Genomic DNA, 57,671 nt, shown 5'->3' with positions numbered 1-57,671 from the left:
TCTTCGACTTCTCCATCCATTGCTCTCAGCGTTCCACGGATGATAGAACACTCAAATACGATGACTGTATATTCCACCTGGTCTCCATTGTTATATTCGTATCTATATTTCCCTCCACCAAAAACCCCAAGAATGGAAGTAGGATGCACCATTAATCCAGTCTCTTCATATACTTCTCTGCGCAAAGTTCTTCCCGGCCGTTCCCCTGGCTCGATGGCGCCTGCTGGCAATCCCCACAAGGACTCTTCAGGTTTTCGAATAAATAGAATTTCATCTTCTTTATTTCTTATTACTGCAGCTACGGAAGGCATCATTAATAACTCTGAACCCACTTTTCCTCGGATCTCCTGATAATACTCAGACATCGGCACGCTATTCATCCATCCTCTCACACCGTTTTGTAGAACATCATCCTATTTTCCTCCGGCTTCCCAAAAACCCACATTATGTATATATTAGACATCTCTCTGATGGAATCCTTTAGAATCAGCAATATGCTTAGCGTGGAACAAAAAAAGCTTCCGAACGGCTCAATACTTTCTGAGGTCCGGAAGCAGTTACAATGAGGTGAGACTTTGAACTTAATGTTTCCCTTTGTAGCCGGCAAGCTGTACGATCATGATGACAAGAACAAGCAATGAAATGAGCTGATCAATACTCATCTGCGTCCGCCTCCAATCCCAAATGAAGGATGGCTCTTCGGACGGCATTTCCTCTCCCAAGGACACTGCTTCGTTCCCCTTATACACACTATGTAACGTGAGTTCGATTTATTACTTTAAGAATGACTTACCCCTCCATACGAGCAAGTTCTTTCTCCACTTCATCTAGTTGATCTTCGCCGAACACTTTAAAGCCATTTTGCCGTAATAACTCCGTAGTTGTACCTTCTCCTGACATCTTCGTATCCCTAAAAGTACCATCATAAATATAAAGACTACCACAAGAAGGACTATCCTGTTTTAATATCGCTAATGTAACTTGATGTTCTGTAGCCAGCTTCAGCGTTGCTTGAGCACCTTTCATAAAAGGTTCCGTAACATCCAGACCTGCACCTGTTACCACCCGCTCACCTTGCCGTTGGGCATCAGGACGAGGCGTTGATAACCCTCCGACTACCTCAGGACAAATGTGGACAAAACGCCCTTCCTCATACCACTTCAAGAAACGAGCATCGAGACACGGCACATCACCATTATCATAACGCACTTTATGTCCTAACAGACATGCGCTTACTAGAATCTTCCCTGTCATCGTAATCTCCACCAGTCCGTCTAGTATTTAATATATGGCTATATTATTTACGACACAAAACTGATATGCAAGATCGAAATGCTTGTCACTGAAATGTTTGTGCTTCATATACAAAAGAATGCTTATTATGCCCATATAGGCATCATTAATCTTGATATTGGGGGGTCTTCTCACTTCTATACCGACTCCAGCAAGTCCACAATAAATCAGCCATAAGATAGAGTCCCACGAAAGGAAATATAATTCCCCAAACATTATAGACTAGTGAATACAAACGCTCCATAAACGGCTGAATCCCATATACACAAGTTACCGATAGCGCCCACCAATATAGGGAGAATCGAAGGCAAATATGCCCTTGCAGTTGATAAGACATCCCTGAATAATCCCACCATTGCTTTTGAAACACAGTTTTTAGCAGCCAACCACTTACGTATTCAACAGCTGAAGGAACGACTAACGCAAGCAGGAGGAAAATTGGGAAAGGCAGGGTTAAGTCTCTGGCAATCAATAGAAGCAGTGGTGCAAATCCATACATTGGTTTAAAAGGGCCTTTTAGAAAGCCTTCTTTGCGAAAGCTTCCATTACTATATAAGTTATATGCACCTTCCAATACCCAGCCTAAAAAAGAGTAGATCATAAAATAAAAGAAATATTGGCCTGCCACTGCCATCGCAGAATCTCCGCTTGAAGAAAATATAGAAGTCATCATGTTTATACACCGCTCCTAGTTGTCATTATTTTCTTTAATATCCATCCGGCCCTATTATGCCTTAATCCTTCAGGAGATATGCGCAACAAAAAAGACATAACCCAAAGGTTATGTCTTCATTACAAATTATAAAGAGTAAAGCGGATTCTCTATCCATCCACGCTTATGGTTTAAGCCGTTCTTCATGATTCTGAGCCGATATTAGCAACTGGTCGTCGTCTTGTTTCTTTAACGTATCCGTTGTAAGTTCACTACGTACGCCAAAGTTTGAACCATACTTTTTCTCAAAGTTGCCTGCAAGGGCCTCACCACGTTTTTGCCGATATCGGCTGTTCTCATTCCGACTACGCATTTCATTTCCTCCCTGCTACATGAATGGCTGAGATCTGTGAAATTTGCGAAAAACTACTAGGAACTTGGAGAAAACTCTCTGATGAGGTTGTACCTGAATTCATTATACAATAATTGTTAAAATCATCTCAAGCAAAAACAGACTGCCCAATGAAGGACAGCCTGTCTTCCGAATCATTTAGTCCAAATCGTTAGGAAGCGGATCAGGATGCGAGGACTCTGCAGGCTTGGCTACCCAATCGTCTGCTTCTGGCTCGATGTCCACACCATTCTCCATCTTCTTAATTTCAGCTAATGAATCGCCGTCTTTATTTTCCTTGTTGCGGATTTCCGCTTCATCTTGAGAATAATCTGACATGTGAAATCCTCCTCAGGTGCTTTGCTTTATTTGTTCCTTAGTTATAGTTACCCGATGGAGTGTTTTGCAAACATAGTTACGATGAATGAATTTAAGGGTACATGATCCAAGCTACCACCGGACCGATACATGAACCGACAATAGCACAAACGGTCATCGCTACGGAGCTCATTGAAACTGACTGTTCACCGTATTCCAGTGCCTTTGCAGTTCCAAGTGCATGAGAACCCGTTCCTAACCCGATCCCAATCCCAACTTCGCTTCGAATCTTAAACAGTTTAATAATGAGAGGACCGCCAATCGCACCTGTAAATCCGGCAATCATTACAAATACGGAGGTTAGCGAGGAGTCCCCACCTAAACCATTTGAGATTTGTATCGCCACAGGTGTTGTGATCGATTTAGGCAAAATGGACAGAACATACAATTTAGAGAATCCTAGACCAGCTGCCAAAAGCAGACCACTAAACATTCCTAATAACAGACCTGCAATCGCTCCCCCCAGGATGGCTGGAAGATTCTCAACTAACACATTACGTTGTTTATACAATGGGTAGGCTAGCGCCACTACAGCAGGACCGAGTAACTGATTGATCCACTGACCGCCTATCATATATGTATCATACGGAATATGAAAATATAGAAGTATTGCTACAACAAGGACTGTTGCTGTTAACGCGGGAATCAGTACAGGAAACCGAAAACGTCTATAAATTACGGACATCATCAAATAAATAGCAACATTAAGCAGGACAATTCCTGTCGCGATAAAAAACATTATAATTCCTTCCCCTTTTCGCTTAAGCTCTTGCTGCTCCAGCCCGCCTTGCTCTTTCCTTTCAAGGTTGAAAGCCATTGACTCGTATGTGCTGCTGCTGCAATTGTGAGGACGCTGCTAACGATAAGAATCAAGATTAAGAGCAAACCTCTTCCACTAAAAATATCCATATGCTTCACGATCCCAGCCGTCGCTGGAATAAAAAATAACGGAAGATAAGCTAATATTGTTGTTGCACCATCTTCAATCCACTTCACTGGTACAACCTTGAATAGCAATAAAACAAAGAGCAAAAGTAATCCGACGATACTCCCAGAAACGGGAAGATGCAGCTGCTTTTGCAGGAAGTCTCCAGCCAAGTAGAACAAATAAAGCAGGAACACTTGGATAATTATGCGAATGATTTTCATGATGCAGGATCCCTTCATTATTAAATTAACTCGATAAAGCTTAAAATGGGTCACCTCAATAAGAGTATCAGAGTTTTCATGAAAATTTCAATTACTTTTCGAATCTTGTAAGAATTAAACAAAAATAACCTGCATGATCTCCAAGATGCCGGAGACTTTGCAGGTTAATTATTTTCGTTATGCAGCTCAAAAATGAGATTCCAGCTTAGTTAAACCCACTGAACGACTTGCTCTGCACTTTGTCTTGTTTTTCCACGTGGTTCATTCAATCGATACCCAAAGGCTACCATGCAGGAGATTCCAAAATGTTCGGCATCCATAATCCCCTCTTCGGTAAGAACTTGCTCTATCTTCGCCTTATCGAAACCTTCCATTGGGCAAGAATCGATTCCGATTAAAGCGGCTGATGTCATCATATTACCAAGGGCTATATAAGTCTGACGGCAGCTCCATTCGAACATTGCACGCTCATTCTCCATCAATCCGAAATCAACCTTCAAGAACTTATCGAACATATTACCTTTCCCTTCCATCACTTCTGGAGGTAGCTCCTGCACATGCTCCATGATCCCTTTAATATAATCTGAATCAGCAGCCATATCTTTAGGAAGACGTGAGAGAATCAATACAAAATGACTTGCGGTTGGCAATTGCTTTTGTGCTCCCCAGGCATGAGCACGTAATTTCTCACGTATTTCCGGACTTTGTACTACGACAAAACGCCAAGGCTCGAATCCGAATGAACTTGGTGACAGACGTCCTGTTTCCAGAATAAACTGAAAGTCTGACTCACTAATTTTTTTATGACTATCAAATTCTTTAGTTGCATGTCTGAACTGGTAAGCAGACAGGATTTCATTCTTGTTTAATGATAAAGTATCCATATTTAACACTCCTTTTATTTGCTTAGAATCAACGGCCTATTTGACTGTTTGCCGTTCTCATGCTTAATATTAGAATATATATCACTTCTTTAAAAGTACGCACATTAATGTTATGTAGTATACAAAATGATACTATGGGAGTTGAACGGCTATGCGTGATCGAAAAGGTGGATTCGGAGATTTCCCAGGGGGAAATAAGGAAGCTTGCCCTGTGGAATTTACGCTCGATGTTATAGGAGGAAAATGGAAGGGGATTCTCATCTATCACTTGATGGATGGAACGAAACGCTTTAACGAATTTCGCCGGATATGCCCAGGAATCACTCAACGCATGTTAACCTTGCAGCTTAGAGAGCTGGAAGAAGATGGAGTTGTTCACCGTGAGGTCTACCATCAGGTTCCCCCGAAAGTCGAATACTCGTTAACTGAATTTGGCAAGACACTGACCCCTATTATTAAACTCATGAAAGACTGGGGCGAGGTTTACAAAACAAAACAGCTTTCCGCAGAAAGCTGTCCAGAAGGTACAAATATTACGGTGTAGCTCAAAGCTGCACCTTTTATTTTTCCCCATTAAAAAATGCTTCGGCCTTTTCCTTATGTTCGTTGGTTACCTGACCAGATATCGCTTTAATGCCTGCTGCAATGATCGCTGCATCATCTGTAAATCCAAGGCCGAGAATCGCATCGGGTATCGCATCAATCGGGGAGATGAAATAAGCCAACGCTCCGAAGGCAATTCCTTTTGCCCATAAAGGGGTCTTTGCATCGACTGCGCAATAATACATCGCAATAGCATCTTTAGTAAATGGGATCTTGCCTGCGAACTTTTTAGTTTTAGTCCAAAAATTCCGCGTCACCATCTCCTCGTTCTCTTTACTGTATGGAAACTTCTCTGCTGTGAGTTCCGCAGTGATCTTATCATCATCTTTCTTCATTAGATTTTCCCTCCGCAAGGTTCATATGAAGTACATACAGTCAGTATACCCTCAGCTATTATTTATATCTTTAAGATAAACTATAGCTCGTTCTATGAAACTTACACAATATCATTTAATTTCTTTGATTTTATTCAAATCACTGCTGCATAACGCTTCAAGATTCTTAAAGATACGCTCGGCATCCCAATCCCACCACTTAAGCGCTTCTAGATGTTCGATCAATTCATCATCAAAACGTTGTCTAATTACTTTACATGGATTTCCTCCAGCGACACTATAAGCCGGGATATCTTTGACAACTGTTGAATTGGCCGCGATGACGGCTCCATTACCAATATGTACACCCGGCATAACCGTAACATTCTGCCCAATCCACACATCGTTGCCAATCACCGTATCTCCTTTTAAGGGTAAATCTGATAGTTCTGGAACCGCATGCTCCCAGCCATTAGACATGATATTAAAAGGGTAGGTCGTAACAGAATTCATTCGATGGTTCGCACCATTCATGACAAATTCAATACCTTTGGCAATCGCGCAGAATTTCCCAATAATAAGCTTGTCACCAATAAAATCATAATGATGAGTCACATGCTCCTCAAACTTTTCGGCACCGTCTATATCATCATAATACGTATAATCGCCAATCGTAATATTTTTTCTTGTAATCACATTTTTGATATAACAGATGCTTTTGATCTGTTCATTCGGATAGAGCACATTCGGATTCGGTCCATATTTCTCCATAATAACGCCTCTCTCTCTTTTTGATAAAACATAGCAGAGATCACATATCTTTTCAAATAAGTACTAATCATGAACATAAAAAGCGGCTACCGTGTGGTAACCGCCATAACAAGTACTTTATCGCTTTGATAAAACATCTACTTCGTATTGCTTCACATCGCTCAGCCAACTTTCTCGGACAGGCACACCATTCGTCGCACAATAATAATCCCAAATAGCTCCGAACGGATAAGATTTCAATTCCTCTACCAGTGCAAGTCTAGTAGTATAATCCCCATCCAGTTCAATTTGCTTCAATAGCTCTATCGGTTCCAGCATCGCACGTAGCAGAGCTTTGATTGTGTTACGTGTTCCGATCACCCAAGCGGCAATGTGATTAATACTTCCGTCAAAGAAATCGAGTCCAATATGAGTTCTTTCTAGGAATTGACCTCTAACTAGTTCACGAGCAATCTCCAGCAGTTCATCATCCATAGTCACCACATGATCACTATCCCAGCGTACTGGACGGCTAACATGCAGCAACAATTGATCACCAAACAGCAGCCAAGAGGATAGTTTATTCGAGATGGTCTCGGTCGGATGGAAATGCCCAGCATCGAAGCAAACCGCTTTGCCCCGACTTAGTGCATAACCCATATAAAATTCATGCGAACCTACCACATAACTTTCTGAACCAATTCCGAACAACTTGCTTTCTACAGCATCAATGTTATATCGCTCATCGATCTCCTCGCTGAAGATCTCGTCCAGTGATTGCTGAAGTCGCACTCTCGGTGACAGACGGTCGATCGGTGTATCTTTATATCCATCTGGAACCCAGAAGTTGGTTACACAAGGCTGACCTAGTGCCTGACCGAAAGATTCGGAGATTCGGCGTGAAGCCTTGCAATGAGCAATCCAGAAGTTGCGGATTTCAGGATCCGAGTGGCTTAGTGTGAAGCCATCATTAGCTTTTTCATGAGAGAAGCAAGTGGGATTGAAATCCAATCCAAGCCCCTGCTCCTTAGCCCAGTGCACCCATCTTTCAAAATGCTTAGGCTCTAGCGCATCAAGATCTACAGTTTCTTCCGTATCGGCATAAATAGCATGTAAATTAACTTTATGACGTCCGGGGATAAGTGCTAGTGCTTGCTCCAAATCACGGCGCAGCTCCTCCGGATTTCTAGCTCGCCCCGGGTAACTGCCCGTGACCGCGATTCCGCCACTTAGTTCCTTTTCCTTATTCAGGAAGCCCTTTACATCGTCTCCTTGCCAGCAGTGCAATGAAATTTTGATTGCTGCAAGCTGCTCTAATACTTTATCTACGTCAATGCCATGCTGTGCGTAGAGCTTTTTCGCCTCATTATAGCTCGTCTGAATGTTCTTTAAGCTTTCTGTATTCTGCACCATGCTTGAGCCTCCTGATATTTTCTTAGTGATTTCATTTAGGGGTATTTATACCCCTCTTTTGCTCGTTTTTCGCTTTTTGCGCTCAAAGAGGGGGATTTATACCCTTCTTTTGCTCGTTTTCCGCTTTTTACGCTCAATGAGAGGGATTTATACCCTTCTTTTGCTCGTTTTCCGCTATTTACGCTCAATGTGGGGGATTTATACCCCTCTTTTGCTCGTTTTCCGCTTTTTGCGCTCTATGAGGGGGATTTATACCCCTCTTTTGCTCGTATTGCGCTTTTTACACTCAATGTAGGGGATTTATACCCCTCTTTTGCTCGTTTTTCGCTTTTTATGCTCAATGTAGGGGATTTTTGTACCTCTTTTGCTCATCCATAGCTATCTAATAGTCATCCCATGTATTCTCGGTTACTTTATTAGTTACTCTTATACGACCTGCAGTCGAGCAAACTCAGCTAATGCCGCGGTTTTTAGGGAAGAGTCCATCTCTTGTGGAATATAGATTGTTACATCAAAGGAACGATATATAATTTCTCTTGCTTCTTTAATATCTGTGACCGTACCCACACTGATCATTTGCATAACTACATTACCTAATGCGGTGGATTCCGTTGGACCAGCGTAAATCTCCATCTCTAGTAAATCCGCCGCAATTTGGCATAGCAATCCATTATTCGCCCCTCCGCCTACGATGTGCAGCCGCTCCCACTTCTCGCCGGTCAATAGCTGAAGATCCTGAACATAGAAATAGTAAGAAAGAGCAAGACTGTCAAACACACATCTGGAGATCTCCCCTGGTGTCTTTGGTACCCACTGTCCGACTTCCGCACAATAGCTCTGTATCTCGCTGATCATGTTGGATGGATTCATGAATCGTTCATCATTGCAGTAGATGATGGATCTGAAAGGAATCTCTTGCTCAGCCAGCTCTACTAGTTCGCTGAAGCTGTATTGCCCGCCATATTCCTCACGAACCTTTTGGATCAGCCACATCCCCATTATGTTCTTAAGAAAACGGAACGAACCGAAGGCGCCCCATTCGTTCGTATAGTTACGTTCCATCGCCTCGGGACTTGTAATGGCTGAAGCTCGTTCCACCCCGATGAGGGACCAAGTACCACTACTGAGAAATCCCCATTTGTCGCTACTTGCAGGAACGCCTAGTACAGCTGATGCTGTATCATGTGTGGCAACTGCTATGAACTCACAATCTGGAAGATCACCGCGTGCCACCAAGTCATCAGTCAACCAACCAATATGTTCCCCAGGTTCCGTTAAGGGGGGGAATTGCTCTTTTGAAAGACCAAGCAGTGCCAGTAAATCAGTATCATAATCCCGTGTTTGCAGATTCAGCAGACCCGTGGTTGAAGCATTCGTGACTTCACTAATTCTTCGTCCCGTAAGCCGATAGTAGAGATAATCAGGGACCAACAGGATTGAATGTGCTGCTTCAAGATCTGCCTGATCATGCACAAACAGCTGGTACAACGTATTAATCGGGAGAACTTGTATTCCCGTCTTTTGGTAAACGCTTTCAGTTGATATATTGCGGTGTACGCTTTGTACCGCTCCATCTGTTCGGGAATCACGATAAGAAAAAACTTCATGAATTCGTGTACCCTTCTGATCTAGAAGTACGTAATCCACGGCCCAAGTATCAATTCCGACGGTACAATGCTCAATTCCTTTTGACTTCGCCTTCTGCAAGCCTTTTACAATTTCAGCAAATAAATAATCGACGTCCCAATAAAGATTACCATTCTTCTCAGAGAACCCATTACTAAAACGGTGAATTTCTGTTAATGATAAGGTTCCTTCCGGTTCTTGCAAGGTTCCGCAAACGACTCTCCCACTAGAGGCTCCAATATCAATAGCAATGTGATTCTGACCCTGTTTATGTGCCCTAGCATTCATTCTTAAACAACACTCCTTATCTCCTCATCAGCCTACCAGCAAGGCGAATACGATTCCAGGGCCATGCACACCTATTGTCAGATCATTCTCAATATCCGCTGAACGGCTAGGTCCAGAGATAAAGTGAATACCTGCTGGGAGACCCGATTGTCCCGCTTCATCAAAATCAATAAACACCTCACCCAGACGAGTCTTCAGCCGCTCCAGCGGAACGATGGCAATTAATGCGGTTGGCAACAGGCTGACAGAGCGCCCTTTATCCGCAGAAGATAACACTGTAATAGAGCCTGTATAAGCAACTGCATAATCCGCGATCACAATCCCAATATCGGCTTCCGCCGCCCTAGCTTTCCATGCTTCTTGCATATCCGTATTCCAGACAGATACCTGCGTATCTACAAGTTCTTCTTCTAGACGAAGTTCCTCAAGCTCAGCTACATTTTGCCGAAGAATATAACGCGCGAGCATATCACTCGCTTTATTGACGATAAAAGCTTTAGCTTCATCCATCGTTGCCATGCGAAACACATGTCCACCTGCACTTTGAAAATTCGCAGTAAATTGATCGATGCGTTCTTCTGGACTCCACTGGAATTCTTGCCAATAATCTGGAGCACCGCGAAAAGGATGTAACGGAGCCGCAGTCGTTCTTGGCCGCTTCAGGCGACGAGCGATATCGTTCATGAATGCCTGCTGTTTCTCACGAGAATCATGATCCATACGCTCCAGCCATTCTCTGTGCGTTTCCTCAGTCATATCCGGGCTCTCCTTTCAGTTCTTCCGCCTTCCGCTTCGCTAATAAATCTTCCATCCGTTTCTGTATCGACGGGTCCATCTCGCGACTATTTTGGTCTAACTCCTCCTGCAGCTCTTTCCAGCTCTCGCGGAAGGATTCATCCGCCAGCTTCGGAGCGATCCGGTAGTTATTCCAGCCTTTCAGCGGCCCAAGCTTTGACGGAATTCCGCCGTCTCTCACAAGTAGCTTTTGTCCGATTCTGCCTACTTTCATCACACTACTGAATCGTTGTGACTTCGCCATAATCGCACCAAAACCTTTCATGCCAAGACCTTCCGCTTTGTCTCCATAACCTCTCTCTACCTTACGTCGCCGTAAATAGATAAGCATATCATGCAGAGGGATTTTGACTGGACAAGCTTCATAACACGCACCGCATAGACTCGATGCACCTGCGATATCATCCCATTGATCTACATTTTTGTTCAGCGCTGGGGTCAACACTGCTCCGATCGGTCCGCTATAAGTCCCACCATAGGCATGACCGCCAATATGACGATAGACAGGGCAGGCATTCAGACAAGCTCCACAGCGGATGCAGTTCAGTAGCTCCTGAAATTCTGGATCACCGAGCTGCTCAGATCGACCATTATCAAGGATAATAATATGCTGCTCTTCCGGCCCGTCCCCATCATCCTTTCTACGGGGTCCTGAAATACCGGACATATACACTGTTAGCTTCTGGCCAGTTGCTGAACGAGGTAATAACGTAGCCATCACCTCAAGGTCGCTCCAAGAAGGAATAATCCGCTCCATCCCCATCAAAGTGATTTGCGTCTTCGGCAAGGTGGTGACCATGCGAGCATTGCCCTCATTCTCGAATAGCACCATGGAACCTGTCTCTGCAATCGCAAAATTGCATCCCGTCATCCCAATATCAGCTTCTAGGAATTTCTCCCGTAGCTTGCGCCGTACAAATCCTGCAAGGATTGTAGTCTCAGGCAAAAGCTCCTCCCCTGCCTCCTTGGACAACAGCTCAGCAATCTGATAGCGGTTTTTATGGATGGCTGGGATAATGATATGAGACGGAGTTTCTCCGGCAAGCTGGATAATATATTCGCCAAGATCTGTCTCAATCGTCTCCACGTCAATGGATTCAAGAGCCGTATTCAAATGCAGCTCCTCAGTCACCATCGATTTTGATTTGACCACGGAAGCCGCTTGTTTTCGCTGTGCAATCTCTAAAGCAATCTTCACTGCCTCTTCACCCGTTGCCGCAAAATGAATATGCGTGCCGTTCGCTCTTGCATTGTTCGCAAATAGATTTAAGTAATAATCCAGATGAGCGATCGTATGCAGGCGAATTTGCCGCCCACGTTCGCGCCATTCTTCCCAGTGTCCATGATCGTTCGCCGCTTTCTGTTTCCCGTCACGCAGCCTTTCCGTAGTAAAGCGAACCGCCTTGCGCAAAAAGTCATTATTCAGCGCCAAGTCGGCACGCTCTTTTACCGTAGCTGGCTTCACATGATTCGATTCCGATTTAGTCTGAGCGGCATTCTGACTCATTGTCCACTCACCCCCTCATACAGTAGCTCTGCTAAATGCATGACTCGGACCGGTTTGTGGCGATAACGCAAATTCCCAGCAATATTCATGAGACAGCCCATATCCAGACCCGTTAAGACTTCTGCTTCCGACTCCAGCACATGATCTGACTTCTCGGTGACCATCGCCCCGGAGATATCAGACATCTTCACGGCAAAGGTTCCACCAAACCCACAACAGTCCTCAGCAAAAGGTAATGGCACTAGCTCCATCGCCTTCACATTCTGCATAAGTAACATAGGCTCATCACGAATCCCCAGAATCCGAGTGCCATGACAGGAAGGATGATAGGTAACTTTATGCGGAAATACTGCCCCTAGATCCGTTACGCCAAGCACCTGTACCATGAACTGGCTGAACTCATAGGATTTACGCTGCAAATTCTGCGCCTTGACCAAATTAATCGGATCATCCTGAAACAGTTTCGGGTAATGATGAAGCATCCCGGTGCAAGACCCGGAAGGAGCAATGACAAAGTCACTGTCTTCGAAAGCCTGCAAAATCGTAAGTGCAGCTTGACGTGCCTCATTCCAATAGCCACTATTGTACGCAGGCTGTCCGCAGCAGGTCTGCACTTCGGGAAAATCCAGCTGCACGCCATATCTGGCAAGCAGACGTGCCATCGCTTCTCCGACCTTCGGGTACACAGCATCACTGATGCAAGTAATAAACATCGATACCTTCATGCCTTCACCTCCTGCAACACTATTTTCTACACGGTTGTTATTGCGATGTTCAGCTCCTGTAGCTGCTTTAGCTGTTCTGTGGCAGGGCTGTAATCCGTTATCACAACATCCAGTTCACTAGTCGTGGCAACATGTGTGAACGCTTGAATTCCGAATTTGCTGGAGTCACAAAGTAGGATCACCTGCTCCGCAATAGAAATCATCTTTCGCTTCACCATCGCTTGCAGCTCATTCGATTCACTGGCGCCGCGTTCGAGATGAAATCCTTTGCAAGAAAAAAACATCTTATCCACGTGATACAACTCAAGCGAACGCTCGGCTAAATGACCAACAAAGGACATCGATCTGCGGCTCAGTTGACCGCCAGTTGAGATCACATCTATTCGTTCCTTCCCACTTAACTCCGCAGCTACCCTAATAGAATTAGTCAGTACAGTTAGTGGCATATCCGGCAAATGTGAGGCCATATACCATGCAGTTGTGCTAGCATCCAGCAAAATCCGATCTCCCGGCTTTATCATCATCACTGCTTCACGAGCAATCTGCTGCTTCTCCGCTGCGTTCATAATTTCACGTTCAGCATATGGCGTCTCTGGCTGACGATCACGTAGACTGACTGCACCGCCGTGCGAGCGTAGCAGCCTCCCCGCCTTTTCCAAGCGATCAAGATCCCTGCGGATGGTCTCCTCCGTCACTTGGCATAATGTACTTAGTTCAGAGACACGAATGCTGCCACGTTCATTCACTAGTTCTACGATTCTTTCATATCTGTCTGCAATCAGCATGGCTTCCCTCCGTTATATCTATCTATATTCCATCTTCCACTTATCTAGTAAAAGCTGCCGGCACTCCACCGTCAATCGTCAGCATGCAGCCCGTAGTCTTCTCTGACTTGGATGAAGCGAAAAAGGCCACCCCTTCAGCAATATCACGTGGATAAATATTTACAAGCAGTGTTGTGCGTTTACGATAATGTTCCTCCAGTTGATCCGGCTCAATCCCGTAAGCAGCAGCCCGTTCATTCCGCCAGTTCGAATTCCAAATCGCTGAGCCTTGTAGAATGGCATCCGGCAAAATTGTATTGGCGCGAATACCGAACTCTCCACCTTCAGCTGCAATACAGCGAGCTAAATGTGCTTCGAGTGCTTTGGCAGAACTGTAAGCCGATACGCTTTTTCCAGCAAATATAGAGTTCTTAGAGCCAATAAATACCATGCTACCGCCGATCTTTTGCTCCTTCATCACCTTGAAGGCTTCACGTGCAACGAGGAAATATCCAGTTCCTAGCACGGAAATGTTCAAGTTCCACTCTTTTAATGAAGTCTCATCAAAAGGACTGGAAGTCGCAAGCCCAGCATTGTTCACAATAATATCTACTCCGCCATAAAAGAGTGCTGTATCTGCATAAGCTGTGGTAACTTGCTCCTCCTGCGTTACATCCATTTTAACAGCGAACGCACGATTCTCACCGTATTTATCGTTAATCTCCTCGGCAATTTTCTGTGCGCCCTCCAGATTGAGATCTGCCAGCACAACATGCGCCCCTTCGGACACTAGTCGACGAGCGGTTTCGCTCCCGATTCCTCCTGCGCCACCAGTAATGAACGCAACCTTTCGCGAGAATTCTGCTTCTGCTGGTGCCAGCGATAATTTATATAATTCCAAAGGCCAATATTCCACATTGTACGATTCATTTTCACTTAGAGAGACGAAATCTCCCAATGCGGTAGCTCCGCGCATAACAGCAATCGCCCGGTGATACAAGGCACCGCTAATTTTAGAGTTGCTCCAGCTTTTGCCTGTGTTGATCATTCCCACTCCAGGAATTAGAATCACACGCGGTGCGGCTTCGAACATTACATCTCCCTCATGCTTATTGCGATCGAAGTACGCTTTGTACTGCTCTTTGTATGCGGTAATCGCTTCGTTCAGCTTCGTCTTCAAACCATCAATATCACTGGCATTTGGTTCCCAATTCACAAATAGTGGCAGCATTTTGGTATGTACCAAATGATCCGGACAAGCTGCACCTACACTGGATAATTTCTCCGAGTTAACTCCACCTACAAAACGCAGCACATCCTCTGCATCATCGAAGGTCAGTATCATTTTGCGCTCATCACTGACTGCGCCTCTAATCAATGGCATCACTGCAGCTGCTACAGCCCGCCGCTCTTCTTCCGGAAGCGCTTCCGATTTGCAACCTCCGAACAGGTTCCCATCTTCAATTCTATCTTGGATGTAACGCTCTGCTTCATTAATGATAGAGATCGTCTTCGCGTAACAAGCTTCCGGCGTATCCCCCCAAGTCACGAGGCCATGCTTCTCCATCAACACCAATTCTGCTTGAGGATTAGCAAGTACGCCTTCAGCGATCATTTTGGATAAAGTGAACCCAGGACGAATGTAAGGCACCCATACGAAACGATCCCCATAGATTTCCCGCGCAATATCTTTACCGTTATGAGCACAGCATAAGCTGATAATCGCATCTGGATGCGTATGATCTACATGTTTGAATGGTAAAAAAGCATGCAGCAGCGTCTCAATTGAAGCACGCGGATGCTTAGGATCAATCATACAATTCGCGAGGTAAGCCACCATTTCCTCATCAGGCATTTCCTCCCGATCAAACAATGGCGCAATATCCTCAAGCCGCAATCCGGTAAAATTGCCTGCTTTCATCGTAGCTAGGTCAGAGCCGCTACCCTTCACCCACATGACTTCAACCTCACGACCACGGAAATCTAATTCTATAGTTTTACTAGAGGTATTCCCTCCTCCAAAATTACAGACTCTACGATCTTCACCCAACAGATTGGAGCGATAGACCAGTGCATCCAGACCTCCGTTAATGACTTTTCCCCGTGCAGAATCCCATAAACTTTGTACCATTTGTGAATACCTCCGTTTTTGAATGTTTATTTTTTTGTTTATTTTTGTTTGTTTTGATTTTAATCTATTTGTTTGTGTTTGAATAGAGCGTTTTCAACAAAATTTAAAATTTATTTCACAAGTTAGACGAATCCTCCTTGGATGAACTGAAATTCCATTGCGAAAAAACAAAAAAAGAGTTGCCAATTAGCAACTCCTTCACCCCCACTATTCAGCACCGACTCGACTCATAAACTAATCCAGTAGTTACATTTTCCATCCTCGATACCGCTAAGTATTCCTCTGTTCGCTTCAATAACCTTTCTCGAAGATACATTGTTCGGCTCACAAGTCAGCATGACCTTATCAATCCCCAGATCCGCAGTTTTTTTTAACAACTCTGCTAAAAAAATCTTGCCAAAGCCCTTTCCTCGCTCACTAGGCCTGATGCTATATCCGATGTGTCCACCTGATTTTCTTAATTGATCATTTAAGGAATGTCTTAGCTTTCCAACACCAACAGGATAAGAGTCAATCAGTAACCAATAGTTGGTTTGCGGGACATAGTTTGGTAGGAGATTATCGCCTCTTGAGAGTGCTATCCGATCTCTGATGAAATCAGGAAATTCACTGTAAGCCAAATCAAACCCATTGTTAACGAATCCATTCTCCCCAGGGCCGATCTCCATAATCATTTCAAAAATATCGCGTCCATCTGACAAACTCGCTTCCTTTAGCTCAATTAACATCATAATCCCCCCCCTAGAACACAGAATTGCTTACCATATCAAAAAAATTCACTGCATAAAAGAGCCCTCTGCATTATTTAATTGCACTTTCTACAACTAAAATTAACTTCAGCACGCCTGTCAATCGTTAAGTGTACTTTGTGCAACTAAATTCCCCCAATTAAGCTGTATCCGCTGATTTCCAGATATATAGTTGTACAAAGTACATCTATATCACAATAACCGGAGTAAAGTAGCTGTTTAGTTGTATAAAATACACTTATCTGCTCCCGCCCTCTTTTTCACAGTAATATTTCTATTTCTATCTCCTCCTTGCGGACTCTCGTAGTATACTAGTTGGAATAAGATACAGATGTTTTATTTTGGATAAGGAGGTTTGAGATGGTAAATAGCTTTAAGAATGCCAAGGCGCAAGAACGAGTGTGGCACTCCTATGAGCAGATGATTGAGCAGTGGCCCATTCCACTTGAGGAGCTCGATGTTCCAACCACATATGGACTGACGCATTGTATCCTTGCTGGTCAAAAGAATAATCCACCATTACTACTGTTTCATGGTGTTGGTGATAACTCGGCGGTCATGTGGATCTTAAATATCGAGGAGTTATCGAAGCATTTTTATTGCATCGCGATTGATACTTTGGGTGGACCCGGAAAAAGCATACCTAACGAGCAGTTTAACAAACAGAAGTTTGAGCAAGTAAAATGGATTAATGAAATAGCGACGTATCTGAATATAGACGTCTTTAATATTGCGGGTGTGTCCAATGGCGCCTATATTGCTTTTAATTATGCGACCAAGCAACCGGACAAAGTGAACCGTGTCGTTTGTTTGGAGGGCGGGATGGTCACTGCACCGATTAAAGCCATGATCCAAACTTTAATGATGATGTTCCCGGAGATTCTGATTCCAACGGATCGCAATTTACTGAAAGTTCTGAAGAAGTTAAGCGCACCTCACTCCCCTTTATTTGACAACCATCCAGCATTAGCTGCTCATCTGATCCTTTTAATGCGCACTCATAATCAGCAAGCTATGTTTGTGCATAAGCTTCATCCATACGATAAAAACGCTGCAGTCGCAGTTAGAGACAAGCTCTATTTTCTAGTTGGAGAACATGCGCTAAAACAATCGAAGGATTTCATAAAGATTTTAGAAGATGGAAAGTTCTATTACCAAGTCATCCCCCATACGGGACACGGGATTAATCATGAGCAACCGGATAGAGTAAACACTGAGATCATCAATTTCCTGATAGACGATAATGATAAATCACTTGCATCCAGATGAAAGCGCTACTATTATGTTTGTAATTACACATACCTACCCTAGATAAGGAGATGATTTCCATCAGATACGGAACATTAGCGCATACATTTGGTTGTTTACCCCTCAAATCGTTGACAGCAACGCTTCAGAATTATGATATCGATTTTGTTCAACTTGCTTTATCCAAAGCTATTCAGGACATCGATACCTCCACAGGTAAATTAAGTCCAGGCCTCGCAAACTATATTGGCGAACAATTTGACAGAGCAGGTATACGTATCGGAGTGTTAGGCTGTTATATCAATCCCATTCACCCGGATCCTGTTATTCGGAGATTTGAAATAGATCGCTTTAAAGAACATCTACGGTATGCCCGCCAATTCGGCGCCCCTATGGTGGCTACGGAGACGGGCGCACTGACTACTTTCCAAGCACAAGATCCGCTCCATTACGAAGAGATCGGCTGGGATATATTAAGGGCAACTGTACAAGAGCTTGCGGAGGAAGCTGAAAAATGGGGTGTTTTTCTCGGATTGGAGGGGGTCTGCACACATACTCTTTCTACACCCGACAAGATGCGCCGCATCTTAGATGAAATTCCCTCTGGCAATATTGGTGTTGTCCTGGATCCATGCAATTTTATTGGTGACGCTGTAGATATGCAGGATCAAATTGTTGATGACGCCTTCAGGTTGTTCGGGGATCGGATCATTTTGGCGCATTTAAAAGACATCTATCAAGATGGAGAGAGAATTTACCACGGTAAGGCTGGTGGAGGGCATTTCCATACCGAAACTTTCCTGAGCAAACTCCAAAAATATAAGCCCATGATCGACCTATCTTTAGAAGATATAACGAACCTCGAGATTAATGAGACCGTTGCTTTACTGAAGAATATTGCTCATATGGAAAAATAACGCTTTTCAAAATTAGCTAAATGGTACCTTTCTATGCGAGTTGAATAAAATAAGAAACAGAACGATTAAGCCCTAACTTGGAAGGGACGGGATTACCGATGAGACTCACATTCCCTATTCTGACCTTATCTCATGGTGGAGCTCAACGCATGCTGGTAGAACTCACCAATGGGCTAACAGCTATGGGGCATCAGGTTACTACCCTCATGCCTGTGGATGGGGTTGTTTCCTATGATGTCCGTTCCACCTTAATCCGTTCCACACATATGGAGCTTCAAGAACAGGATTATCCCTCAGGCGATGTTATTGTTTCTAATTTTCATACGACAGTCCCTACCTCTCAAGCAGCTAGCAATCAAGGAAAAGGAATTCATGTAAGATTGTCATTATGTTATGAACCCCCCTTTTTACCAGATAGTTCGCTGTCGTTCCCTTCTTATCATGTCACAGAGCATCTAATTGTTTTATCGCATTGGCAGCAGGAGCTGATTCGTTTAAATCATGGGATCACAGGAAAAATCGTGCCCATTGGCATTAGCTCCTCCTTCAAGAATATGAATATCCGTTACAGTCTTCAGGAGCCTTTAAATATAACAGCTATATTAAGAAAAGCAGAACGTGGTTTCTCATGGCACCGTGAGCAAGACTATCTTATAGAGCAGCTGGATCACGTGAAAAATCAATGTCCCAATGTAAATATTAACTTTATCAGTCCGCCTGACGAGTTCAACACTTCAGAAGATCTCCAAAGAATGAAAGCTACTGGCAAATATCGATTCTTCACGCCAGCGGATGATGAAGAGCTCTGTTACCATTACAACGGTGCAGATATCTTTGTTAGTTCTAGTATTTTTGATACGGGTTCTTTGCCAGGACTTGAAGCCATGCGGTGTGGCGCAGCACTCGTCTGTGTTTATTCAGGTGGAAATATGGAATACGCAAATCACGAGAAGAACTGCCTGCTCTCCTATCGGTACGAGAATCGGCTTGGTGAAGATGTCATCCGCCTAATCCGAGACCCAAACTTAAGAACTAAATTGGCCGCACAAGGTGAAAGATCTTCCCACAAATGGACATGGGCAAATAGTGCCAGGTTATTTGAACAAGCGGTTAGGGATTTCTTGTTAAAAACTAGACGATCTTAAAAATAGTGAAGGCTACTCTCTCTTACGATAGTTGCCTGGCGAGACGCCATAACGTTCCCGAAACACCCTGTGGAAATAGGTGTAGCTTCCAAACCCCGTCTCCTCTGCTATTCGCTCTAAGGTATAATTGGTGTTGTCCATTAATCGAAGTGCCATAGCAAGCCGAATTTGCCCAGCATATTGCATAATAGAGTAGCCGAATTGAATTTTGAATACATGTACGGCCCTCGTTACACTAATTCCGGCATGGGCAGCTACATCCTTTAGCCTGATTTCTGATGTAGCATGCTCCTCTACATAACTCTTCATCTTAAGCCCGTGTAGCAGTGAGGCTGATGATGATGCAGGTGCTTCTTCCATAGCCCGATCTAACAGCAGACATAGCGCTTTAAACAGCGCCTCAAGTATTTCAGGGCTACCCCCATCTAGTCTTCTATTCTCCAAATCAAGCTGTTGCCATATACTTTGCAGCTTGCCATCATCCGCAATTCTAACCTTCTTCGGTCTTTCGCGCAGGTTCCACCATTGATCCACCCATTCCCCTGTACACATTACAAAATAGTCCACACTATGTCCCAGCGGACTCTTCTTTTCCCCGATTCTTAGATCATATATATCTTGAGGTTTAAATAATAACAGATCACCAGGCACCACGGTTACCATGTCCCCATCGATCAGTACTTCACACTCCCCTTCTGCTTGCAGCCTGATGATATAGGTATCCAGCCCACTGCGATATAATTGCCGAAAAGGCTGAGTATGGCGAATAAAGCCGCATAGGCTTATTTGGACACTATTAGTTTCCATTGCATTCACTCCTCTTCTCTAAGTAAACGATGACCAGATCGTTGAGGTTCTTAGCCATTTTGTTTCTTCAAAGAGCAGTGAATCTCCTTCTATAATAAAGACAGAATTTATATGTACAGGAGGTTACCAACCATTATGAGTAAAATTGTTCGCGTCATTCAAACAGCAAAAGAAACTACCGACCGTCTGACAGAAAAAGACCCTCTGATCTTCCTCCCTGACACATCAGGCGTCGAATCAGAGCTCATCAATATTTATGATGATCTGGAGTATCAGGAAATGGAAGGTTTCGGTGGTGCACTTACCGAGGCTTCTGCTGTTACCATCGCTAAACTAAGTGAAGCTAAACAAAAAGAAATCATCGACGCTTATTTTGATCCTGAGCACGGAATTGGGTATACCCTTTGCCGCTCGCATATCCAGAGCTGTGACTTCTCACTGGGCAACTATGCTTATGTAGAAGAAGGCGATGCAGAGCTCCGTTCGTTCGATATTTCCAGAGATCAAGAGTCAATTATCCCCCTAATCAAAAATGCTGCAACAGCTGTTGGTGAAGATTTCCGTTTGTTCTCCTCTCCTTGGAGTCCACCTGCTTTTATGAAGACGAACGGTCAAATGAACGGTGGTGGAGCTCTTAAGCCTGAATACCGTGAGGCTTGGGCCAACATGTTCGTAAAATATATTCAGGCTTACGCAGCTGAAGGCATCGATATTTGGGCTGTTAGTGTTCAGAATGAAGCGAAGGCTGTTCAAATCTGGGATTCTTGCCTTTATACTGCCGAAGAAGAAAAAGATTTTGTTCGTGATTACTTGGGACCAGCCTTGGAACAAGCCGGTTTGGCTCATGTAAAGGTTATGATCTGGGATCATAACAAGGAGCGCGTGTATGACCGTGCCAAGGTTGCTTTTGAAGATCAAGAAGCTTCCAAATACATTTGGGGAATTTGCTTCCACTGGTACTCCGGAGATCACTTCGAAGCCCTATCGGCCGTTCATGATCGCTTCCCAGACAAGAAGCTGTTCTTCAGCGAAGGCTGCCAAGAAGGTGGCGTTCATCTTGGCTCATGGAACACAGGCGAACGTTACGGCCATGATATCATTGGTAACCTGAACAACTGGATGTCAAGCTGGACGGACTGGAATATTGTCTTGGACGAGCAAGGGGGCCCTAACCATGTAGGTAACTACTGCGATGCTCCAATTATTGGAGATACGAAAAACGATGAAATAATATTTGAGAGCTCCTTCTATTACATCGGGCATTTCAGTAAATACATTCGCCCAGGTGCTAAACGAATTGGGCACTCTAAATATACAGATAAGCTTGAAACAACAGCTTTCCGTAACCCAGATGGCACCATTGCTGTTATCGTTATGAACCGCACGGAACAAGAGCTTCCTTTCACCCTGCGCTTCCATAACAACTTGGCTGAGAACATGATTCCGGCTCATGCCATTCAAACCCTGCTAATAAAGTAAAAAGAATAAGGAGGTTCTCTTTATGCCACTCGCATAGAGAGAACCTCCTTTGTTTAAATAAGTGAAATAGGATGTTACAGCCTAGCCGTCAGTATTTCACATAATGCTCTATTCTACATTCACATAACGACTGTAAGCATCGGTACGAATTTTAACCAGCTTCTCCAGCCCCATTCCCCGCAGCTGTTTCACATAATCAGCCCAGCCCTCGTCAATTTTACCTCTAATTATAAACTGAGCACGCATTGTATTGACATAACTATCGATGTCCGTAGTCAAAGTCGGCAGCAGCTGAAACTCTTCAGCGGTGTACATTACATCAGGGAAAGGTGGCGTTGTATAATCACTTCCCAGCTTATCGAGCTGCAGCTTCAGTCCATCTCCGGTTTTTGGGTTTAGAAAGATGGATTTTTCAAACACTGGACTGACATATTTCGGCCCGAAATCCCGGAGTGATTGATCCCAATACCAGGCATCAGCACTGGTACCCATCGGTGGGTCCATCAATGTATAAGAACCGTTAATATTTTTCTTAATAACGGTGTCTATCGCTCCCCAGAAATTTTGAATGCTTGCTTCATTGGTATAGAACTGGTCAGCCCAGCGGGCAGCAATCTCTGGATATTTGCAAGAAGTGGAAATTAGCAGCTCGTTACGCTCCAGATTCATTCCATACGGATTTCCTATGGTGTAGCGCTTACCATCCGGTCCTGCAATCGGAGGAATCGTGATATATTGATCACTCCATTTGCCAAACACGGCATCCGGCGTCCACTGATACGAGAATCCTACGATAGGAGCATCCGGATTAAGAAACTTGGCTGATCTCATCGTTTCATCTTGCGTGAATAACTCTTTATCAAGCAAACCTTCGACAAATAATTTATGCTCCCATTTGAGCCCTTCTTTGTACGCCTCTGAAACAGGGTAATATACCGCATTTCCGTCCTGGACGACCATAAAGTTATTGTTCAGATCCGTGATTCCGAAGGGACTGATGAGATCATTACTTACTTCGATAACAGGTATCTCATCCAGCCTTCCATTACCATTAGGGTCACGTTCTTTAAATGCTTTTAGCACGTTGTATAAATCATCAATCGTATCGGGAATCTTCAATCCCAATTTATCCAGCCAGGTTTTGTTAATCACGGGTTGGCGTGAGCTTTTAGGACGTAAAGGTAATCTTGCAGGCAAAGAGTAGATTTTCCCGTCAGGAAAAGTACTGATTTTTTTCAATTCAGGCTCTTCCTGCATGGCTGCTTTGAGGTTAGGCATATAGCTTTCGATATAGTCATCAAGCGGCCTGAATAAGCTTAAATTATTGACGATATCCGAATCTCCGAAGGTCTCACTCCCTAAAATGATATCTGGAAGTGTACCGCTTGCCAGCATAATGGACTTCCGCTCACTCCAATCATTAGCAGACATCACCTGCCAATCGATTTTGACATTCGTATTTTTTTCCAAATCCTTCAGCCATTGATTCTGGATAAAGTTATCTCCCATGCTTCCCCACCGAACCGTTAGAACCTTCAGCGTCATGGGCTTATCCACGATTGGCAAACCTTCTTTATGAAATTGACCCGGAGCAGATACAACAGAGTTTACCCCTTTATCCCCTTTACAGGCTGTAAGGCCAGCAAGCAACGTTGTCACTAGAAGAATGACGGTGATTGTTCTATTGATACTGTTTTTGGGTTGCTTTTTCATTACGGTCTTGCTCCCTCACAAATGTTAGTTGAAAAGTAGAAGAGCTTATTCCTTCACTGCGCCGATCATTACCCCTTGGTTAAAGTATTTTTGCACAAATGGGTATACACACATAATTGGAACAGTTGCTACGATAATAACCGAATACCGCATCATATTTGCGAGCCGTAACGCGATTTGTGCGGCTTCTCCGGTCCCCATACCAGACTGCATCTGATTGGTAATCAGAATATTTCGCAGGATCAGCTGCAAAGGATACATATTAGGATTTTTCAAATAAATCAAGGCATTAAAATATGAATTCCAATAACCTACAGCGATCCATAAACCTAACACTGCAATAATAGCCTTCGACAACGGTAGAACTATCTGTGCAAAATAACGGAGATTGCCACAACCATCAATTTGCGCTGCTTCCCATAAATCACCCGGAATACTAGTCTGGAAAAAAGTTCGTGCCACTATGATATTAAAAACTCCAACTGCGAAAGGCAGTACCATAACCAAGAAAGTATCATAGAGATGGAAATCACGAACCGTTAAAAAAGTAGGAATCAACCCCCCATTAAAGAACATTGTAAATATGAAAAACAGCGAAATATATTTTCGCCCAACAAGGTCCTTTCTTGACAACGCATAGGCAGCTGAGATATTAACTACTAAACCGATTGCAGTCCCAACCACCGTGTACAGGATGGTATTCCAATACCCGATCCAAATATTCTCATGTCGAAGCAGCTCTTTATAACCATCAAAAGTAAACCCTTTAGGAAATAGCCAAACTTGACCCCCTGCAACCGCGGAAGGATCACTGAACGAAGCAATGACGATAAAATACAGCGGATAGATCAGGATGATTAGAAAAATTGCCGATATAACGTACATCACAAATTCCATTATAGTATCTGAGGAGCGATTCTTCTTTATTTTTCCTACATTTCCTTTAGTCGCCGTCTCTAAACCTCCCATTTCAATGCTCCTCCCTTCTACCACAAGCTATTTTCGCTTAATTTTTTTGAAATCTGATTGACCATGATCAATAAAATAAAATTAATGACCGTGTTGAACAGGTTGATCGCCGACGAAAAGCTATACTGACTGCTGAGCAGACCAATTTTGTAGACATAAGTAGACAGAATTTCACTTGAAGTGATGTTCAAGTCATTTTGCATTAAGTACACCTTTTCAAATCCAACCCCAAGCAGTCCCCCGACCCGCAGGATAAGCAATGTTATCGCTGTTGGCATCAGCATCGGAATATCGATGTAACGAATTTTATGCATCCGACTTGCGCCGTCTACGGTTGCAGCCTCATACAAACTAGGATCAACAGCAGAGAGAGCAGCGATAAAGATAATGCTATCCCAGCCGACATGCTGCCACACATCCGACCAGACGTACACACTGCTGAATAATCCGGCAGAGCCCATTAGATCAGGAGCTTCTTTTCCAAAAAGACTATATACATTGCCCAGTAGTCCGGTGCTAGGTGAGAACAGAATCATCATTAAGCCCACCATAACTACGGTTGAGATAAAATGTGGCATATAGGATATCGTCTGAAAAAACCGTCTAAAACGGTTTGGTCTCATCTGGTTAACCATCAGCGCCAGTATAATCGGAATTGGAAACGTAATCAGACTGTACACACTGATGATTAGCGTATTTTTGATCGTGGCAGAAAATTGATAGGAATTAAAGAACTTCTCGAAGTATTTGAATCCGGCCCATGGACTTCCGCCTATTCCTAACGCCGGGCTATAATCCTTAAAGGCAATGAGCACCCCATACATGGGTTTATATGCGAATAATAACGTAAGGACTACTGCAGGAAAAAGCAACGTATATAAGCCCCAGTTTTGTTTGATTTGTCCGAGTTTCCGACTCAAATGAATTGGATCAGATTTCATAACATCCCCTCCTTATTAAAAATAGAGAATGCTACCCCACAAATTTATGTAGGGCAGCACCTTTTTCGAAAGACGAATAGGTTATTTCACACTCATATAACGACTGTAAGCATCTGTGCGAATCTTGACTAATTTTTCAAGCCCCATTTTATTAAGCTGTTTGACATAATCATCCCAGCCTTCGTCAATTCCGCCTTTGCTAATAAATTGAGCGCGCATTGTATTCACATAACCGTCGATATCCGTAGTCAGGGTTGGCAGCTCCTCGAACTCGTCGGAGGTGTACATAACGTTAGGGAAAGGCTCTGTAACATATTCACTACCCAGCTTATCCAGCTGCAGCTTCAGTCCATCTCCACTTTCAGGATTAAGAACGATTTTCTGTTCAAAGGACGGGCTCACATATTTTGGTCCGAAATCTCGAAGAGACTGATCCCAATACCAGGCATCTGCGCTGGTTCCAGCTGGTGGATCCATCAATGTATAAGTGCTGTCATCATTCTTCTTAATTACAGTTCCAATTGCACCCCAAAAATTCTGAATGCTCGCTTCGTTCGTGTAGAACTGATCTGCCCAACGCGCAGCAACCTCTGGATACTTACTCGAAGTAGTAATCAGCAGTTCATTACGGTTAAGACTCATCCCAATTGGATTACCGATTGTATAACGCTTACCATCCGGTCCGGCAATCGGTGGAATCGTCACATATTGATCGCTCCATTTACCAAACACAGCGTCCGGGGTCCACTGATACGTAAAGCCTACGATTGGAGCATCCGGATTTTGGAACTTCGCCGATCTCATCGTATCATCCTGAGTGAATACCTCTTTATCTAACAATCCTTCCGCATACAATTTATTTTCCCATTTAAGGCCTTCTTTGAACTCCTCCGAAACAGGGAAATAGATCGCTTTTCCGTCCTTGATGATCATATTGTTGTTATTCAAGTCGGCAATTCCGAAAGGACTGATCAAGTCATTCCCAATTTCAATAAAAGGAATCTCATCTTGTTTGCCATTTCCGTTTGGATCTTGTTCTTTGAAAGCTTTAAGTACGTTGTATAACTCATCAATCGTTTCAGGAGCCTTCAAGCCCAATTTATCGAGCCAAGTTTTGTTAATCACAGGCTGACGAGAGCTTTTCGGACGCGATGGAAGTCTTGTTGGCAGTGAATAGATTTTCCCGTCAGGAAAAGTGCTGATTTTTTTCAACTCAGGCGTTTCTTCCATGGCCGCTTTAAGATTTGGCATATTTTTTTCAATATAATCATCTAACGGCCGGAAAAAGCTTAGATTATTAACGATATCGGAATCTCCGAAGGTTTGATTTCCGAGGATAATATCTGGAAGTGTACCGCTAGCCAGCAGAATGGACTTCTGTTCGGCCCAGTCATTGGAGGACATCACTTGCCATTCGATTTTGACATTTGTATTTTTCTCCAGATCCTTCAGCCATTGGTTCTGCGTAAACGTGTCTCCCATGCTTCCCCAACGTACGGTCAGCACCTTAAGCGTTACAGGCTCATTAACAATTGGCAGACCTTCTTTGTTGTAACTGCTCGTCTCACTAGTCGCAGCATTATTCCCGTCTTTTCCGCCGCAGCCAGCAATACCAAATACCATAGCCGCCGCCAGCAGACCCACAGTCCATTTCTTTGCCGTCTTTTTCTTACTGTGTTGACTCATCCTCTTAATCCCCCATTTCAATTAATCAAAGATTATCTGAATAGCTTAATCATAACGTCTTATTTTTTCGTATTCCGGACCCTTTAAGACGGTTATCCAGACCTTTGAATCCGCTTACAAAAAAACACAAAATCAAAAGCCCTCGCTTGAAGGGACTTAATAACAGTATCCCGACTTCTGTATGTGCTTTCCGGACTTTGCGGTAAATCGCTAGCGAGTTCTCCTGTATTTTTCCTGCAGAGGTCTTATAATGATTTTATGAACAAAAAAACAGCGAGGCATAAAACCTACCCCATTCGTCATTATATAAAAGTCATGATGGCAGTCTCGTTCACAGTCCTCATTCTGGATTTAGCCATCAGCATTACTTCCATTTCTATCGTTAAGCAGCAGTCCACTCGAAATTTACAGGATACTGCGGCACTCTACATTAATCGTATCAATCATGATTTTGCTTACATTAATCACTATATGGGCTGGACGCTTGGGAACGATGAGAGCTTGCATGCGATGAATACTTACGGGGTCAACAGTATCGAGTTCTTGAAGGCAAATGATAATCTGCATAAACGCTTTACCGAGCTGCAAAAAAACTACGGACATGAGTACAACTTTTTCTACTATTTGAAAAATGAGAACTACTTTTTAAACTGTGCACCGATCAGCGTAACCTATACGGATTACAGGATGCTCAAAACGAAGATTATTTCTTATATTAATGATAAGGAGATGTATGAGAAGTTTTACTCCAAATGGACGCCTATCCTTGTAAACAACCACTATTATGTAATTAATATCGTTCCTTATTACAATCGTTATTTAATTGGGTTGATCTCCGCTGATAATCTGATCCGCCCTCTACGCCAAATTAATCTGGGTGCCAATGGTTATGTTTCTCTAGTGGATGAGAATGAACAGCCTTTATCAAGTCCCATATCGAACAGCGGCAAGCTGGTAACGGAAGATGGGGGATTCTCTAATCTTTTGCAATCGCGTACAACAATCAACAGCGCCTTCTCGGACACTAATTTCAGCACCAAAATGGTCATTAAATATGGAATCTTTGAAAAAATCATGATTGCTCAGCTGCTTATAATGCTGCTCTTCTTCATTGTGACTTCCACTTTATGCATCGTTCTGCTGTTTTTCAAGAAAAGAGTACTGGGCCCGATTCAAAGCTTCTCTGAGAACCTTGCTTTCATTAATGAGGCTGGGCAACCCGCAGATTTCAAAAGCAGTGAGATTATAGAGCTGGAACAAGCTAACACACAGTTTAAAGATTTAGTTGATCAAATCAAAACCTTCAAAATCGCTATGTACGAGCAGGAACTGGAGAAGCAGCGGATACAACTGGATTATATGAAGCTACAGATCAAGCCCCACTTTTTCTTAAATTGCCTGACTAGCATCTACAGCATGGCCCAAATTGAAATGTATAAAGAAATTGAGAATATGACGTTATCTACGTCGAAATATTTCCGTTATATTTTTCAAAATGGTGAGAATTTTGTCCGGCTGGAGGATGAAATCGAGCATGTCCGAACCTATCTAGAGATTCAAAAGCAACGTTATCAGGATGCATTTATTTACAATATTGAGCAAGAGGATCAGGCAAGCTGTGTGGAAATTCCGCCATTAGTGCTGCAAACCTTCATTGAAAATTCTATTAAATATGCGATTTCACGAGAACATGAAGTAGAGATCAGGCTTACAGTCCAGCGATTACGGATTGAAGAGGAAGACATACTCGTTATCCAGCTCACCGACACCGGTCCCGGTTTTCCACCGCAAGTGTTAGAGAAGCTTAATCTTGGTGAGCCCTTGGATCAAAGCAACGGTATGCAGATCGGCATTATGAATACGCTTAAACGGCTGGAATATCTCTATTTAAAAAGAGCAACTATCACCTTTTCCAATTTGGAGAGCGGCGGCGCTAGTGTAATCTTATCTCTTCCAGAGCTTCCTAAAAAAATCTAAATGAATGGAGAGCTAACTATGAATGTACTGCTTGTTGATGATGACTTTTATGTTATTGCTGCATTGCAAAAGAGAATAGATTGGGAATCGTTACACATTGATACTGTCTATACAGCAAATAATGTCGCTCAGGCACGTGAAATAATAGAAAAGCATTCTATTCAAATTCTGATATCGGATATTGAAATGCCTCAGGGTAGCGGATTGGAATTACTGGCATGGATTCGCGAAGGGAATTATAGTATTCAGACTATACTTCTTACTAATTATGCGGATTTCAACTATGCCCAGAAAGCGATTGAATTGCAAAGCTTTGAATATTTTCTGAAGCCCATCGAATTTGATAAGCTGATGCTGATTATCCACAAGGCTATCACACAGGCAAAAGAGCAGCAAAGAAATGAAAAAGCCATTCAAGGCGGTTACTTTTGGCAAAAAAACCAGGCGAAGATTCTCGAGCATTTTTGGCGGAAGTTGGTTAGTGGAAGCACATCATTTCCGATTAAATTAGCGGACATCACCCTTGCCATTGAGGAACAGAACCTCTCCTATCAAATGAGTGACACTCTGCAGCCTTTAATCTTTAACCTATTTCCATACAACGGCAGTATGGGAAAAGAAGAGAAGGATCTTTTTGATTTTGCTCTGCTGAACGTATTATATGAATTGTTACAGAGTCCTTGCTTTACCATCGAGAGCATCCTGGAATATAAAGATTATAATTGGATCGCCATATTAAAATGGAACCAGACGCCAGACACACTCTTGCTTGAAGAAATATGCTCTTCCTTTATTCAAAAGGCGATTCCTTATTTAAAATGCGACGTCTGCTGCAATATTGGTTTATACGATAAACTGAATCATGTGGGAAATGTTCTGAAACAATCGCTACGCATGGATGAGGAAATTACGAGATGCAGAAATCAGACTTTTTTAGTGGAAGCCTATCTCTATCAAAATAAAACTGGCTATACACCACCGGATCTTGTCTATTTGGAAGAGCTGCTGAACCAGAATCAGTTCACTACTTTTCTTGAGGAAGTTACGAAATCTCTAAGGGTTATGCTTAACAATAGAACTCTGGAGACCGCTGTCCTTAGCTTGTTCCGCTTAGATATTGTTCAGCTAATCTATTCATTTCTCAACCTCAAAGGCATACGGTCACACAAACTATATTCCGGAAAAACTAACGATAAATTATCCTTGCACTCTCTGAACTCGATCGAGGATATGGAAGAATATCTTAAATATCTAGTGACTACAGCGATGAAATACCGTGAGTTTGCCGCACAGACCAAATCCGTCGCGGAGGAAATCAAACAATACATTCATTCGCATTACGGTGATGATCTATCGCGAAATGATTTGGCCGAAATTGTCTACCTTAATCCTGATTATCTGGCAAGAATATTCAAACGAGAAACTGGTGTTTCATTAGGCAGCTACGTCATCCAAGTTAGAATCGCGGCTGCAAAGCATCTATTGGAAACCACAAATATGTCTGTTTATACTGTCGCAAACAAGGTTGGCTATAACAACTACTCCTATTTCTCTAAGCTGTTCAAACAAGAGGTCGGTCTCCCTCCCAACGATTACAAAAAAGAACAACAATACAATCCAGCATATTAAAAAGAGGGTGTCTTAACGACGAAAACCCCCAGAGTCAAAATCATGACTACTGGGGGCTTTTTTGTTAAGCTTGAATCGCTACATATTTGTCGCCAAGCAAATTTTTAAAATAAGTGCGGTTATATAACATGCTAGGATGGGACGGATAAAAGTTCAGCGCCGTTTCATTATGATGATTCGCTAACTCGTGTTGGCCAAGGCGATCATAACAGAGTGCCAATTGGAGATGCGGCAGCCAGGTATAAAAAATCCCATTTTTCATCCCCATCGAATCGTTATCCCGTGGCAGCTGTATCGCAAGCTCATACCAGTATGTTGCTGGGTGTAATTGACCCTTTTCCAATAGAAGGGCCCCAAGTCGGCAGCAGAACTCTGAACGTGGTTTATCGTACTGTAATGTTCTGCATAATGCTTCATATGCACCGTCTTTATCCCCCAGCCGTTCCCGGCATTCGGCAAGCCTTAAGCAAGCTTGAAAATTATCTTCTATCCAGCCCTGTCCACCCGCCAAAAACAGCTCGTAGTATTTGCAAGCCTCTTCATTTATAGCATGATCCCTTAATTCATTCGCATAATAATACTGATCCCTTGGAGAGAATGTTTCACCCTCAGCCACTCTTTTTTGGTAAATCCGCAAATTACGGTCTGTATATTCCTTATCCTTCTCATGGGTAATACAGACATCACTACTAAAGGAAGGGCCACTTACCTCTAGATACTCATGTACTGGGCCAATCCATTGAAAATTGCAGCTCCGGCGAACTAGCCGATTCCGACGCAAGCTAGCTGTGACATTCCCCGCCTCGTCAAAAGCCAAATTATACTGCATGTTCACGCTGTGAAAATGTCCTGGCAGAATCTCCTTTAGCTTTTTAAACAGAATCTGATCCGCTTCCTTTATATAGTCATCCGCATCCAGCCACAAAATATACTCCTGAGTAGCTTTACTGAAGGCAAAATTACGTGCGGCACTAAAGTTATCGATCCATTCAAAATCGTAAATCACAGCTCCGTAGGACATTGCGATCTCTTTCGTCTTATCCTTCGAGCCTGTATCCACGATAACCACTTCATCTACAAGACTTGCAACGCTAGACAAACATTTATGCAGGCTTTTTTCTTCATTTCGTACAATCATACATAAACTAATCGTGACCATACTCGCCCTCCTAAGCGTTTTGTTTAAAATTTCTTTCTATATTGATATGCTGAGTTAGTGAAATGGAATCCTACACTTGCTTTTTAGAAAGACTTAGGTGCTATTTTTTGTTATAATCAATGCAATGCGTTGTTTATAAATTCAGACATATATAAAGGGGACGTTACCATGACTCAAATTATTAAAACTCTAACTATTGCAGGCAGCGACTCCAGTGGTGGCGCAGGCATCCAAGCGGATCTAAAAACATTTGAAGAGTATGGTACCTACGGCTTTAGTGCCTTGACAACTATCGTTACAATGGACCCGGACAACGGCTGGCACCATAATGTTTATCCAATTGACGCCTCCATTGTTGCTGAGCAGCTAAAAACTATTTTCGCAGGTGGTCCAGTAAATGCCATGAAGACAGGTATGCTGGGAAGTGTTGAAATTGTGCGTGTTGCTGAGCAAGCGATCAAAGAAAATCTACAGACCAATGTAGTGATTGATCCGGTCATGGTCTGCAAGGGTGAAGATGAAGTCTTGAACCCAGACAGCGCGGAGGCTATTCGTGATTTACTGCTGCCACTTGCCACTGTGGTTACACCAAATCTGTTTGAAGCTGGCGTTCTTTCAGGTCTTGGCAAACTTACTACCTTAGAGGATATGAAAGAAGCTGCTCGTCTGATTCATAAGCTCGGAGCAAGTAATGTCGTGGTTAAAGGCGGCAAAGCACTCGGGGGCGATCAAGCGATTGATGTCTTCTTCGACGGTGCTGAGTACACCGTATTTCAAACAGCCAAAATCGAGCCTGCTCACAATCATGGGGCTGGATGTACCTTCGCCGCTGCCATTACAGGTGGTTTAGCTAACGGTCTGTCCGTTCATGAAGCTGTAGCAAAAGCTAAAGATTTTGTCTCCGCAGCCATTCGCAATGGCTTTGCGTTCAATGAATATGTGGGTCCTGTATTTCATGGTGGCTATCGTTTAGAACGTTAGACCTCTAAGCTACAGATCCTGAAACAAAAATGGCAGTCCAGATGCTGTATTTCAGCACTGAACTGCCATTTTTTGTGCAAGTATAATTACTTAAACCCTGGAAAATCAGCATACTCCATTGGATTATCCCCTTTAATATTTAGCGTTTCTATGATCCATTATTCAAAATCAGTAAATCTAATACTTTGCTTATGCTTACGTCTATTCTGATCATTCCACGAGAGAACGACTTCCAGTTCTTTTGCCCCACTCTTTATAAAAAATTGACTAAAGCTAACCGTCTCATTCGGTCTCATATCATAGCTAAATGGATCAGCTAAGATGATTTGTTCCTGATTAGCGTCTTGTACTGGTCGATACAACTCAAAGGTTACATCTATCGTATCTTCACTCAAATTTGTGACTAATAGCTCGTAGCTCTTATATTTTTCCGGCTGTGGCGAAGGCAGTTTACTTTTATGGAGCTCCACTGCCCATTTGGTTGTTTCACTCTTTACAGGTAGCATACTTTTAACCGCATAAATACTAGAGCCACCAGTAATCATCAAACACAGAACTAGCAGCGTCAGCACAAACCTTCTATTCAATGCTCATATCTCCTCGCTATAGGTATGCGTTTAAGATTTACGAACACTGATTTTTTATGCGTTTTTTGGCAAAAAAAAGTACTCGAATCTAAATTCGAGCACTTCATACACATATTATTTAATCAAAATAGATAAAGCACTTTTAGAGCCTAAACGGAACGATAAATCATCCTTACCCTGCAATTTCACAGCTACATTCTCAGCCTTTTCACTATCGTTGAACAGAACAACCGCAATAGAGTGATCTGTATTCTTAAACGCTACGGAACGAATCACTTCTTGATTAGTGGAAGCGTCAATACGTACAGCCTTAGGGCGAATGAATTTGCTGAAGTGTGCCAGTGCATAGTAGTCCAGTGTATACGTAAGTTCCTTAGTCTCTTGGTTGACCGTCACAATACCGCGACAAGTACTTTTACCAAAGCCCGGGACAGTTGGACCGTTCTTCTCATCTAAGGCCATATTCCACAAGACAAAGGATTTACTATGATTTCTGAGAATATCAATCCCTGTTCTCATGACATTCGAGAAGGCTTGTTCAAACGGAGGAATCCATTCGCCACCAGAACCTTCTGTGAAATGCACTTCTTTATCCGCGAAAGCTTTCAGCACCTCTGATTGTGCTGACGCATTCCCGCCATACCAGTGCCAGGCAACACCGTCCACTTCATCTTTCGCATAATCGAGCACCGTGAGTGGATAATCCGGACGATCCCAGTTGTGATCATAGCAGAGAATTTTTGTATGGATGTTGTTTTTCACGAAGCTAGGCTTCAAATAATTTTTAATGAAATCTCTTTGCGCCTCAGGCAGCATTAACATACTTGGATAGTGCTTTGGTTCAAAAAGAGGCTCGTTCTGCGGTGTTACCGCATAAGTTGGCAGACCGTGCTCTTCAAAAGCTTGAATGTATCGTACAAAATAATCGGCATAAGCCTGGTAATGTTCATGTTTAAGTTCGCCGGCGATCATAGATCCGCTAGTCTTCATCCAGCCTGGTGCACTCCAAGGTGAAGCCATCAGCTTGATCTCAGGATTAAGCTCCAGCGCTTGTTGTAACAAAGGGATAATATCAGCTTCATCATGTGCGATGGAGAAATGAGTTAATTCTGTATCGGTTTCCTGAGCAGGCATATCGTCATAGCTATAAATATCTCTAGCATAATCCGATGCTCCCATTGGATTTCTTAATACGGACAAACCTATTCCATCTTGGGAATTAAAAAGCTTGCTCATGACTTCTTTTTTCTGTTCATTGTCAAGAACTTGGTTAATCAAATATGCGGATGAATCCGTAAAGGATGCCCCGAAGCCATCCATTTCCTGAAAGGTTTGATTCTCATCAATAGTTACAGTAGTGGTCGCCTCAGCGTTAGCAATTGGAGTTAATTGTTGTAGACTTTGCTCTACAAATAATGAATTCTCCCCTGTGGATTGATAAATTTTAAGCTCTGGCATGTTTTTCCCTCCATCTTCCTATGAAGAGGCCCCAGTTAAGGGGCCGCATTCAATAATCCAACTTATTTAAGACCTAATTTTTCTTTGTTTTTCTTCATTTTTTCAGAACGAACTTCTACAATCTTATCCCAGCTGTTATCATTCAAGAATGTTTTGTAAGCAGTTAAGTTACTATCGAAAGTAGCATCATCTTTGGAACGAATCAAACTTACAAGAGTAGTATTCCAAGTAGCATCAATTGCGGTTAGACTACGAGCTTCAGGCGTTCCTTGAGCAGGGTTGATATTTTCTAGAATGAAGTGCGGTTTCATCTTTCCTTTGCCCCATTCTTGCATTTGTTTAATCGACTCTGCGAATGCATCATTACTCAATGCTTTATCACGGTCATGTCCGAAGAACATAAATTCACCCATCCGGTAATCTTTTTTAAATTTATCAGCATTATTCAATTGAAGATCTTTGATTTCAGGCAAGAATTCAATTTTACCGGCTTCATTAACTTTATAGGTTTCTCCTTCAAGACCATAGTTCATAAGCTTCTGTCCTTCTTCACTAAGTAAATACGTGTAGACTTGAATAGCTTTAGCAGGGTCTTTAGCTTTTTTAGTAACGTAGGTGATCATCCAGCCTGTAATGCCTGATTGATTCAACGTTGGCTCATGACCAACTGTGCTTTGCGGTCCATCAATAGCGATATATTCCTTACCTGGATTTCCAGTCATGAAGATTTGCAAGTTACCACTTTGTTGAGGCGTTCCATCGAGCAGCATTGTTGCATATTTACCTGATTTCACTTTTTCTTCAAAGGCAGTACCATCATCAGCAAAACTGTCATCACTGATGTCACCATTTCTGTAGACTTCATTTAATGTTTTCAACCAAGTCAAATAGTCCTCATCCAGATTACGGTTATAGAACTCGCCATTTTCAGTTTCCATCGGTACGCCGATGAAGTCCTGTAGTACATCTCCCAAAGAACCAGTACCTTTACCTATGGAGTTAAAACCAAAAGGAATCATTTCTGGGAACTGCTTTTTGATTTGTTGCATAACGCTTTTGAATTCTTCCGGAGTACCAATGGTTGGTTTTCCAATCGCTTCGTAAACATCCTTACGGATGACGAATGCCGTTTTAGCAGGGATGTTACCGCTATCATAATCGTTTTGCGTATTGGAATAGTTAGGATATCCATAAGTCTTGCCATCTGCTAACTGGAACCAGTTCATCGTATCCTTTTCGGCCACTTTATTGAAATAAGGATCATATTTATCAGCTAGATCATTCAAAGGCAGCGCCCATGTAGCCGCTTTTTGTACCACAGGAGAGTTAGAGTCAAATACAGTCAACAAGTCCGGCATTTCACCACCAGCAAAAATCGTATTCAGCTTAGTGTCATCGCCTTTAATAAATTTAATGTTGATATTTAGATCCTCTTTAATTTTTTTTGTAACGAGGTCTTTACCGAAATCAGTATTCCACCAGTCTGCATTCACGTACCAAGTGAGATCCGTAGTTTCTTCTTTTTTATCCAGCTTCCAAGCTGGTGTTTCTGGGTCAATTGTATATCGCCCTTCAATGGAGCTTAATTCTTTGCTGGAGTTATCAGAACTCCCCTTCGATCCACAACCCGTAAATACCAATACTACAGCCATAAGCGCAGTACAAAGTTTAAGTCCTTTTTTCCCAAATGCTTTGTTCATCCCTTGTTTCCCCCTAAAAAAGTTTTGGTAGTAACGGAAGTGCAGATCTGATAGTACAAGCTACACTTCCGATGGATCATTTCGTACATAAGTGTTTGCTATAAAACCCCTCCAATCTTTCTATTCTTTCACCGCCCCCATCATCATTCCTGAAATAAAGTACCTCTGTAATATTGGATACATCACAACAATCGGCAAAGTTGTAATGACAATTGTTGCTAGTTGAACCCCTTTAGTTGTAGTTTCGATAATCGCAGATCCTCCGACATTTTGCATGGATTGCGTTTGCGACTGAACGATAATTTCATAGAGCTTCATCTGCAGCGGATAGAGTGCTTGATCGGTAATGTATAATTTGGTGGTCATAAAGTCATTCCACTGCCCAACCCCGTTAAATAACGCGATCGTAGCCATAGCCGGCATGGAAAGAGGGATAAAAATCTTCAGGAATATACGCCAGTCACCTGCACCATCGATTTTGGCCGACTCTTCAAGTGAATCCGGTACGTTTCTAAAGAAGTTCATTAGAATAACTACGTCATAATAACTGAACAAGGCCGGGATAATATAAACCCAAAAGCTGTTCAATAGACCGAGTGATTTAATCAATAAATACGTGGGAATCATACCACCTGAGAAGAACATGGTGATTACACCCATGGCAACGTATAGCTTGCGGCCACGTATGTATTTTTTACTCAAGCCATAACCGATCATCGCGCAAAAGAATACGTGGGTAATAACCCCGATGAACGTTTTGGCAATGGAGACAAGAAAGGCTAGTCCAATCGTCTCATCATTAAATACTGCGCGATAATTCTCTAAGGAGAAATCAGTAGACCAGAATATAAATCCGCCTTCCGCGAGCGCCTTACCTGAGCTTAAGGAGGAGACTACCACATTCCATAAAGGAACAACGATAATTACAGTACAGATACAGAGTAAAATAATATTTATAGTGTTAAAGATTCGACTGTCGAGATCTTCTTTAGCTACCGTACGATTCACAGAAATGCCTCCTTCTACAGAACTGATTGATTATCATTTAATTTGCTGGATACTTTGTTGGCACTAATCAGTAGGATCACAGAAACAATGGAGACACCTAGACCCACAGCAGTAGCATAAGAGAAGTCACCTTGCGTCATACCCATACGGTACACATAAGAATTAATTACTTCTGCTTTGACACGGTTCTGAGAATTCATCAAGACCAAGGTTTGATCCAGATTCGATCCTAATAAACCGCTTACAGTCAGAATCAGATTTAAACTGATAATTGGCTTCATATTAGGTAGGGTAATATTCCAAATTTGTCTCATACGACTTGCCCCATCTATTTTGGCAGCTTCATAATAAGTAGGATCAATTTTGGACATGATGGCTAAGTATAAAATTGTTCCCCAACCTGCCTCTTTCCAAATATCCGATAACGTTGCAATCCACCAATACTTGTTCGCATCAAGCAAGATATTTACCGGTTTCGAAATGATCCCCAAATTGAGCAGGATTTCATTAAACATACCGGAGGAAGAGAACCAAGCAATCAACATCCCGCCCAGAACGATCCAGGACAAAAAGTGTGGTAAATAAGAGATTGTTTGTACTATTTTCTTAAAGCGTCCACCGCTTAATTCATAAATCATGACAGATAGAATAATTGGAATAACAAAACCTATAGCTAATTTCAGAAAGCTGATCCCCAAGGTATTGACTACAGCATCCCAAAAATATTTGTCTGATAAAATAATTCTGAAATTATCAAGCCCCACCCATGGTGCAGAATCGAGCGTGTCTATTACGGTGTAGCTTTTAAAAGCAATCGTTAATCCGTAAATAGGAATGAAACAAAAGATAATCATAAAAATGATTCCCGGGATGACCATGGACTGAATCTCCCATTGCCTCTTATAATCAATCACAAATTCTTTGACCCTCTGTCCCATAGGTTTCTTACTGTTCATTGGATTCTTCCCGTTTACTGGCACTACGGCTAATTTATCCACGTTTTTCTTCTCCCCTCCAAATCATGATCCCCAAAACAATAAAAACGTTTTTATTTCTTTTTAAAAAAAACCTCCTAAAAGCAATAAAATTATCAAGCATAAACGCCTACAGTGTCCTTATCAGGACGATATGCGTTTAAGCGAGAAATATAAGTTATAAAGTATAGGTGCAAACTTATACTTTCTTATATTTAAAAATGATCGGATACTATCTTGTTGCCCTTCTTGAAAGCGTTAGTACCGATCAATCTTCACTTGAGTAGAACCACGTACAATTAGTTCTCCTGGCAATTTCATCATTTCGCCCTGTTCCTTCTTCTGAATCATGCGAACCAGGTGATTTATGGATAGAATACCTTGCCTGGCAATTTGATTTCTTACCGTCGTTAATGGCGGTGAGAAATATTGAGCGATATCAATATCGTCAAACCCCATAACGCTTATATCCAACGGGACTTCATATCCATTCGATTTCAAAGCTTGAATACATCCAATGGCGCTCAAATCATTCCCCGCTAAAAAAGCATCAGGCATTTTTTCAGGACTTAAATGAACAAGAGACTTTATAGCGTTATAGGTGCTCTCTTCCTCAAAATATCCTTGTATAATATACTCTTCGTTCGTCGGAAGCTGATATTGACGCAAGGCGGCCAAGTATCCTTCTTTCCGCTGAACACTGTCATACATCTCATCAACACCAGATATGTAAGCAATTTTCTTGTGTCCCAGACTGATTAAATATTTAGTTGCTTCGTAAGCCGATTCAAACGAATTAAAGATCACGCTTCCCATCGTTTCATTCTTAAGTGGTCGATCCAGAAACACAGCCTTGATCTTGTCTTTCACCATTGCGGCAATTTCTTCTTCATCTATTCTCAGCTCTTCGTAGATAATGACACCATCCACACGTCGGCCTAGAATATTGCTCATAATGACTTGTTTATCCTTTGTAACAAATACATTTAAACCATAACCTAACCGATCACATTCACGAGACATGGACTCCACCAGCTTATAGAAGTACGGTCCCGCTACACTTGTCGTGAAAAAACCTAGCATTTTAGTTTTTCCGTTTCTTAGGAGCTTGCCATTTAGGTTTGGAACATAATTTAATTGCTTCGCGACCTTAAGCACATGTGATTTGGTCTCCGGATTTAATACATCAACGTCATTTAGTGCGTTGGAAACTGTAGAAATGGATACTCCAGCCTCTCTAGCAACGTCTTTGATAGTTACCTTTTCCATAACGATTCAATCTTCCTTTACAAATAAAAACGTTTTTATAAATTTAAATTATCATAAAAACGTTTTCATTACAATATGTTTTTTTTATTTTTATTTATTCTCTATTTCGTATCATTCACAATATCTGATTAGCAGATTCCCCGAGATCCTGATAATTTAATCTGCAGGCAGTTCGTAGACAGTGAGCAATACTTATATGTCCCTCCATCCACACGTCTCATTTTAGAGTTAATCAGGCCTGCTTTTTGCAGCTTGGCAACATGGGTGCTAACCATCGCACTACTTAGATAGAGCTCGGCAGCCAGTTCTTTAATATGCATCTCTTTTAGGTCTAGTAGTTCGATAATCCTTAACCTGACTTCACTTGCAAGTGCTTCATAGACTCGAAGCGATTCTGTATCTGTAGTTAAGTGCATTTTATTGTCCCCTATGCCTTTGAATTAGTATTTTTATGTATTCACAAATCATATTTCTTAGTTAACAATAATATTAATCATTAATTTAACATAAGCGAGATAAGTATGGATGCAGTGTAGCTACTACCTGTGATTATATTCAAGCTAAGAAAAAGAGCAAGAAGAAAATTAGAGTTCGAAGATGTATACACACTAGAAGAACACTGGTCCTGGCTGCTGTCTCATTACATTACTAAAACATGTGAACCGTGTAAAGATGGTCTGCATCAGCCAGCTATTAATAATATTACACCTATCATGACCGAGAATATCCTAGAATGTGGACATAAACGCCCCTTTGAACCTTTTTAACACTAAGGATTCAGAGGGGCGTTTTTAGTTTTTATTTTATTCTAAAAATCGTTACGGATTGTTTAGGGAACTCATAAAAAAAACTGCTGCCCATCGTCGTAAAATTGGTTTGCTGAGGAGAGACAAGCTCTTTATTCTCGAAGTTATTTTCATCCTCAAGCTGGTACCCCGACAGTTCATATACTTCGATGGACAAGTCCTTTTTTGCCATCTCTTCTAATATAATCTCAGCAGAAACGCTGTCCTCTTGTACATTCACTGTCTTAAGAATAATATCCCCTGTGGAATCCTCCATGCTTGCTGTGTAATACAGCGGTTCGATGACCGGAAGTTTGTCCTCCGTCTCATTGATCAACTCTCCGTTAATATAAGTACGAATATGTCTGTCTGATACTTCTAGCTTCAGATCGTATTCTACGTCTGTTTCAACTGTAAACATAGAATGTGTAAGCACAGAGTTTCTCCCGTTAATAATTGATGCCACAATGGAATCCTGATTTTGCCAGCCACCTAGTTCCCAATACAAATGATTCTGATCATCTGCTTTACCAAAATAGAACACAAACCCTTTATTCCCTGCGGTTCTAGTAGCCTTAAAATTCAAGGTATAGCTCTCCCACTCCGTCTCTCCAAGCTCTAGTGTTCGTTTGGCCGTTCCGTTCTGAACAGGATCAGGCAGGTTTGATACTTCTTCTGACAACTCAGAATACGTCTTCACTTCTCTCGTAACATTGTTGACCAGTGTGATTTCTGAATATCGAGCAGCGGATGCATCCACACCCAAGCTAATCGCTCCTGTGATCGCTTCAACTTTGCGTTCCTCAGGTACTGTGAAGCCGTTCGCTTTTATCTCCAGTAGCTGATCTCCCTGATGGTTCATGAATAGCTTTTGAACATAGTAGTTCGCAGTTCCGTACACTTCATGATTATTAAACCAGATTAGATCCGGCTTCCAGTTGATATAATCCACATTGCAGAGCATGGGAGCATAACATGCCAAACCAACCGCATGAGCGTTGTTCTGAAGTCCTGTCATAAAAGCCGCTTCCACTAATGCGTTATAATAGGTATTGCCCCATGAAGCATATTCACCTAAGAATACTTTCGGTTCGTCGCCCTTAAAGTCATCATAACGATGATGATTCGCCAGGAACCATTCAGGTGTACAGTAATAATGCTCGTCTACAAGATCAGACTTATTCTCTTTTGCCGATGTCCAGCCCCGTTCATATTCCTTACCAGCAGAGAATGGACCGCTCGAATTAATGACCTTAATATCCGGATATTTCTCTTTAATGGCTTGATGGAAGTATGGATATCTCTCGAAAAAGGGTGCACCTACCTCTTCATTGCCGATGCCGATATACTCTAGCCCAAAAGGTTCCGGGTGACCAAGGTTCGCACGTATCCTTCCCCACTTCGATGAAATGTCCCCATTGGCAAATTCAATCAAATCCAGTGCATCCTCAACCCAGGGCATTAATTCACCCAGCGGCACCATACGTTTATGATGTGGATCGTAGCCGCCCGGAAGAACGGGAATCGGCTTAGCTCCAATATCCTCACAGAACTGAAAATATTCAAAGTATCCTAACCCAAGCGTCTGATTGTAGGACCAGTTATTCCGCCTTGCCGGCCTTTGTGCCACATCCCCTATTGTATTCTTCCATCTGTACATAGAATCTCTGTCATCTGGATTTAAGGAACCGTCATGTACCAGACAACCTCCCGGAAACCGCATGAATTTAGGCTTTAAGTCGGCGAGCAACAGTGAAATATCTTCACGCATGCCCCCAGGTCTGTTCATAAAGGTCTTCTCTGGAAACAGAGAAACCATATCCAGATATACCCTCCCGCTGCCTTTGGTAACGATTACAATACGTGAACTAGTATCTGTACCCTTAGACTTAATAACTGCTTCGTATCGAGTCCATTCGGAGTGATGCACAGCGATTTCCGCTTCACCATGAATGACACCATTTGTACTTTCTATGGTTACGATAAGGGGTACGTCAAAGCTTGTCTCCCGACGAGCATATACCGAGAACTTATAATTCTCGCCCTCTTTTACCGGAATACCACTATTGAATCCTAGATTCATCAACCCAACGCCGTCACCTTCAGCCATAATATCAATGGCTACATAATGTGGATTACGATCATTCAAGGGCTCGCTATCTTCCACGGTGATTACGGTTTTCCCATCTCCACGTTCTACAGGCTCCCAAGCCATTAACGCATGATAATCGGCCCGATCTATCGGATCAAATTCAAAGGATCGATTCTGAACTAACTCAGCATAAAGTCCACCATCTGCCGCATGGTTTAAATCCTCAAAGAAGATTCCAAATAAATCACCTAATGCTGCACCACGCTTCTGTGTATGTATTGTCAGAGTTCCTTCTGTCTTCATTCTTTCATCACTCCCTTGTAAAATTCAGTTTAGTTTATATTTATATTACTTAGTTCATATCTATATGAATCATTATAGTGAGTTCACTTCACATTCGTCAATTCAGATGCTTTGAATGTACAACAAAAAAGCCGATATCGTATGAGAATCCATACAACATCGGCCTTTATAACACAGATCCATTTATACCTACTCATTTATTTGGCAGTCATTTGCCCTACTAAGAACTCAACAAAATCAGTTGATTTGTTCTTATCTTCACCTTCTCCAAACACCCCAATGATCATCTTCCGTGAATGAATTGGAAGGTCTGTAGCAAATTTCGTATCTGTGATATCTACGCCTGTGATCCATTCTTCACCGTTCTCCGTATTTTTTATACGTTTCAAACGAATATCATCTAAAGGAAGTCCCGCTGATTTAACAAACGGCTCTAGATTCTTAAGTCCCTGCTGTTGTCCAATCCAATCAAAAGTAGCATCATCCAAAATAAGAATATTCGGACGATCCGCCGCCAGCATCGCCATCGCGCGCTGGATATAAGTCATGTCTAACGCGCCTCCACCTTCTCCACCTGTTGAGGGAAGGTATACGACTTCCGTCTTTACCCGCTTCCAAGCTGGATAACGATTGACGATCTCTTGTTTAAGCTCTTCATCCTTACCTGATGGATCTTGAGATTCATAGTTTCCTAGGAACATGATAGTTACATCCACTGGCGGGAGTGAAGCTTCATATTTTTTGGCTTGATATTGATTATAAAGAGCGTTACCTCCAAAGATTAGCACTAACAGCACAACGATAGATACAAATGTATGGACTTTATATAGCCTAAAAAAATTCTCCGATTTACGCGCTATGCCGGAAAATGCTCCCCATTTCTCTAGCCGCTTGTCCTCTGCCTCCTGAATTTCCTGCTGATCTAAGCCGTCTAAGATCGTTTTGTAAGCCAGAAATTCTTCTTCATAGGCTGCAGCCTCAGTTTCTGAGGAATTTGATTTACGGCGTTTCAAATGCAAATCAAACTTTTTATTCAGTTCCTCCCGGGTAATGTCTACAGGCAAGTCCAAACGTTCGTATGCCTCTTTTAACTTCTCATTCAAATTGATGACTCCTTCCTGATGCTTAACTAGATATCTTATCGAAAATTTGGTTCTATGTATTGATTTCAGGTGAACATACTAATTATGCAAGAGAATGAGCGAATTCGTGAAATAAACAACATATGAACTCAATTAAACTATATCATGGAGTGCTAGACGCTAACAAGTAAGCGTTTATCATAAGTCCAAGAGGCGACTCTATCTCTCTAGTCCAAACCATGCAGCTGTTTAAATTGCTCTGGACTCATTCCAGTCAACCGCTTAAACACTAGACAAAAGTAGCTGGCATTTTCGAAGCCCACTAACTGAGCAATTTCATACATTTTTTTATCTCGTTCATTGAACATTAGCTGTTTACTCAAGTTTATACGTTGCTTGTTGATATAGGTTACAGGTCGATCATGAATTGTTTTTTGAAAAAGCCTGCATAAATACTGTGGCGACACTGCAATAACCTCCGCAAGTTCCTTTAATGGGAGGGTCCTATGAAGGTTCCTTTCTATATGTCGCAACACCGGTTTAATTCGCTCCAATTCAAGAGCCTCGTTTAGAGGAGAAACTAGGTTGCTTTTTAAATCCAGCAGCAGCGCGTATAGTTGTTTGGATCGTTCCAGGTTCGTTTCCAGTTCATTACTATCTGACAAGTTGAGCATGTCTTTTAAAGGATTTAGCCACTTATCCTCCTTCAACCTTGCAGGGCCTGATTCGCGGATTCCTGCGTACAGCAGCATTTGACCGGCCTCTCTACCATTGAATGAAATCCATGACAGCTTCCACTTACTACTGATTGGCGCATACGAATGCGTAATATTCGGGAACAAAAAGAATACATCCCCTGAACTCACAATATATCGTTTCTCCTGAATGACAAGTTCGCCTTTGCCTTCGTGAATCTGATGTATTTGATAATCCGGAAATCCGGTAGGACGTAAGGTTTCTGCCTGATGCTCCCAAAATCCAATGGTTGTAGCATACAGCGGCAGCATATTCGTATCTTCCGTTTGGCAAAAGATTATTTTACTCTCCATCTGATCACCCGTTTCATATTTTGTTATATTGGATGAAAAATCTTTTATATCTCTTACCATTACTCCAATTTATAATATGAATATAATAACATCACTATTATAAAGGAGATTTACTCATGCGAGCAAAATTTGTTTACCAGCCTCCTGCAAACGGTTATCCAGAATGGAATAATAATCCGGAAATCTTCGAACTAAATCGCTTGGATGCACATGCTTCCATGATCCCTTATAGCAATCTAACGCAAGCCCTGGTGGGAGATAAAGAAACCTCGCCATACTACAAAACGCTTAATGGTATTTGGAAGTTCTCTTTTTCCGAAACACCGGATCTACGGGTCGTGGATTTCTATAAAGCTGATTTCGATTCCAGCAATTGGGCTACGATTCCTGTACCTTCTCACTGGCAATTCCATGGGTATGATTACCCGCAATATACGAATGTCCGATATCCTTGGGCGGAATCTGAACCTGATCTCAAGCCACCCTTTGCTCCGACAAAATATAATCCCGTAGGCTCGTACATCCGAACCTTTACTGTACCTGAATCTTGGAACGGTCAACCTGTATACCTTAGCTTTCAGGGGGTTGAATCCGCTTTCTATGTATGGGTAAACGGAGAACGGGTCGGTTACTGTGAAGACACCTTTACACCTTCCGAGTTCGATATTACCCCTTATTTAATTGCTGGTGATAATAAACTAGCTGTCGAGGTCTATCGTTGGTGTGATGCCAGTTGGCTGGAGGATCAAGATTTTTGGCGGCTTAGCGGTATTTTTCGGGAGGTCTATCTGTACACGGCCCCTTCTGTTCATGTTGCTGATTTTTTCGTTAAAACCGAGCTAGATGAAGCTTTCGTACATGCGGATTTAAACGTAGACATCAAAGTAGAGAATTATTTTAACGAGAAACTAAACCCTTATACACTCCAAATGCAGCTATACAATAAAGAGGATCAGCCTGTATGGGAGGCTCCAGTATCTACGTTTACTTCCTTTGATCAAGAGGGTGTTCAGCATTTCAAGCTTTCTGAACATGTAGAAGACCCTTATAAGTGGAGTGCTGAGACACCGTATCTGTATACATTGGTTCTCTCCATGATTGACGATAAAGGAAACACTACTGAAACGGTCAGCTGTAAGGTCGGATTCCGTACCTTTGAGATCAAAGACGGACTTATGAAGATCAACGGCAAAAGAATTGTACTTAAAGGCGTTAACCGGCACGAGTTCTCTTGTGACACAGGACGTGCGCTATCCAAAGACGACATGATCCGAGATATCAAACTGATGAAAACACATAATATTAATGCGGTTCGGACCTCTCACTACCCGAATCAGTCTGTTTGGTATGAGCTTTGTGATGAATATGGACTTTACGTTATCGATGAAACCAATCTGGAAACGCACGGCACTTGGCAGTATGGGCAACAAGGATTACATGAGGGAAATGTACCTGCTAGCAAACCGGAATGGCGGGCCAATGTGATTGACCGTTGCAACTCCATGATGCAAAGAGACAAGAACCATCCTTCTGTTATCATCTGGTCACTAGGGAATGAGTCCTACGGTGGTGATAATTTTATCGCCATGCATGACTATCTCAGACAAGCTGACCCAACACGACCTGTTCATTATGAAGGGATCTTCCATTGCAGAGAGTCAGAAGCAGCTAGTGATATAGAGTCGACTATGTATGCTAAACCGCACGATGTTGAAAAATATGCGCTAAGTCATCCTCAGAAGCCTTATATCATCTGCGAATACAGCCATGCTATGGGGAATTCTTGCGGTGGATTACACCTATACACCGATATGTTTGACAAGTACGATGTATTTCAAGGTGCATTTATTTGGGATTGGGTGGATCAGGCTATCCGAACCAAAACATCCGAAGGTGTCCCATATTTAGCATATGGCGGTGACTTTGGTGAGTCGCCACATGATGGAAACTTTAGCGGAAACGGATTACTTTTTGCCGATCGTTCGGTTACTCCAAAGCTATTTGAGGTCAAAAAGTGCTATCAAAATATTAAAGTAACTGCTTTAAATATCCGTGAAGGTCTCTTTCAGATTCGTAATAACTTTTTATTTACCGACATTGAACAGTACGAACTTAAATGGGAAGTTTCTTTAGACGGAGTAACTGCGCAAGAAGGTTTGATGCAAATCTCTGCTGCACCAGGAGAAATCGTTGAATGCACTATCCCTTACGAACTGATTTCACATAGAGGTGATCATGAAGCTATTCTGAATCTCTCCTTTATTCAGCGTTCAGAAACTTCATGGGCTGATGCTGACCACGAAATCGCTTGGGAACAGTTTATTCTGTCCCCGCGTATCGTGACAAAGGCTCCAAAGACAACAGATGGAACGTTACATGTGCAGGAACATGAAGGTGCATTGACCGTACAGGGTAGGAATTTCACTCTAAACTTTAATACAACAACTGGTGAGCTAAACTCATACCATGCTGCCGGTAAAGAACATCTGCTTGAGCCCGTAAGACCTAACTTCTGGAGAGCGGTCACGGATAATGATCTTGGCAATGGATTGCCAAAGCGCTGTGCAGTGTGGAAGCAGGCTTCTAATGAGCGGAATCTGTTGAGCATGGTATATAGAACTGAAGGAAATCTCTGTTTCGTTTCCACCACTTACCTTCTGCCAACGAATCCGTACTCCACCCTTCTGATTCAGTATGAGATTCGCCCTGACGGATCTTTAGAGATCCTGCAAGAACTGAATCCGGGTAGTAGCAATCTACCAGAAATTCCTGAGTTCGGAATGATGTTCGTGCTTGCTGGAAGACTCGATACCCTTTCATGGTACGGCCGTGGACCCCACGAGAATTATTGGGACAGACAAACCGGAGCACCACTTGGCCGCTATACGGGCAAAGTCAGTGACCAGTTCATCCCTTATCTCAGACCGCAGGAGTGCGGCAATAAGACGGATGTCAGATTTGCTTCGATTACAGATGGCAACGATGGATCAGGACTTTATTTTGATAGTGCAATCCCTATGGAGATTAATGTTCTGCCTTGGAAACCCGAGGAATTGGAAGCACATGATCACGTATATAAATTACCAGTCTCGAACAAAAGCGTACTGAGAGTCAACTACAAGCAAATGGGAGTTGGGGGTGACGATAGCTGGGGTGCACCAACCCACGAAGAGTTCACTCTGCCGGCTAATCGCCCATATGCATTCCGTTTCACCCTTTCTCTTCTCTAATTTCATCTATTAAAAAGGCCGTCTCTGGTTGGTTTCTACCAAACAAGACGGCCTTGTTCTATTTATTTCAATCTCACCGACAGAGTTTTGCGTGCTCCTCAATGACTTCTTTGCCCTATCAATCTTTTTTTCTGGCTATCAACTCCAATAACAATAGGTTTGTACAAATCAAATAGCCTTAATGTGTTTTGTCCATTGAGTAAAAGGAGACTTTAATTTATGATAGTTTTCGTCGAGAATGATTATCATTATTGGTGATCGCTACATATTTTAGGGAGGCAATATTATATGAATAAGGTAAGACAACCGTTCGCCGTATTATGTGTACTCTTTCTGATGACCACATTACTACTCGCCTGCGGAAACTCAGGAGAACAACCAGCCAAGAACAATGCGTCGAACGCAGCCGGAAATAATACTTCAGCTACCACTGTACCTTCTCCAGAAACATCCGACAAGGGCACTAATGAAACTGCGGCAACTACTCGCTCCTACACGGATTACATAGGCCATACCGTAGAAATACCTGTTAACCCGAAGCGCGTGATTTATTCAGGAGAAACCTATGGTGATCTACTCGCACTTGGTGTGCAAGCGGTAGGATATCCACTTTCCATGGGTGAGGGTCAGGTTTTTGAAGATCAACTACAAGGTGTCGAAGATGTAGGGTTCCCTATCAATCTAGAAAAGACGCTGGAACTTCAGCCTGATTTGATTATCTATGCAGGAACTGATGAAGCTGATTTCGAGCAGCTGTCCAAAATCGCACCCACGATAATATTTGATACATTTGCCCCACTAAATGAACGGATGCTTGATATTGGTGGAATTCTTGGGAAAACGACCGAAGCCGAGGCATGGCTGGCTAAGTATAAAACGAGTGAAGATGCCATGTGGGAACAATTAAAGGCAGCGGGCATAAAAGAAGGAGAAACAGCTTCGGTCTTTACTTATTATCCTGGTGACAGACTATTTGTTATGGCGACGACCGGACTTTCGCAAGTCCTTTATGGAGAGAATGGCTTCAAGCCAACCCCAGCAATTCAGAAGGTCCTTGATGAAGGTATGGGATTCCAGGAAGTATCCATGGAAGTGCTTAAAGAATATGCCGGAGATCGGATTTTCATTCTAACTCCTGTGGCCGATGAAGCCAAGCAATCCACAGCTACGCTATTAAAGAGTCCGATCTGGAAAGGTCTCCCTGCCGTCAAGAACGGATATGTCTATACTCAAGATATTATGAAGACTTCAAGTGATGCAACAACAAGAGAATGGCTGCTCGGTGAACTCCCACAGCTTTTGAATATGAAATAATTTTCACCTTCATGAAGCGTTTGGCACTTAGCTGATAGAAAACTGCAAGAAGCATGTCAACAGCTGTTGATATGCTTCTTTATTTTATATACAATGAATTAATTGATAATGATTCTCACCAAATGAACGGAGGCTTCCTCTTGCTGCAAACATTACCCGTCGCTGCACCGCTCCGCTCGTTGCTGTTTCAGCTGACTGATGCGGAACTACATATTCAACCGGCAGGCTCTTGCTCTAAGGCTCTTTCAGCTCACTTTTATAGACTTCTAATATTCACTGGCGGTAGTGGACAGCTGATCCTTAGCGATCAAACCATAACACTGACTACAGATACATGTTATCTCCTATCTCCTGGAACTTCCTATAGCACGGACAATCAAGAGACGACTCTTTATTATTATCTCATCACTTTTACAGCAATTAATAACGCCGAGTTTCCCGAATATTATTCAGAGGAACTCCTTCCAGGTAGGCAGGAGCTGATTGTCCACCCGTTCACTAGGGTAATCCGCCTTGCTGAAGATCTGCTTATGAGCAAAAAAAATGCCGATGATGTGCATTTTTTTAAGCGGCAATTAAAATTCCAAGAATTGCTGCTCTTACTCTTTGAGCATAATTATCCTTCCGAGCAGGTGCCAAGTCCCGCGGATTCCGTGGAAAAGACCATCCAATATATGCAAGATCACTATACGGAGAGTATCACCGTGAAGCAACTGGCTGAGCTCGCAGGGATAACATTGTGGCAATATACTCCGATCTTTCAAAAGCTTACCGGAAAAAGACCGCTCGATTACCTGACCGAACTGCGCATTAACCATTCGAAGCGTTTCCTTCTGGAATCCGCTGAACCGCTGCGTGAGATTGCTCGTCTGGTTGGCTTCTCCGATGAATATTATTTTAGTCGCCGGTTTCGTCAAAAGACTGGAATTACACCCGGACAATATGCGCATCAGCAAGGTCGGAAGCTTACTGTGAAAGACTGGACTGGCCATGAGGTGGATATTCCGGAGCGTCCAAAGCGCATTGTCTACCATGGTGAGACGCTTGGCGATCTGCTCGCATTAGGTATAAAGCCTATCGGAGGAGATGAAGTCTTTGCATGGAACAGAGTCTATAAACATCGACTTAAAAAGCTCTCTAACGTTGGCTTTCCTCTGGATCCGAAGCTTACCGCTTCATTAAATCCTGACCTAATTATTATAGCTAATTCAGATGATAAGGCCTATCGAGCAGTCGTCGACATCGCCCCGACACTTACCTTTGATTCATTTGCTCCACTTGAACACCGTATGCGGACACTTGGAAGCTGGTTGGGTAAGCAGCACGAAGCAGAAGCATGGCTGGATTCATTCGCAGCAAAAAATGCTGCCATGTGGCAGCAGCTTTATATGAATACTCTTCAACCTGGAGAAACAGCTTCTGCATTGATTTATGACCATGGAAATCATCTATATGCTATGGGAATGTCCGGTTTGTCTACTGCTCTCTATGCCCCTAACGGCTTACAGCCCACAGATGAGATCAAAGCGATTCTCGATGGAGAGTTAGGATTTGCAGAGGTCGATCCAGCAAGGCTGCCTTTCTACGCCGGAGATCATATCTTTATGCTTATTCCGGAACGTCAAGACTCGCGAGTTGCTATGGAGAAACTACTAGACAGCTCACTATGGAAGAATATACCCGCTGTACGTAAGGGGCAAGCTTATCTGCTTGACGGAAGCAAATGGAACTATGGAGATGCTTTAACACGTGAAAAGCTTCTAACGCTGTTGCCTAAGCTGCTTGGAGGAGGCTAATCAATCAGCTCTTTTAATAAAAATCCTGACCATGATGCTCAGAAGACTCAAGTGAAATAGAAGTCCCACCATTAAGTATGCAAGCACAATAGAACCACTAGAAGCTTCTATAACAAAAAATAACTTAGCAGGCCAATAGGTAGGAATCCACGCCCCGATAAATTGCCATGGTGATGGAACAAAATAAGCTACGATTGGTCCTGCTATAAACAGACCACCGATCTTTGATAAAGCTAATCCTTCTACCTTATTTGCAGCGAAAGAAGCTAGGAATAATGCAAAACAAGGGGCTTCAAATGCTAATAGTATAAGGATGTATATATGCTCTAATTGGAAGCTAGATAAGCCGGAGACTATAAAAAATAGCGATGAAAGAAATGTACAGAGTAGAGATGGAAGAACTAGACGATACACCATGTACCCTCTGCGCATTAATGGTGTAACCGCGTAATAAGAGATGACATTCTCATCTCTTTCATCAAGCATTAAAAGACCTGTCATCATACCGGTTAGCATGGGAAAGGTCATGACTAAGAAAATCGCAGTAAAGCTACTATATTTATATAAATCGAAAGCATAACCGTTCGTAAGCCAATCGGCTATCATTGGAAATCCAAATCTTGAGACGACTAGAAGTGCTAAAGGAGCAAAGATGCCGACCATAAGCACTGGGTCCAAACCAGTATGGCGGATATCGCTTATAAAAAGCATACGATACTTCTTCATTTTCTTGCTCCTCCCTTACCTATGCGCATCATTACATGATTTTCGAAGGACATTTTTGCCCATACGTATATCACAACATTCCATAGCAGTAATATCGATATGGAGTAGATGTAATTGCCAAATGACATAGCCGAGGTTCCCGAACTCAACAAGCGAAGTGTTCCTTCCGTAGGAAGCCATAAAAAAAGTTTGGAGTTCCACACCTTAAAATAACCAAGCAATGGAAGTATAAAAGGCAATGCGAATACTTGTGATAGTAGAATGAAACCATTAATTGTCTGGCAACGAGCCACAACTCCAATCGACAATAGCGTCATAAAGCTTGACGTTAGAATGATTCCAGTAGAAAAGCCAAACGGGGATTGCGGAATCCCGCTTGCTACTACATGAATAACCCAAGCGGCTAACAGGGAGAGTACAGATAATGAGCCTGCTTTTGAAAGCAAATATTCCCTAACACGAATCGGAGTAACAAATAAAGGATCATGGATGCCCTGGTCTCTTTCCAGCAGCACAATCCCCCCTGCGAGAATAAGCCCCAAAGCACTCGGATCGCTAAAGGTCAATAACAACATCGTTTGTTCTCGATAATGATCAGGAATAAGATGCAGCAATACCAAATAAAACGCACAGATAATGACGTAGATCCAATAAAACCCATGCCGCCATTGAAACCGGATGTCAAAGGCAAACGCAGATCTGAATCTCATGTTAACTGCCTCCCAGTTACGTCAATAAATATTTGTTCCAAAGACGCCTCCATCGAATGAATGGTTTCTATTGGATGCTCACGAACAAGCTTTAAGAAATATTCGTTCTCCCCTATATCATCAAGTGAGAATTCTTCATTTCTAACTTCATTATGATGGCGGTATTCCAGCCGCACCCGTTTTTTTCCATTTAGAAGCTTAAGCTCCCGAGGAGAATCAATCAACTTAATCTGACCGTCTACAATAAAAGCGACCCTGTCGCAGAGCTCCTCCGCGGCTTGCATATTATGTGTTGTAATAATTACAGTTGTCCCATTTGCCTTTTTTTCCAGGATTAAATCCTTCATTCGTTTCGCATTAACAGGGTCGAGCCCGGAAGTGGGTTCATCCAGAAATAGAATTTGTGGGTTATTTAAGAGTGCTCTACAGAAATTCAGCCGCATCTTCATCCCCTTCGATAACTGGGAGACCTTCAAATTTGCAGCTTCAGTGAGATTTACTTGCTCTAGGAGAAACCTCGGTTCCGCTGTTCTCCCTGAATACAGAGAGCGAAATAGCTGCAAATTTTCCAGCGCAGTAAACTTCGAATAGAAATTTGGAAACTCAAAAGCTACCCCTATTCGCTCAAAATACTCCGGTCCGGTATTTCTTATTTCCTTGCCCATTATGTTAACGCTGCCGAGATAATTTTTTAAGACTCCAATTAGTATTTTTTGTGTTGTGCTTTTACCCGCTCCCGAAGGACCGAGAAAACCAAACACTTCTCCTTGAGGTATGGAAAAGTTAAGTCCACTAAGGGTTGGCTCTTTTATTTTTGGGTAGGTAAAATGAAGCTCCTTCACTTCGATCATTTCATACTCCCCCAGTCATATTATCTTTCAAAGAAGTCATCCCCTCAGCCAGAACCCCAATCAAAAGCTCTATAGTTGCCTGATAGCGTTCATCACCGATCTCTTCCTTATGCAAAGACAGGAGGACTACAGAGCGAATCATGCTTACGATTAATCCCGGGTCAATCCCAACCATGATACCTTCGGCTTGCCATGATTGAATGAAAGGAATAAAAAAGTCTTTATCCTCTGTAAAATTTTGTTCCAACAACTCATTAGGTAACTTTCTTAATAGCTGCTCCATTTCGCTTCTTACGAACATCTGGCGGACGATCGGACTCTCTTCCATCATGCGGAAAGATTTCAGTAAAAATAATCTGATTTCTTCCTTATTTACAGGCACGCCTACGCTAAATGAATCGAACATTGTACTACGAATTCGTTGTTCCTCTTCAAGCAATATGTGATAGAACAATTCCTCTTTCGATCCAAAGAACATGTAAAACGAACCTTGCGCAATCCCGGCAGCTTTTGTTAATTCTTCAACACTAGTTTTTTTAATGCCATGTACTTCAAAACAGCGGCGACCTTCTGTCAACAATTTATGTTTAATCCATTCTCTTTCTTGTTCTGTGAATTTCTTAGGCATACATCTCAACTCGCTTTTATGGTTTTATGAATAATTTTATTTTATATTCACAAGTTAACCCACCAACCATATTTTGTCAATCCATTTCTCTGTAAGCGCCAAATCAGCATGAAAAATCTATGCTATAATCATGCAGTAACACGATATGGACTAATGGGTGGGAATACACAAATGAAATTGGAACGTTTGATTTCTATGATCTACAAGCTGTTGAACCACGAAGTTTTATCTGCCTCCAAGCTGGCTGAAGAGTTTCAGGTTTCCCAGAGAACTATCTATAGGGATATCGATGTCATTTGTGCCGCAGGCATCCCGGTCGTATCGTATCAGGGAACTAAAGGCGGATATGGCATCATGGACGGATATAAAATGGATAAAAGCCTGCTCCGTTCGTATGATGTCACTTCTTTGATTACCGTGCTGAACAGTCTCTCTTCCGTGTTTGAAGACGAGCAAGCGCAAGGAACCATTGAACGGCTGCAAACGATTGGAACAGAACAACAGACTTCTAGTCTAGCGGTGGATTTTGAAACTCGTCGTATGGATCCCGATGCACTTTCTCTTTTACGTACGGCTATTACGGAACGAAATATCGTCCGTTTTGATTACATCAATGTAAAAAACGAACGCACAACCCGTAATATGGAACCAGTAAAGCTTCATTTTAAATATAGCAACTGGTACATCTATGGTTATTGCCAGGAACGACAGGATTATCGAGAGTTCCGGCTATCCCGGATGATGAATTTGCTTCTGACACAGAATACCTTTCATTCCCAACATGAGGTACCCATAGAGGCCGGTTGTTCAAACAGGGCCGATCAGGTTGAGGAAGTCGTAATCCGGGTGGGACCTGAGGCTTTGGCAGAAGCGCTGGATCAATTTCACCAGGTGGATAAGGAATTTCATACCGATGAGAGCATGACGATGCGAATTCCTGTGTATAAACCATTGGAAGCCCGCTGGCTATGGTCAATTCTGCTAAGTTTCGGCAGCGGCGCTGAAGTCCTCGAGCCTCTTGCACTGCGAGGTATCTTAAAAAAGCAGCTGCAAAACACCCTAAATCTTTATGAAGAAGTATGACAGTCTGCTGTCATACTTCTTCTTTTATATTAACAACAGCTACAAAATAATCTATCACAACTCAAAAGGAGATCATACAATGACCAATCATCCAGTAGAAATGTTTAATTACCACATTTGGGCGAACCAAACGATCTTGGGAAGAATCAAGGAACTCTCTCCCTCTGTGCTAAATCAAGAAGTGGATAGCTCTTTTCCCACCATCGCTCATGCCCTTAGCCATATCTATGCGGTGGATACGATGTGGTATCTGGTTTTAACAGGCACTGGTATGCCTGAGGCTTTTCAAAAAAGTATCCCGCTAAATATGAGCATTCTAAATTCGGTTGATGAATACGCTAATCTTTTTGCCCAACTATCTGAACAATACAAAGAATGGTTACAAAACCAAACCGATTTGGAGCAGACTATTCTACTTGATAACCCATTCGCTGGAATCCGGCAAACACGTCTATCAGAAATTGTGCTGCATGCCGCCAATCACGGGACTTATCATAGAGGTAATATATCTACTATGTTACGTCAGTTAGGACACACTTCCACCATGAATGACTATTCCCTTTTTTGGTATCAGATGCCTGCGGAAGCTATTTAATTTATGCAGATTGAAAATCTAATTACAGTGAAATCGAGAGAACATTTAAGAGCTTGGCTTCAGGAAAATTGTAAGACTGAAAAATCTTGTTGGGTACTCGTAAGTATGACGCCAAACCCAGAAACATTGCTATATTTGGATGTGGTTGAGGAATGTTTGTGCTTTGGATGGATCGATGGAGTGAAAAAGAAAGTTTCTGAAACGGAGCTGGCGCAGCGACTGTCTCCCAGAAGCAAACGAAGCTCTTGGACAGAATTAAATAAAGAACGTGTCCGCCGCCTCGATAAACTGGGGTTAATGAGTGACGAAGGAAGAAAGGTACTTCCCGATATGAATCTCGCTTCTTTTAAAGTCGATAGGGTTATAGAACAAAGGTTAAAAGAGGAGCAGCAGGTATATGAGAACTTCTTAACCTTTCCCGCTCTTTATAAAAGAGTCAGGATCGACGCGATACAAAGCAATACACATCAACCAGAATTATTTAAGCGTAAATTAGATAAATTTATAACAAACACTAAAGAAAATAAAATGTACGGTCAATGGCATGATCATGGACGGCTTCTAGATTGTTAAGCTGCTAGATCATAAGATTGCTTTGTAACTCTTGCAGATTGATTAAAAAGATGAGAAACCCAGTCATTCTCATGACCTTGGGTTTCTCTTTTTGTATTTAAATATGGAAAAATAGCATAATGAACGACCTCCAGCTTACTTGAGCTCAGCGTTCAGCCTCTCAATCAACTCTAGCAATTGTAGCGGCTCACTAACTGTATACGTCGGACGCTCAGACTCATCTGCCGGCTCATGGGAATAACGGGGCGTCCAGCTCTGAAAAATGTTGGTAATGCCTAGCGCATTGGCCCCTTTCATGTCACGGCTAAGATTGTTGCCAATCATAACGGTACGGGAGAAATCCGCTTCAGACAAATCAAGCGCACCAATAGCTGCCTTGAACATGCGCGGGCTTGGCTTGACTGCTTTGATATTCTCGGAAATAATCATGGCGCTGAAATAATCGTTTAGTCCATGCTGCTTAAATACATTTTTGAAGGATTGCGCATCACCGTCTGCAACCAGAGCAAGCGTGTATCCTCTCTCATGCAGGGTCTGAATCGTGATATCTGCTCCCGGAATCAGATCCGCACTCCGTACGATTCCTTCTTCATCCCTAATTTCAGTCGATTCATCAACAATGGTATCTCCGCTGTCAAAAAAGATAATTAACCTTTTCTCGTCCATGTTCTCAATAACCGTCCTCTTTATTTAATGGGTGAGTTGCCTGTGGATTCTCGGATCACCAGTTCAGGCTGCAATACAATTCTTTGCTTGATATCATCTGTATGATCCAGACTGCCGATCAGCAAATCA

At 42.5% G+C, this 57,671-nt stretch carries 55 protein-coding genes and 1 pseudogene (2 of these 56 only partly in view); 15 read left to right on the top strand and 41 right to left on the bottom strand.

Annotated features, from left to right (window positions below):
- The 9 genes from NYE25_RS01270 to NYE25_RS01230 all read right to left on the bottom strand — a co-directional run.
- Positions 1-371 carry the 5' portion of an NUDIX domain-containing protein gene (locus NYE25_RS01270; protein WP_042193681.1) on the bottom strand. The gene continues 103 nt to the left of window position 1, outside the view, so only the first 371 of its 474 coding nucleotides appear in the window; the start codon lies at positions 369-371; its stop codon lies beyond the left edge, outside the window.
- Between the two features lie 210 nt (positions 372-581).
- The gene (locus tag NYE25_RS01265) at positions 582-728 is read right to left on the bottom strand and encodes a hypothetical protein (protein WP_156113097.1); all 147 of its coding nucleotides are present in this window, start codon (positions 726-728) and stop codon (positions 582-584) included.
- Between the two features lie 61 nt (positions 729-789).
- Positions 790-1,254, bottom strand: a complete 465-nt coding sequence (locus NYE25_RS01260) for a DUF523 domain-containing protein (protein WP_341144909.1) — start codon at positions 1,252-1,254, stop codon at positions 790-792.
- A gap of 145 nt (positions 1,255-1,399) precedes the next feature.
- Positions 1,400-1,966 (bottom strand): putative ABC transporter permease, encoded by a 567-nt coding sequence (locus NYE25_RS01255; protein WP_341144908.1) that lies wholly within the window; start codon positions 1,964-1,966, stop codon positions 1,400-1,402.
- A 163-nt stretch (positions 1,967-2,129) separates the two neighbouring features.
- A complete protein-coding gene (locus NYE25_RS01250) occupies positions 2,130-2,318 on the bottom strand; it encodes a hypothetical protein (RefSeq protein ID WP_341144907.1) in 189 nt (62 codons plus the stop codon).
- Between the two features lie 177 nt (positions 2,319-2,495).
- Positions 2,496-2,675, bottom strand: a complete 180-nt coding sequence (locus tag NYE25_RS01245) for a hypothetical protein (RefSeq protein WP_042126589.1) — start codon at positions 2,673-2,675, stop codon at positions 2,496-2,498.
- A gap of 91 nt (positions 2,676-2,766) precedes the next feature.
- Positions 2,767-3,453, bottom strand: coding sequence for an LrgB family protein (locus NYE25_RS01240; RefSeq protein ID WP_042187114.1), 687 nt, complete (start codon positions 3,451-3,453; stop codon positions 2,767-2,769).
- A complete protein-coding gene (locus NYE25_RS01235) occupies positions 3,453-3,863 on the bottom strand; it encodes a CidA/LrgA family holin-like protein (protein WP_076283039.1) in 411 nt (136 codons plus the stop codon). The genes NYE25_RS01240 and NYE25_RS01235 overlap by 1 nt, the downstream gene beginning before the upstream one ends.
- Positions 3,864-4,072: 209 nt before the next feature.
- Positions 4,073-4,747, bottom strand: coding sequence for an NAD(P)H-dependent oxidoreductase (locus NYE25_RS01230; protein WP_149644076.1), 675 nt, complete (start codon positions 4,745-4,747; stop codon positions 4,073-4,075).
- Between the two features lie 151 nt (positions 4,748-4,898).
- Here NYE25_RS01230 and NYE25_RS01225 point away from each other — a divergent pair, with 151 nt between their 5' ends.
- On the top strand, positions 4,899-5,291 hold the full coding sequence (locus tag NYE25_RS01225) for a winged helix-turn-helix transcriptional regulator (protein WP_060622450.1): 393 nt from the start codon (positions 4,899-4,901) through the stop codon (positions 5,289-5,291).
- A gap of 16 nt (positions 5,292-5,307) precedes the next feature.
- Here NYE25_RS01225 and NYE25_RS01220 read toward each other — a convergent pair whose 3' ends face one another.
- The 10 genes from NYE25_RS01220 to NYE25_RS01175 form a co-directional block, all read right to left on the bottom strand.
- Positions 5,308-5,685, bottom strand: a complete 378-nt coding sequence (locus NYE25_RS01220) for a YkvA family protein (protein WP_076298449.1) — start codon at positions 5,683-5,685, stop codon at positions 5,308-5,310.
- Between the two features lie 111 nt (positions 5,686-5,796).
- Entirely contained in the window at positions 5,797-6,435 is a 639-nt protein-coding gene (locus NYE25_RS01215) for a Vat family streptogramin A O-acetyltransferase (protein ID WP_076283041.1), read from the bottom strand.
- A 117-nt stretch (positions 6,436-6,552) separates the two neighbouring features.
- A complete protein-coding gene (gene rhaA / locus NYE25_RS01210) occupies positions 6,553-7,827 on the bottom strand; it encodes an L-rhamnose isomerase (protein WP_339802697.1) in 1,275 nt (424 codons plus the stop codon).
- A gap of 426 nt (positions 7,828-8,253) precedes the next feature.
- On the bottom strand, positions 8,254-9,741 hold the full coding sequence (gene rhaB, locus NYE25_RS01205) for a rhamnulokinase (RefSeq protein WP_341144906.1): 1,488 nt from the start codon (positions 9,739-9,741) through the stop codon (positions 8,254-8,256).
- Positions 9,742-9,768: 27 nt separating this feature from the next.
- A complete protein-coding gene (locus tag NYE25_RS01200) occupies positions 9,769-10,497 on the bottom strand; it encodes a LutC/YkgG family protein (RefSeq protein ID WP_341144905.1) in 729 nt (242 codons plus the stop codon).
- Positions 10,490-12,043 carry a LutB/LldF family L-lactate oxidation iron-sulfur protein gene (locus NYE25_RS01195; RefSeq protein ID WP_341144904.1) on the bottom strand — a complete coding sequence of 518 codons (1,554 nt, stop codon included), beginning with the start codon at positions 12,041-12,043 and terminating at the stop codon, positions 10,490-10,492. The genes NYE25_RS01200 and NYE25_RS01195 overlap by 8 nt, the downstream gene beginning before the upstream one ends.
- On the bottom strand, positions 12,040-12,768 hold the full coding sequence (locus NYE25_RS01190) for a (Fe-S)-binding protein (protein WP_042187093.1): 729 nt from the start codon (positions 12,766-12,768) through the stop codon (positions 12,040-12,042). The genes NYE25_RS01195 and NYE25_RS01190 overlap by 4 nt, the downstream gene beginning before the upstream one ends.
- A 26-nt stretch (positions 12,769-12,794) precedes the next feature.
- Positions 12,795-13,553: a DeoR/GlpR family DNA-binding transcription regulator gene (locus NYE25_RS01185; RefSeq protein ID WP_042187090.1), complete on the bottom strand. Its 759-nt coding sequence runs from the start codon at positions 13,551-13,553 to the stop codon at positions 12,795-12,797.
- A 40-nt stretch (positions 13,554-13,593) separates the two neighbouring features.
- Complete coding sequence (locus tag NYE25_RS01180; RefSeq protein ID WP_341144903.1) at positions 13,594-15,663, bottom strand: bifunctional aldolase/short-chain dehydrogenase; 2,070 nt, start codon at positions 15,661-15,663, stop codon at positions 13,594-13,596.
- Positions 15,664-15,890: 227 nt separating this feature from the next.
- Positions 15,891-16,394 (bottom strand): GNAT family N-acetyltransferase, encoded by a 504-nt coding sequence (locus NYE25_RS01175; protein WP_341144902.1) that lies wholly within the window; start codon positions 16,392-16,394, stop codon positions 15,891-15,893.
- Between the two features lie 378 nt (positions 16,395-16,772).
- Here NYE25_RS01175 and NYE25_RS01170 point away from each other — a divergent pair, with 378 nt between their 5' ends.
- From NYE25_RS01170 to NYE25_RS01160, 3 genes are all read left to right on the top strand, one after another.
- Positions 16,773-17,681: an alpha/beta fold hydrolase gene (locus NYE25_RS01170; protein WP_341144901.1), complete on the top strand. Its 909-nt coding sequence runs from the start codon at positions 16,773-16,775 to the stop codon at positions 17,679-17,681.
- Between the two features lie 50 nt (positions 17,682-17,731).
- Positions 17,732-18,577 (top strand): sugar phosphate isomerase/epimerase family protein, encoded by an 846-nt coding sequence (locus NYE25_RS01165; protein ID WP_341144900.1) that lies wholly within the window; start codon positions 17,732-17,734, stop codon positions 18,575-18,577.
- A gap of 98 nt (positions 18,578-18,675) precedes the next feature.
- The gene (locus tag NYE25_RS01160; RefSeq protein ID WP_341144899.1) at positions 18,676-19,722 is read left to right on the top strand and encodes a glycosyltransferase family 4 protein; all 1,047 of its coding nucleotides are present in this window, start codon (positions 18,676-18,678) and stop codon (positions 19,720-19,722) included.
- Between the two features lie 12 nt (positions 19,723-19,734).
- Here the strand turns inward: NYE25_RS01160 and NYE25_RS01155 are convergent, their stop codons facing one another.
- Positions 19,735-20,529 carry an AraC family transcriptional regulator gene (locus NYE25_RS01155; protein WP_234533804.1) on the bottom strand — a complete coding sequence of 265 codons (795 nt, stop codon included), beginning with the start codon at positions 20,527-20,529 and terminating at the stop codon, positions 19,735-19,737.
- Between the two features lie 135 nt (positions 20,530-20,664).
- Between NYE25_RS01155 and NYE25_RS01150 the strand changes: the two genes are divergently transcribed.
- Positions 20,665-22,008, top strand: coding sequence for a glycoside hydrolase family 30 protein (locus tag NYE25_RS01150; RefSeq protein ID WP_042187078.1), 1,344 nt, complete (start codon positions 20,665-20,667; stop codon positions 22,006-22,008).
- Positions 22,009-22,116: 108 nt separating this feature from the next.
- Here the strand turns inward: NYE25_RS01150 and NYE25_RS01145 are convergent, their stop codons facing one another.
- The 4 genes from NYE25_RS01145 to NYE25_RS01130 form a co-directional block, all read right to left on the bottom strand.
- The gene (locus tag NYE25_RS01145; protein WP_341144898.1) at positions 22,117-23,721 is read right to left on the bottom strand and encodes an extracellular solute-binding protein; all 1,605 of its coding nucleotides are present in this window, start codon (positions 23,719-23,721) and stop codon (positions 22,117-22,119) included.
- Positions 23,722-23,766: 45 nt separating this feature from the next.
- Positions 23,767-24,690, bottom strand: a complete 924-nt coding sequence (locus tag NYE25_RS01140; RefSeq protein WP_341144897.1) for a carbohydrate ABC transporter permease — start codon at positions 24,688-24,690, stop codon at positions 23,767-23,769.
- Positions 24,691-24,707: 17 nt separating this feature from the next.
- On the bottom strand, positions 24,708-25,631 hold the full coding sequence (locus NYE25_RS01135; protein WP_341053883.1) for an ABC transporter permease: 924 nt from the start codon (positions 25,629-25,631) through the stop codon (positions 24,708-24,710).
- 81 nt (positions 25,632-25,712) lie between these two features.
- Positions 25,713-27,317 (bottom strand): extracellular solute-binding protein, encoded by a 1,605-nt coding sequence (locus NYE25_RS01130; RefSeq protein ID WP_076283055.1) that lies wholly within the window; start codon positions 27,315-27,317, stop codon positions 25,713-25,715.
- A 258-nt stretch (positions 27,318-27,575) separates the two neighbouring features.
- Between NYE25_RS01130 and NYE25_RS01125 the strand changes: the two genes are divergently transcribed.
- Both NYE25_RS01125 and NYE25_RS01120 read left to right on the top strand, forming a co-directional pair.
- A complete protein-coding gene (locus tag NYE25_RS01125) occupies positions 27,576-29,294 on the top strand; it encodes a sensor histidine kinase (protein WP_341144896.1) in 1,719 nt (572 codons plus the stop codon).
- Between the two features lie 18 nt (positions 29,295-29,312).
- Positions 29,313-30,923, top strand: a complete 1,611-nt coding sequence (locus NYE25_RS01120; protein WP_341144895.1) for a response regulator transcription factor — start codon at positions 29,313-29,315, stop codon at positions 30,921-30,923.
- Between the two features lie 64 nt (positions 30,924-30,987).
- On the opposite strand, the gene NYE25_RS01115 is transcribed toward NYE25_RS01120, so the two are convergent.
- Positions 30,988-32,082 (bottom strand): glycosyltransferase family 2 protein, encoded by a 1,095-nt coding sequence (locus tag NYE25_RS01115; protein WP_341144894.1) that lies wholly within the window; start codon positions 32,080-32,082, stop codon positions 30,988-30,990.
- A gap of 168 nt (positions 32,083-32,250) precedes the next feature.
- Between NYE25_RS01115 and thiD the strand changes: the two genes are divergently transcribed.
- The gene (thiD, locus tag NYE25_RS01110; RefSeq protein ID WP_341144893.1) at positions 32,251-33,063 is read left to right on the top strand and encodes a bifunctional hydroxymethylpyrimidine kinase/phosphomethylpyrimidine kinase; all 813 of its coding nucleotides are present in this window, start codon (positions 32,251-32,253) and stop codon (positions 33,061-33,063) included.
- Between the two features lie 158 nt (positions 33,064-33,221).
- Here the strand turns inward: thiD and NYE25_RS01105 are convergent, their stop codons facing one another.
- The 7 genes from NYE25_RS01105 to NYE25_RS01075 all read right to left on the bottom strand — a co-directional run bounded on the left by NYE25_RS01105 (position 33,222) and on the right by NYE25_RS01075 (position 40,475).
- On the bottom strand, positions 33,222-33,650 hold the full coding sequence (locus NYE25_RS01105; RefSeq protein ID WP_341144892.1) for a hypothetical protein: 429 nt from the start codon (positions 33,648-33,650) through the stop codon (positions 33,222-33,224).
- 114 nt (positions 33,651-33,764) lie between these two features.
- Positions 33,765-35,108, bottom strand: a complete 1,344-nt coding sequence (locus tag NYE25_RS01100; protein WP_341144891.1) for a glycoside hydrolase family 30 protein — start codon at positions 35,106-35,108, stop codon at positions 33,765-33,767.
- Positions 35,109-35,170: 62 nt separating this feature from the next.
- Positions 35,171-36,808, bottom strand: coding sequence for a sugar ABC transporter substrate-binding protein (locus NYE25_RS01095; RefSeq protein ID WP_341053875.1), 1,638 nt, complete (start codon positions 36,806-36,808; stop codon positions 35,171-35,173).
- A gap of 120 nt (positions 36,809-36,928) precedes the next feature.
- Positions 36,929-37,816: a carbohydrate ABC transporter permease gene (locus NYE25_RS01090; RefSeq protein WP_341053873.1), complete on the bottom strand. Its 888-nt coding sequence runs from the start codon at positions 37,814-37,816 to the stop codon at positions 36,929-36,931.
- Positions 37,817-37,830: 14 nt separating this feature from the next.
- Entirely contained in the window at positions 37,831-38,772 is a 942-nt protein-coding gene (locus tag NYE25_RS01085; RefSeq protein WP_283912117.1) for an ABC transporter permease, read from the bottom strand.
- A 276-nt stretch (positions 38,773-39,048) separates the two neighbouring features.
- Complete coding sequence (locus NYE25_RS01080; RefSeq protein WP_042187045.1) at positions 39,049-40,059, bottom strand: LacI family DNA-binding transcriptional regulator; 1,011 nt, start codon at positions 40,057-40,059, stop codon at positions 39,049-39,051.
- Positions 40,060-40,187: 128 nt separating this feature from the next.
- A complete protein-coding gene (locus NYE25_RS01075) occupies positions 40,188-40,475 on the bottom strand; it encodes an ArsR/SmtB family transcription factor (RefSeq protein ID WP_341053867.1) in 288 nt (95 codons plus the stop codon).
- Between the two features lie 211 nt (positions 40,476-40,686).
- Between NYE25_RS01075 and NYE25_RS31230 the strand changes: the two are divergent.
- Positions 40,687-40,781: pseudogene (locus NYE25_RS31230) on the top strand (alpha-L-arabinofuranosidase C-terminal domain-containing protein); the annotation flags it as partial.
- 76 nt (positions 40,782-40,857) lie between these two features.
- Here the strand turns inward: NYE25_RS31230 and NYE25_RS01070 are convergent.
- The 3 genes from NYE25_RS01070 to NYE25_RS01060 form a co-directional block, all read right to left on the bottom strand.
- Positions 40,858-43,239, bottom strand: a complete 2,382-nt coding sequence (locus NYE25_RS01070) for an alpha-L-arabinofuranosidase C-terminal domain-containing protein (protein WP_341144890.1) — start codon at positions 43,237-43,239, stop codon at positions 40,858-40,860.
- Positions 43,240-43,436: 197 nt separating this feature from the next.
- The gene (locus NYE25_RS01065; RefSeq protein ID WP_341144889.1) at positions 43,437-44,342 is read right to left on the bottom strand and encodes a hypothetical protein; all 906 of its coding nucleotides are present in this window, start codon (positions 44,340-44,342) and stop codon (positions 43,437-43,439) included.
- A 206-nt stretch (positions 44,343-44,548) separates the two neighbouring features.
- Positions 44,549-45,370 carry an AraC family transcriptional regulator gene (locus NYE25_RS01060; protein ID WP_341144888.1) on the bottom strand — a complete coding sequence of 274 codons (822 nt, stop codon included), beginning with the start codon at positions 45,368-45,370 and terminating at the stop codon, positions 44,549-44,551.
- A 116-nt stretch (positions 45,371-45,486) separates the two neighbouring features.
- Between NYE25_RS01060 and NYE25_RS01055 the strand changes: the two genes are divergently transcribed.
- From NYE25_RS01055 to NYE25_RS01045, 3 genes are all read left to right on the top strand, one after another.
- Positions 45,487-48,600: a glycoside hydrolase family 2 TIM barrel-domain containing protein gene (locus NYE25_RS01055; RefSeq protein WP_341144887.1), complete on the top strand. Its 3,114-nt coding sequence runs from the start codon at positions 45,487-45,489 to the stop codon at positions 48,598-48,600.
- Between the two features lie 288 nt (positions 48,601-48,888).
- The gene (locus NYE25_RS01050) at positions 48,889-49,914 is read left to right on the top strand and encodes an ABC transporter substrate-binding protein (protein ID WP_081382733.1); all 1,026 of its coding nucleotides are present in this window, start codon (positions 48,889-48,891) and stop codon (positions 49,912-49,914) included.
- 140 nt (positions 49,915-50,054) lie between these two features.
- Positions 50,055-51,710 carry an AraC family transcriptional regulator gene (locus tag NYE25_RS01045; protein ID WP_341144886.1) on the top strand — a complete coding sequence of 552 codons (1,656 nt, stop codon included), beginning with the start codon at positions 50,055-50,057 and terminating at the stop codon, positions 51,708-51,710.
- On the opposite strand, the gene NYE25_RS01040 is transcribed toward NYE25_RS01045, so the two are convergent.
- Genes NYE25_RS01040 through NYE25_RS01025 form a run of 4 tightly spaced genes read right to left on the bottom strand, consistent with a single transcriptional unit; the run spans position 51,711 to position 54,625 of the window.
- Entirely contained in the window at positions 51,711-52,436 is a 726-nt protein-coding gene (locus tag NYE25_RS01040) for a hypothetical protein (protein WP_341144885.1), read from the bottom strand. It lies immediately after the preceding gene.
- On the bottom strand, positions 52,433-53,146 hold the full coding sequence (locus NYE25_RS01035; RefSeq protein ID WP_042187031.1) for a fluoroquinolone export ABC transporter permease subunit: 714 nt from the start codon (positions 53,144-53,146) through the stop codon (positions 52,433-52,435). Before NYE25_RS01035 ends, NYE25_RS01040 begins: the two co-directional genes overlap by 4 nt.
- Entirely contained in the window at positions 53,143-53,997 is an 855-nt protein-coding gene (locus tag NYE25_RS01030) for an ABC transporter ATP-binding protein (RefSeq protein ID WP_341144884.1), read from the bottom strand. Before NYE25_RS01030 ends, NYE25_RS01035 begins: the two co-directional genes overlap by 4 nt.
- Before the next feature lies 1 nt (position 53,998).
- On the bottom strand, positions 53,999-54,625 hold the full coding sequence (locus NYE25_RS01025) for a TetR/AcrR family transcriptional regulator (protein ID WP_341144883.1): 627 nt from the start codon (positions 54,623-54,625) through the stop codon (positions 53,999-54,001).
- A 171-nt stretch (positions 54,626-54,796) separates the two neighbouring features.
- Here NYE25_RS01025 and NYE25_RS01020 point away from each other — a divergent pair, with 171 nt between their 5' ends.
- From NYE25_RS01020 to NYE25_RS01010, 3 genes are all read left to right on the top strand, one after another.
- Positions 54,797-55,708: a helix-turn-helix transcriptional regulator gene (locus NYE25_RS01020; protein ID WP_339270400.1), complete on the top strand. Its 912-nt coding sequence runs from the start codon at positions 54,797-54,799 to the stop codon at positions 55,706-55,708.
- A 79-nt stretch (positions 55,709-55,787) separates the two neighbouring features.
- Positions 55,788-56,303: a DinB family protein gene (locus NYE25_RS01015; RefSeq protein ID WP_341144882.1), complete on the top strand. Its 516-nt coding sequence runs from the start codon at positions 55,788-55,790 to the stop codon at positions 56,301-56,303.
- Positions 56,304-56,306: 3 nt separating this feature from the next.
- Positions 56,307-56,876 carry a YdeI/OmpD-associated family protein gene (locus NYE25_RS01010; protein WP_341144881.1) on the top strand — a complete coding sequence of 190 codons (570 nt, stop codon included), beginning with the start codon at positions 56,307-56,309 and terminating at the stop codon, positions 56,874-56,876.
- A gap of 135 nt (positions 56,877-57,011) precedes the next feature.
- On the opposite strand, the gene NYE25_RS01005 is transcribed toward NYE25_RS01010, so the two are convergent.
- Both NYE25_RS01005 and NYE25_RS01000 read right to left on the bottom strand, forming a co-directional pair.
- Positions 57,012-57,542 carry an HAD family hydrolase gene (locus NYE25_RS01005; RefSeq protein ID WP_341144880.1) on the bottom strand — a complete coding sequence of 177 codons (531 nt, stop codon included), beginning with the start codon at positions 57,540-57,542 and terminating at the stop codon, positions 57,012-57,014.
- A 20-nt stretch (positions 57,543-57,562) separates the two neighbouring features.
- On the bottom strand, positions 57,563-57,671 hold the end of the coding sequence (locus NYE25_RS01000) for a LacI family DNA-binding transcriptional regulator (RefSeq protein ID WP_341144879.1). It continues 905 nt past the right edge of the window; only the last 109 of its 1,014 coding nucleotides appear in the window; its start codon lies beyond the right edge, outside the window; it ends in the stop codon at positions 57,563-57,565.

Source organism: Paenibacillus sp. FSL E2-8871 (assembly GCF_038000345.1).
In the GTDB taxonomy this organism is placed as follows: Bacteria; Bacillota; Bacilli; order Paenibacillales; family Paenibacillaceae; genus Paenibacillus_AQ.
The sequence above is the reverse complement of the archived record's forward strand: the minus strand, read 5'-3'. Positions and strand labels throughout refer to the sequence as shown.

Bases quoted from the DNA above. Each gene is read 5' to 3' on its own strand.
- NYE25_RS01260 (WP_341144909.1), bottom strand. From the start codon at position 1,254: ATGACAGGGAAGATTCTAGTAAGCGCATGTCTGTTAGGACATAAAGTG.
- NYE25_RS01255 (WP_341144908.1), bottom strand. From the start codon at position 1,966: ATGATGACTTCTATATTTTCTTCAAGCGGAGATTCTGCGATGGCAGTG.
- NYE25_RS01250 (WP_341144907.1), bottom strand. From the start codon at position 2,318: ATGCGTAGTCGGAATGAGAACAGCCGATATCGGCAAAAACGTGGTGAG.
- NYE25_RS01245 (WP_042126589.1), bottom strand. From the start codon at position 2,675: ATGTCAGATTATTCTCAAGATGAAGCGGAAATCCGCAACAAGGAAAAT.
- NYE25_RS01240 (WP_042187114.1), bottom strand. From the start codon at position 3,453: ATGTTTTTTATCGCGACAGGAATTGTCCTGCTTAATGTTGCTATTTAT.
- NYE25_RS01235 (WP_076283039.1), bottom strand. From the start codon at position 3,863: ATGAAAATCATTCGCATAATTATCCAAGTGTTCCTGCTTTATTTGTTC.
- NYE25_RS01230 (WP_149644076.1), bottom strand. From the start codon at position 4,747: ATGGATACTTTATCATTAAACAAGAATGAAATCCTGTCTGCTTACCAG.
- NYE25_RS01225 (WP_060622450.1), top strand. From the start codon at position 4,899: ATGCGTGATCGAAAAGGTGGATTCGGAGATTTCCCAGGGGGAAATAAG.
- NYE25_RS01220 (WP_076298449.1), bottom strand. From the start codon at position 5,685: ATGAAGAAAGATGATGATAAGATCACTGCGGAACTCACAGCAGAGAAG.
- NYE25_RS01215 (WP_076283041.1), bottom strand. From the start codon at position 6,435: ATGGAGAAATATGGACCGAATCCGAATGTGCTCTATCCGAATGAACAG.
- rhaA (WP_339802697.1), bottom strand. From the start codon at position 7,827: ATGGTGCAGAATACAGAAAGCTTAAAGAACATTCAGACGAGCTATAAT.
- rhaB (WP_341144906.1), bottom strand. From the start codon at position 9,741: ATGAATGCTAGGGCACATAAACAGGGTCAGAATCACATTGCTATTGAT.
- NYE25_RS01200 (WP_341144905.1), bottom strand. From the start codon at position 10,497: ATGACTGAGGAAACGCACAGAGAATGGCTGGAGCGTATGGATCATGAT.
- NYE25_RS01195 (WP_341144904.1), bottom strand. From the start codon at position 12,043: ATGAGTCAGAATGCCGCTCAGACTAAATCGGAATCGAATCATGTGAAG.
- NYE25_RS01190 (WP_042187093.1), bottom strand. From the start codon at position 12,768: ATGAAGGTATCGATGTTTATTACTTGCATCAGTGATGCTGTGTACCCG.
- NYE25_RS01185 (WP_042187090.1), bottom strand. From the start codon at position 13,553: ATGCTGATTGCAGACAGATATGAAAGAATCGTAGAACTAGTGAATGAA.
- NYE25_RS01180 (WP_341144903.1), bottom strand. From the start codon at position 15,663: ATGGTACAAAGTTTATGGGATTCTGCACGGGGAAAAGTCATTAACGGA.
- NYE25_RS01175 (WP_341144902.1), bottom strand. From the start codon at position 16,394: ATGATGTTAATTGAGCTAAAGGAAGCGAGTTTGTCAGATGGACGCGAT.
- NYE25_RS01170 (WP_341144901.1), top strand. From the start codon at position 16,773: ATGGTAAATAGCTTTAAGAATGCCAAGGCGCAAGAACGAGTGTGGCAC.
- NYE25_RS01165 (WP_341144900.1), top strand. From the start codon at position 17,732: ATGATTTCCATCAGATACGGAACATTAGCGCATACATTTGGTTGTTTA.
- NYE25_RS01160 (WP_341144899.1), top strand. From the start codon at position 18,676: ATGAGACTCACATTCCCTATTCTGACCTTATCTCATGGTGGAGCTCAA.
- NYE25_RS01155 (WP_234533804.1), bottom strand. From the start codon at position 20,529: ATGGAAACTAATAGTGTCCAAATAAGCCTATGCGGCTTTATTCGCCAT.
- NYE25_RS01150 (WP_042187078.1), top strand. From the start codon at position 20,665: ATGAGTAAAATTGTTCGCGTCATTCAAACAGCAAAAGAAACTACCGAC.
- NYE25_RS01145 (WP_341144898.1), bottom strand. From the start codon at position 23,721: ATGAAAAAGCAACCCAAAAACAGTATCAATAGAACAATCACCGTCATT.
- NYE25_RS01140 (WP_341144897.1), bottom strand. From the start codon at position 24,690: ATGGGAGGTTTAGAGACGGCGACTAAAGGAAATGTAGGAAAAATAAAG.
- NYE25_RS01135 (WP_341053883.1), bottom strand. From the start codon at position 25,631: ATGAAATCTGATCCAATTCATTTGAGTCGGAAACTCGGACAAATCAAA.
- NYE25_RS01130 (WP_076283055.1), bottom strand. From the start codon at position 27,317: ATGAGTCAACACAGTAAGAAAAAGACGGCAAAGAAATGGACTGTGGGT.
- NYE25_RS01125 (WP_341144896.1), top strand. From the start codon at position 27,576: ATGAACAAAAAAACAGCGAGGCATAAAACCTACCCCATTCGTCATTAT.
- NYE25_RS01120 (WP_341144895.1), top strand. From the start codon at position 29,313: ATGAATGTACTGCTTGTTGATGATGACTTTTATGTTATTGCTGCATTG.
- NYE25_RS01115 (WP_341144894.1), bottom strand. From the start codon at position 32,082: ATGGTCACGATTAGTTTATGTATGATTGTACGAAATGAAGAAAAAAGC.
- thiD (WP_341144893.1), top strand. From the start codon at position 32,251: ATGACTCAAATTATTAAAACTCTAACTATTGCAGGCAGCGACTCCAGT.
- NYE25_RS01100 (WP_341144891.1), bottom strand. From the start codon at position 35,108: ATGCCAGAGCTTAAAATTTATCAATCCACAGGGGAGAATTCATTATTT.
- NYE25_RS01095 (WP_341053875.1), bottom strand. From the start codon at position 36,808: ATGAACAAAGCATTTGGGAAAAAAGGACTTAAACTTTGTACTGCGCTT.
- NYE25_RS01085 (WP_283912117.1), bottom strand. From the start codon at position 38,772: ATGAACAGTAAGAAACCTATGGGACAGAGGGTCAAAGAATTTGTGATT.
- NYE25_RS01080 (WP_042187045.1), bottom strand. From the start codon at position 40,059: ATGGAAAAGGTAACTATCAAAGACGTTGCTAGAGAGGCTGGAGTATCC.
- NYE25_RS01075 (WP_341053867.1), bottom strand. From the start codon at position 40,475: ATGCACTTAACTACAGATACAGAATCGCTTCGAGTCTATGAAGCACTT.
- NYE25_RS01070 (WP_341144890.1), bottom strand. From the start codon at position 43,239: ATGAAGACAGAAGGAACTCTGACAATACATACACAGAAGCGTGGTGCA.
- NYE25_RS01060 (WP_341144888.1), bottom strand. From the start codon at position 45,370: ATGGAGAGTAAAATAATCTTTTGCCAAACGGAAGATACGAATATGCTG.
- NYE25_RS01055 (WP_341144887.1), top strand. From the start codon at position 45,487: ATGCGAGCAAAATTTGTTTACCAGCCTCCTGCAAACGGTTATCCAGAA.
- NYE25_RS01050 (WP_081382733.1), top strand. From the start codon at position 48,889: ATGAATAAGGTAAGACAACCGTTCGCCGTATTATGTGTACTCTTTCTG.
- NYE25_RS01040 (WP_341144885.1), bottom strand. From the start codon at position 52,436: ATGAAGAAGTATCGTATGCTTTTTATAAGCGATATCCGCCATACTGGT.
- NYE25_RS01035 (WP_042187031.1), bottom strand. From the start codon at position 53,146: ATGAGATTCAGATCTGCGTTTGCCTTTGACATCCGGTTTCAATGGCGG.
- NYE25_RS01030 (WP_341144884.1), bottom strand. From the start codon at position 53,997: ATGATCGAAGTGAAGGAGCTTCATTTTACCTACCCAAAAATAAAAGAG.
- NYE25_RS01025 (WP_341144883.1), bottom strand. From the start codon at position 54,625: ATGCCTAAGAAATTCACAGAACAAGAAAGAGAATGGATTAAACATAAA.
- NYE25_RS01020 (WP_339270400.1), top strand. From the start codon at position 54,797: ATGAAATTGGAACGTTTGATTTCTATGATCTACAAGCTGTTGAACCAC.
- NYE25_RS01015 (WP_341144882.1), top strand. From the start codon at position 55,788: ATGACCAATCATCCAGTAGAAATGTTTAATTACCACATTTGGGCGAAC.
- NYE25_RS01010 (WP_341144881.1), top strand. From the start codon at position 56,307: ATGCAGATTGAAAATCTAATTACAGTGAAATCGAGAGAACATTTAAGA.
- NYE25_RS01005 (WP_341144880.1), bottom strand. From the start codon at position 57,542: ATGGACGAGAAAAGGTTAATTATCTTTTTTGACAGCGGAGATACCATT.